The organism is Allorhizobium sonneratiae, assembly GCF_023700755.1.
GTDB classification, from domain to species: domain Bacteria; phylum Pseudomonadota; class Alphaproteobacteria; order Rhizobiales; family Rhizobiaceae; genus Allorhizobium; species Allorhizobium sonneratiae.
Map to the genome: position 1 here is coordinate 225,867 of NZ_JAMKOJ010000007.1, position 56,477 is coordinate 282,343.

Genomic DNA, 56,477 nt, shown 5'->3' on the forward strand with positions numbered 1-56,477 from the left:
CCCGCTCGCTCAGCGTGTTCAAGACGCCTGTGTCAGCCAAAACCAGATCCGGCTGGTTGAACACACCGATCAGGTTCTTGCCCTGGCGGGCATTGATGCCGGTCTTGCCGCCGACGGAAGAATCGACCTGGGAAAGCAGAGAGGTGGGAATTTGTACGAAGCGCACGCCGCGCCGGACAATGCCGGCGGCAAAGCCGGTGAGGTCGCCAATCACGCCGCCGCCGAGCGCAATCACCGTGTCGTTGCGCTCGATACGTGCTTCGAGCAGCACGTCGCAAACCTTTTGCAGATTGTCGAAGCTTTTGGTCTTTTCGCCGGCAGGCAGGGTGAAGGAGGTGGCGTCGATGCCATCAGCCTCCAGCGCATCCATCAGGCTTTCCAGATAGAGAGGCGCAACATGCTCGTCGGTAACAATGGCCGCCTTACGGCCCTTGATCCGGGTGGAAATTTCGCCGCCGGCCCGCTCGATCAAGCCTTCGCCGATGATGATGTCATAGGCGCGTTCGCCCAGAGGCACGTGAACGACGCGCTCGCTGCTGCTCCTGTCGGTCATGGTTGGTCCTGCTTGTTCTGGAAATGGCTGACAACCGCCTGCATCACATCGGCGGCAACGGTTTCCTTGCGCTCATTGCGCGAATGCACGGTGATATCGGCGCGCGCATAGATGGGATAGCGGTCGTTCATCAGCTTTTCCAGCGTAGAGCGCGGATTTTCGGTCTTGAGCAGCGGACGGTGATCGCGCTTGTTGACCCGTTCCCATAAAGTATCGAGATCGGCTTTCAGCCAGATGGAGAGGCCACCACGCTCGATCTGGGCGCGGGTGCGATCATTGATGAAAGCGCCGCCACCGGTGGAGACCACCTTGGGGCCGCCGCGAAGGAGCCGCTTGATCACCCGGGTTTCCAGCGCGCGGAATTCCGCCTCGCCATAGGCGGCGAACAATTCGCTGATCGTCATGCGTGACACACGCTCGATTTCGTTGTCGGTGTCGATGAAGGGCAAGCCCAGATTTTGTGCGACAAGACGGCCGATCGCAGACTTGCCGGCCCCCATCAAGCCGACGAAAACCAGCCTCCTGCGGCCCAGCAGGCGACGTGTCCGTTCGGCAAGGGTTTCTTCGGGCGGAGCGAGAATCTGGGTCATCAGCCTTGTTCTAACCGTTTTGCAACCCTATTGACAAATGCTGGCCCGACGTCAAGCCGTGATGACGCAACAGATGCAAGGGAGTTGCCCCATGGCCGGAATGGATCAGGCCCGGATCGAGGCCTTTCTGGAAATGATGAGCGCCGAGCGTGGTGCTGCCAAAAACACACTGACCTCCTATGCCCGCGATCTGGCCGATGTCGTTGCCTTTCTGTCGGGGCGGCAAAAGCGGCTGGAAACGGCTGACAGCGCCGATCTTTCGGCCTATCTGGCGCATCTGACTGAGAAAGGATACGAAGCCGCCTCACAGGCGCGACGGCTTTCGGCGCTCAGGCAATTCTTTCGGTTTCTTTATAGCGAAGGGCTGCGCGGCGACGATCCGACGGCCATTCTCGATGCACCGAAAAAACGCTTGTCACTGCCAAAGACGCTGACGATCGAAGAGGTGGACCGGCTTTTGAAACTGGCGGCCGATGAAGCTGCGATGGATGGCCCTGACAAGCTGCAACGCCTCAGACGGCTGGCGCTGGTCGAACTTCTTTACGCCACTGGCATGCGGGTGAGTGAGCTTGTGGCGCTGCCGGCTCATGTCCTGCGTCAGGAGGGCGGATTTCTGATGATCCGCGGCAAGGGGGCTAAGGAAAGGCTGGTGCCGCTTTCTGCTCCTGCCATCGATGCCCTGAAACGATACAGCGAGGCCCGGCGTTGCGCGCAGGCGGACAAGGCAGATGAAAACCCTAAAATGGCAGGGTTTCTTTTTCCGGCCGCCAGCAAGGAAGGACACCTGCCGCGACAGGTTTTCGCGCGAGAATTGAAAGATTTGGCAGTTCGCGCCGGATTGGCGCCTGAGGCGGTCTCTCCCCATGTGCTGCGTCATGCTTTTGCCAGCCATCTTTTGCAAAATGGGGCAGATCTGCGCATTCTTCAGGAATTATTGGGACATAGCGACATTTCGACGACACAAATTTATACCCATGTGCTGGATGAAAAGCTGCAGATTCTGGTCGAAACGCATCACCCACTTGCAAAATATGGGAAAAACACCGATTAGAAGCCCGACCGCCTCCCTGATAAGCAGGGGGATGAGCAGGAGTAACGGACCGGAACGGACCTCATGATCAATTATCTCGATTTCGAAAAGCCCATTTCCGACCTCGAAGGCAAGATTCACGAGTTGAAGAAGCTCAAGAGCGAGGATGAGAGCATCGACACCTCGGAAGAGATCGGCCGTCTCGAGACCCGTGTGCGCGAAGCCATGGAAGAGATTTATGCCAAGCTCAATCCCTGGCAGAAAACTCAGGTATCGCGTCATCCGCAGCGGCCGCATTTCATCGATTATGCCAAGCGGTTGTTTGCCGATTTCACCCCCCTGGCTGGTGACCGGAAATTTGCCGAGGATGCCGCCATTCAGGCAGGCTTTGCCCGTTTTCGCGGTGAGCCCGTGGTGTTGATCGGTCAGGAAAAGGGCAATGACACCAAAAGCCGGATCAAGCATAATTTCGGCAGCCCCCGTCCCGAAGGCTATCGCAAGGCAATCCGCATCATGGAAATGGCCGACCGTTTCGGCCTGCCGGTGATCTCGCTGGTCGATACGGCGGGTGCCTATCCGGGGGTGGGCGCGGAAGAGCGCGGTCAGGCCGAAGCCATCGCCCGCTCGACGGAAATGTGCCTGAACATCAAGGCGCCGGTAATTTCTGTGGTGATCGGCGAAGGCGGCTCCGGCGGGGCAATTGCCATTGCCACCGGCAACCGCGTCTATATGCTCGAACATGCGATCTATTCGGTGATCTCGCCGGAAGGGGCGGCTTCCATTCTCTGGCGCGATTCCTCGCGCGCCAAGGAGGCGGCGAGCAATATGAAGATCACCGCGGAAGACTTGAAGGCACTGGGCGTGATCGACGGCATCATTCCCGAGCCGATCGGCGGGGCCCATCGTGGACCGGAAACGGTCATCGACCAGACGGGTGACACCATTGCCGGAGCGCTCAAGGAGCTTTCTGTCCTGAGCGGCGAAGATCTGCGCAAGGCGCGTCGGCAAAAATTCCTGGATATTGGCCGCAATCTTTAACGGGTTTGAGGGGTCGTACAGAGAAGGGCAAAACGTGCATTCCTGCAGCCTTTTGCCCCTCTCATTTGTCCGGCAGGCCCGGATGGAATGTCGAAATGACACGCTCTGCCTGATCGGGAATGAAGCCCTTAGCGAATAATCGATTCATGGCGATCAGGCGTCCGGCTGTGGACTCTCGCGGCATTTTCACGGTTTGTAAACCATGATCTGCCATGATCTGCGGATGATCAACGTGCTGCCCCGCTTGCGGAAATCTGTTCCGGGACGTATGCAGATTATCTGCGGACGGCTCTGTCCGTTGTTATGGGAAAATGGTGGCGCGCCATGCTGATCGCCCGGAAATCCGTTCTGTCTGTTCTGCCAGTTTTCGTGGCAGCCCTGATGCTGTGGGGCTGCAACGACACGCTTGATAGCGTCGTTGACAAGAAACTTCCCGATAACGTCAAGAACAAGGTCGAACAGCCCCTGCCGGATTCGATTCTGACGCAGATGGCTGCCCTCAATATGGATCGTAATTCGCCGATTGCCATCCGTATCTTCAAGGAAGAAGGCGTTCTGGAGATCTGGAAGGAAAAGCGTGACGGCAAGTTTGCCAAAATCGCCGACTACCAGATTTGCGCCTGGTCGGGGCGGCTCGGTCCGAAGGAGAAGGAGGGCGACCGTCAGGCGCCGGAAGGCTTTTATGAGCTGACGCCTGCCAATCTCAACCCCTATTCCAAATATTATCTGGCGATCAACACCGGCTTTCCCAACCGTTACGACAGCGTCAACGGTTTTACGGGCACCAATCTGATGATCCATGGTGCTTGCTCATCTTCAGGCTGTTATTCGATGACCGATGCGCAGATTCTGGAAATCTACGCCTTTGCCCGCGATGCGTTTCGCGGCGGCCAGCAGACGGTGCAGCTTGAAGCCTTTCCCTTCCGCATGACGGCGGAAAACATGGCGCGCCACCATTTCAGCCCGCATTATCCGTTCTGGCAAATGCTGAAGGCTGGTTATGACCAGTTCGAGATCACCCAACGTCCGCCGGAGGTGGCGGTGTGTTCTCGCCGTTATGTGTTCAATGAAAAGGCGGCGCCCGGTCACGGTTTCAATCCCAATGCCGCCTGTCCGCCCATGAGCATGTCACCGCAGCTGACAGCCGCCGTTGCCGCCTATAATTCCGCCTATGAGCGCGATTATGCCAAGGCGATGAAGACGTATGCCAAAAAGGTCTGGTATGATCCGACCGAGGCTGAGCGCAAGGCGCTGGTGGCGGATCTGCGCAAAGGCCATGATCCGGCCTTTGCCCCCACCGGTTCAGCGTTGAAGGCGGGCAAGTTGCTTGATCTTGCTGATGTCGCCGATCCCGCCCATCCGACATTGCATGGAGGCGCCGGGCATGGAGGGGCAGATGGCGGTGCAGCGGCACCGCAAACCATGATTGCTTCCGTTGCGACGGGCGGGAAAACCAGCCGTATCGGGCCAACCAATCCAGGCGTTGACCCCTCGAACCCGGCAAGCCCGGCAGGCGTCGATCCTTCGGAGACGGCGATGATGTCCTTGCCTGCAACCGGGCCGGTGCCGCCTGCCAATCCGAACAGCATCGGCGCGCCCTCAACCATGACCGCCTTCGATGCGCCTCCCCAGCAGGTCGCCGCCAAACCTTTCTGGAAATTCTGGTCGCGATGAGCGGGGACAAAAAGGATGATCCGGTTTTCTCTCTGGATCTGAAAGGGCTCAAATGTCCGCTTCCCGTATTGAAAACCCGTAAAAAACTGGCGTCCATGACCAGATGCGCAAGGCTCAGGGTCGAAACCACCGATCCGCTGGCCGGTATCGACATTCCCCATCTCTGTCATGAGGATGGGCATCGCCTTCTCGCCAGCGAGAAGACCTCAAGCGGCCATTGCTTTTTGATCGAAAAAGCATGACGGGTTTTTGGGCTTTTCTGTTGGCAGATTATTCCGCGTGAAACCAAAAGACAGGTCACGTCAGAGGCAAAAGATCACCAATCTCTTCGGTTTCGATCTCAACAAGCCAGAGATCGCCGTCCCATTGCCTCTCGCGGGTCATGACCGTGTCCACCGCCTCGCGCTCGACCCTGTCGAGACGACGCTCGAAACGGCGTTCGGCAGCGCTGTCGTCGTCGAGCAGGCTTTGCGGTGCAGGCGCGTAAAGCGTTTCCAGGCCATCGCGAAAACGCTGACGCACGAAGATGGCCCCGGCCATATCCATGCCCTTGTGCTCAATGGCGGCAAAACCGCCTGCGGCAAAAACGCGGCGCATCAGGGCCGAAACCACCATGTCGGAACGAAGGCGCATCGTCATGGCTCACATGTTGTCATTGTTTATAGGGCACCGATCGATTTTAGCTTCTTTAGCACGATGGGGCTGGGCTGACCATCGACGGGCAGATGATAATGACGCTGGAAGTGGAGAATGGCGGCCTTGGTCTTTTGTCCGTAAACGCCGGGGCTGTCGAGGTCGCTATAGGCAATATGGCTCAGGCCGCGCTGAATGGCGCTGATCATCGCCGGGTCGGCATTGGCAGCGTCCAGGACGGGAGGAGATGTGTTCTGCCATTGGGCGGAGACCGGTGTCGGCGTGGGTAGGGTTTTTTCCGCATTGCGGATGGCGGCTGCAATCGGATCGGCCTGAGAGGCTGCCATAGAGGACGATGTGTTTCGGGTGTCGGTCTTGTCTGCGATCTCCATGGAGCTTGGCCGCTCCTTGGGTACAATGGAGGCTGCGGCCTGATCGAGGCTCATGGCGGCAAGAAGATCACGGCTTGCCTCACCCGTTGCCGGCAGGCCGATGCGCTGCTGATAGCGGCTGATGGCCGATGATAATGCCGGATTGTTTAACCCGTCCGTCGGGCCGTTATAGAGACCAAGACGCTGCAGTTCGCTCTGCGTGTCGCTGACCAGCTTTGTGTCTGTGCCGGGCTGGGAGGCCGTGGCCACTGCGGTTGCGGGCGGATTTGGCGTATCTGTATTTTGCCGCTCGATACGAAACGTGGTCACATCGCCTAAATGACCCTTGCGCTCGGCAAAGGGGTTGAAACCGGGCATAGCGTTGAAATTGCCGGGATCGCGTGTGCGCAGAAAGGGAGAGGGATGGCGCTCCGGCTGATACCAGATGGCATTGGCGGCAACGCAGGAAAAGGCAAGGCAGACGGTCAAGGTACCGCCGATTTTTCCCGGATGGCGGGCAAGAAGATGCAAAAAGCCAAGGCCAGCCCGCGTCAGAAGTCCCTTCTGCTTGCGAACCGGCTTTTTTTTATCAGGCGATTTTCGCTTTCGCGCTGCCATCCAATCCTTCCTGTCGGCCGCTCACGTGGTGCTGGCCCTGCATGTCAGCCTGCAAACGTGGCGGAAATTCAACACCGTTCCTGTCATCACGGACTTTGCCGACACCGGACCCATCCGCAGGCAGGGTGATTTCCACAACGGTTCCTTCGCCGGGCCTGCTCTTCATGCACAAGGCGCCACCATGCAGGGCAACCAGCCCTTTGACCAGGGACAGGCCAAGACCGACACCGTCATAGCGGCGGCTGTAATCGGACTGAATCTGGACGAAGGGACGGCCAAGCTCGGCGACCTTCTCTTCAGCGATGCCGATACCGGTATCGCTGACCGAAATGACAATATGATGAGCAGATCGTGACGCATCGATGGTGACAACACCACCGGCATCGGTGAATTTTATCGCGTTTCCAACAAGATTGATCAGGATCTGGCGAACAGCGCGCGGATCGGCAGACAGTTCGCCAACATCGCGGGCAATGCGGCTGGTCAGGGCGAGCCCTTTTTCCCGCGCCTGAAGACCGAGCATTTTTTCGCAATCCTGCACGACATCGGCAACGGCAAAGGGTTCGACGATCAGTTCGTAACGCCCCGCCTCGATCCGGCTCATATCAAGCATGGTGTTGACCACCGACAGCAGATGACCGCCCGATTGACGGATCAGCCGGACGTATTCGCGATGCCGCTCATCCTCAAGTCGGCCAAGATAGTCGCCCATCAGAATGTCGGAGAAACCGAGAATGGCGTTCAAGGGTGTGCGCAGTTCATGGCTGACGGCAGCGAGGAAGCGGGTCTTGGCTTCATGGGCCTCCTGCAACTCCTCGCTCAGCGTATCGACGCGCTCGGCCAACGCCTGTTCACGGGTTGCATCGAGCATCTGTACGAAGATCCCGTTCATACCGTGCTGGCCGACAGTGCAGGTGGTCATGTCGAGAGCGACGCTCATCATCTGGCCGTTGGCCGGATCCGGCATGGCCAGACGCAATACCAGTCTTGTGCGGCTCTCGCCCATGCGCAGGGCGTCGATGGCGCTGACAAAAGCAATGCGGTCAGTGACATGCACCTGATCGATGAAAGGCCGGCCCAGCGGCTCGCGCAGGCAACGCAGGAAATCGCTCATCTCGCGCCCGCCAATGCGCACCATGCGCGCCTGACTGTCCAGCAGAAAGGCAAGACCCGGCATCAGCGCCGAGCGGGCGGAAAACAGGTCCTCGCCTTCCACGGTCTGCATCGAGCGCCAGATATCCTGGTCAGGCAGGGTCTTGCGGCGCGCAAGCCAAAGAATGGGCGGAAGGGCCATAAGAAAGAAGGCGGCTGCGAGAGCGACACCCAGCGGCAGGGCAAGCGCAATGCTTTGCTCGATCGACAAGAGGGCCGGGATGATCAGAAGCAGCGCCAGGCTAAAGAGGGCCACGTGTCGGGCGGCAACAACCTCTGGCTGAGATGGCTTGCCCTCTCCGGCGACGCGCATGACCGCTGAGGCTATGGCAGCCTCAAAACCGGACCTGATCCGAACAGCGATTTGACCCAATACCTGCACGCTCACCATCCGCGAAGCGGTCCTCTCTAATGGGTTCACAATAGAGGTCGCTGCCTTAAGGAAAAGATAAAGGCATTTGCACAAAACCGCCGGAAAAAGACGTTTTCGCCCCGGAACGAGACAGGCGAACCATGCTTTGCAAAATATGGTTAATTGGACGTAAGCGACGGATTTTCCGTAATTTTCCAGTTATGTTAATCTTTGTGGCGGGCGCAGGTGCTGGAAATCCTGCAAAACCAGCTTCACAGCCACAATTATGCTTAACCCGTCAGGCTACAATTTGACGAAAATGCGGGTCAAATATCGAAAGATCGAATTTTATGTAAATTCTCAGAAAATACGATGAGCTTTTGCAAAGCGCCATTTGCATGCTCTGGCTATGATCGATCCAGACATCCGGAAATTGCAACCGGATGAGGCGGCAAAATTGTCGCATAACGAAACGAGTGGCGGCGATGTGGTTTTTGATCAAAGGCGCGTTCTGGTTTACCCTGGTTCTGGTTCTTCTGTCGTTTCTCGGCGGCGGCAAGGACGCCAATACGGCTCAGGAGGCCAAATTCGACCCGCAAACGGCCATTGCCGCGGCAAGTGGCCTCTATGATTATCTTGGCGGGCTGTGTCAGCAAAAGCCGGATGTCTGTGTGAAGGGAGCCGAAACCCTGAGCGCCATCGGCCAGCGCGCCAGCGAAGGCGCCAAGGTGGCTTATGAAATTCTTAACCGCCAGTTCGGCGACAAGCCTGTCCAGACAAAACAGCAGGCAGGGCAGGCGGCAGGTGCTGTCGATGCCGCTTCCGATGCGCATCAGACGGCAGGGTCCGACCCTTTGGTGACGGCAAGCGTGCGCGAACCCTTGCGGATTTCGGTTCCGATCCCCCGGCCGAAGCCGGAAGGCTGATCACGTCTTCCTGGTCCTCCGGCCTGCGTTTTCTGTCAGAACACGGAATGGCACCAGGCTTTCGCCCCGCGGTTTTTGCGAAAACCGGATTCCCCTTTCCCGACCGAGGCTCTATATGGAAGCGTGGATCGCCTTTCCACCGGACAGGCTTGTTGTGTGACAGGGCCTGTCCATGATCTTGTGAATGAACGGAAGCCTTTGGACGCCATGACCCCCATCGACCAGATTATCGACGATTTCGCCTTTCTCGACGACTGGGAGGATCGCTATCGCTATGTGATCGAACTGGGAAAGGCGCTGCCCGACTTGCCGGAGGACAAGCGCACCGGGGAGAACAAGGTCCGCGGCTGTGCCAGTCAGGTCTGGCTGGTGGTTCATCCCGGTGACGGGCCGGATCCCGTCTTGACCCTTGAAGGCGATTCGGATGCCCATATCGTGCGGGGGCTGGTGGCCATCGTGCTGTCGGCCTATAGCGGTCGAAAAGCCTCCGAGATTGCTGATTATGATGCTCTGGCGCTGTTCGGCAGGCTGGGGCTGATCGAGCATCTGTCTGCCCAGCGCGCCAATGGCCTGCGGTCCATGGTGGATCGGATCCGCAGCGAGGCGCGGACCCGGCTTTCCTCCTGATGCTTCAGTCGGTGGTCAGCGCAGCCACGGGATCGAGACGCGAGGCATTACGTGCCGGCATGAAACCGAAGACAAGGCCGATCAGGCAGGAGCAGGTAAAGGCCAGCACCATCGAGCTTGTGGAATAGACAAGGCTGATCTGCTTGACGAACAGGCTGAAGGTGAAGCCCATCGACAGGGCAAAGCCGATGCCGAGACTGCCGCCGATCAGGCAGACCAGCACGGCCTCGATCAGGAATTGCTGCAAAATATCCTGACGCCGCGCGCCGACCGCCATGCGCACACCGATCTCGCTCACCCGCTCGGACACCGATACCAGCATAATGTTCATGACGCCGATACCGCCGACAATCAGCGAGATGACGGCAATGGCGGCAACCAGCAGGGTCAATGTCTGGGCGGTCGCGATGATGGTCTTGCGGATGTCGTCGGTGTTGAGGATGAAGAAATCCTTCTCCCCATGCCGCTTGGTCAAAAAGCGGGTGACGGCGGCTTCGGCGGTCGAGCTGTCGATGCCATCGGCCACGCGCACCGTCACACTGCGCAGCGACATGTCACCTAGAAACCGGGCCTGCACGCTGGTATAGGGCAGATAGGCCGACAGGTTCGAGCTGGAGCCGAAACCGCCCTGCTGCGATTCGATCACACCGATGATGCGCACCGGAACCGTGTTGAGAAACACCGTCTTGCCAATCGCATTGCTATAGGGCTTGCCAAACAGGGTGGAGGCGGCATTGTCGTCGATCACCGCTTCCTGGCTCATTGAGGTGACGCCTTCCGCATTGAAAAACCGCCCGGCCAGTAATTTCGATCCCTTGGCATCGAAATATTGTGACCCGACACCGTTGATCAGCGCGTTGGCGACAGTGGAGCCTGAGCGCACCGTACCAGAGGTGGAGACTGTAGGCGTGGCCGCCGCCACATAAGGCAGCCGGGCCAGCGCCTCGGCATCGGCAACCTTCAGCGTGGTGATCTTGGCGGAGCGCACATCGCCAAACCCTTTGCCGGGGAAGATTTCCAGCGTGTTGGTGCCGAGACTGTTGATATTGGACAGCACTTTCTGCTGGGTGCCATTGCCCAGCGCCACGACGCTGACCACCGAAGCAATGCCGATGATGATGCCGAGCATGGTCAGGAATGTTCGCAGCCGGTGCGACATCAACGCCTTGAGCGCCATGGTGAAGGCTTCGCTCAACCGGCCAAGCCAGGCAAAACGCTGGCTGGCGTCTGGGGAGGATATGTCTGTGCCGCGCTTTTCCGGTTGTGGTTGTTTTTCCTGGCGGCGATCAGCGATGATGTTTCCGTCGGCGATCTCGATGATCCGTTCGGCACGGGCGGCGACATTGGCGTCATGGGTGACGATGATGATCGTCTTGCCCTCGCCATGCAGCTCATCGAGAATGCGCAGCACTTCCTCGCCGCTGTTCTTGTCGAGCGCGCCGGTCGGCTCATCAGCAAGGATGACCTCGCCGCCATTCATCAGGGCGCGGGCAATCGAGACGCGCTGCTGCTGACCGCCGGACAATTGTCCGGGGCGGTGGCCAAGCCGTTCGCCCATGCCCAGCCGTTCCAGGATCGCCCGGGCACGCTCTCGACGTCGTTGCGAAGGGGTGCCGGCATAGATGGCGGGCATTTCGACATTGCCGAGCGCTGTCAGATCGCCAAGCAGATGATAGCGCTGGAAGATGAAGCCGAAATGCTCGCGCCGCAAGGCCGACAGCGCATCGCTGTCCAGCTGGTCTGTGCGCTGGCCACCGATTTCATACACGCCTTCGCTTGGCCGGTCGAGCAGGCCGAGAATGTTCATCAGGGTCGATTTGCCCGAGCCGGACGGGCCGATAATCGAAACCATCTCCCCCTTTTCAATGGCGAGATCGACCTGTTTGAGCACGGCGATCTCCTCATCGCCGGACAGATAGCGCCGCGTGACCTTGGAGAGTTTGATGATTGCCATGGCTTACATTCCCGGTGGCGGCGGCATGGATGAACGGCTGCTGCTCGTTTCGGTGACAGCCGTTCCGATCACCACCTTCTCGCCCTCTGCAAGACCGGATTTGATCTCGGCATTAATGCCATCATTCAGGCCAATTTCGACAGTGCGGCGGCTGATATGGCCGTCTTTGCCAATGACGCTGATCTCGGCCTTGCCGTTCTTGCCGCTCATGGACAGCGCCGAGGAGGGCACGGTCAGCACGTTTTTCGCTTCACCGAGAATGATATGGACTTCCGCCGTCATATAGGTCCTGAAGCGACCGGTCGGGTTATCGACGGTCAGGATGCCGTTGTAATAGATCGCCGAGCTGCTGGAACTGCTCGAGCTACTGGAACTGCTGCTGGAGGATGAGGAAGAGGTGACGCTGCTGTCGCTGGTGATCGATTCCGGTGCCGGTTCGATCGATTGCAATACGGTATTGTAACGGGTGGCGGGATCGCCGAGCAGGGTGAAATAGGCCTTTTGTCCCGGTTTGACATGCAGAATATCGGCTTCGGAGATTTCAGCACGGATCACCATCCGGTCCAACTGGCCGAGAATAACGATGGTGGGCGCTGTCTGGGCGGCATTGACGGTCTGGCCCTGCTGGTTGACGACAGCAAGCACTGTGCCGTCCATGGGCGCCGTGATGCGGGTATAGGCCAGGTTGACCTGCGCGGTTGCCACCGCCACCTCAGCTTCGTCAATCTGGGCGTTGAGCGAATCGATTGCGGCCTTGTCCTTGTCTCGGGTGGCTTGGTCGCTTTCGAGATCGGACTGTGTGCCGGAATTGCCGGCAACAAGTCTTTTCTGTCGCGCAAGAGTTAGTTCCGCATTGATCAGCGTGGCTTCGGCCTCAACCTTCTGCGCTTTGTAATCAGCAAGAGATGCTTCGGATGTCTTGAGGCTGTTCTGCTGGGTGACGGAATCGATTTCGGCAACCAGATCGCCCTTCTTGATCGTATCGCCAACTTTGACATGCAGCGCCGTGATGCGACCGGAAACCTGCGCCCCCACTGCCACCAGCCGATAGGGCTTGAAAATGCCGTTTGCCAGCACCGTTTCTTCGATAGTGCCGCGCTTGACATCAGCCGTCAGCAAGCCATCGGTTCCATTGCCGTTTTTTTTCAGCGCGGCATAAAGGCTGACGGCGCCCGCCATGGCAACGCAAAAAACGATGATGATCCAAGCTCGCCGCTTCACGATGTTCCATTTCCGGCGGCCTGTCCGCCATGCCTGTTCTGCGGTTTTACGGCAGATGCTCTGGACTGCTTTGATATTTTAAGTACCATGACGTACCGATAAATCTTTCACCTTTTGCATGTCAACCGGAGCTAGCATGAATAAACGGCAAGAAAAGGTAAACACGCGCCGCGGGCGACCACCAAAGGATGAAAAGCGGCAACGTGACGCAATTTTGTCAGCCAGTTATCAAGCCTTCAAGGCCAAGGGCTATGTTGCCACGACCACCGATGAAATTGCTGGCCTCTGCCATATTTCCAAGCAGACACTCTATCGATATTTCCCCTCAAAGGAGACCCTGCTCGGGGCGGTGGTGGCCGAGCATCGGCATAAAATGCTGGCACTGCCGCGGCCAGAGCATGAGGATCTGCCTTTTACCAAGGTCTTGGAGATGATTTTTTTCATCGATCTGACTGCGGAAGAAGAGGAGGAGCGGCGGGCTTTTTTTCGCGCCATCCTGCGCGATATTCATGATCATCCCAGATTGCGGGATGTTTTTTTGCGTGAGGGGGCAGAACGATCACGCCATGAACTGGCCGATTGGCTGGACGGACAGGTTCGCCGAGGCGTGATCACGGTTGGCAATACTCTATCGCTTGCACGGATGCTGATGGACATTGCCTTTTCGCCCATGCCCTATCGTGACGGTGAAGAAGATCGTGTCTCTCACCTCAGGCAATGTCTTGCGCTTGTCAGCCACAGCCTGACGCTGAGCAGGCCTCAACATCAGCTTCAGGCAAGTCAATGCAAGTAATTCGGAATGGCGGAACGCCGTTTGGGGACGGAACGGGATGCGGCGAAACTGAGGCACGGCCAGAACCGGAGAGAGGCCAATGCAGATTTCAGGGACAAGCAATTCCCTTTTTTCCTATGCGAATGTGAAGAAACAGACGAGCACCAGCGATACAGATAGTGATTCATCACTCTTCGATAGTCTCTCTAAGGGCAAGAACAGTTCCGGCTCGGGCGACAGCCTTCTGGACGCACTATCATCGGACGATTCGAGCAGTGCGTCGGGTTCCGATACGGACGATACCACATCAACCGATGCTGGCGCTCAATTCCAGCAATGGCTGTCGCAATTGATGAGCCTTAGCCAGTCGTCAGCAACGGCTGATGGTACCGATAGCACATCGACCGGCAGTGACAGCGCCTGCACGACCACGGCAACGGCTGCAAACGGTCAAATGCCGCCATCACCACCTGGTCCGCCGCCCGCCGATGCCGATAGCGACAGTGTGACGTCGACCGCTTCGTCCAGCAGTTCGACAACGACCGGCTCGACGAGCGATTCTTCCGACAGTTCTTCCGACGAAGATCTGGCGTCCTGGCTCTCCGCGTTGACCGGAGCCTCCCAGTCCACGACGTCCACCAGTCAGACGGGTGATGACGACGACACGACTGGCGACAGCCTGGCCATGCTCGGCACGGGCGGTCGGATGCCGCCGCCGCTCGGACCACCGCCATCGGATGCCGCAAGCGCGACGTCTGACGACAGCACGTCGTCCACGGCATCGACCAGCGCAACTGGAAGTTCGACGTCGTCCGCATCAACGTCGTCTACGTCGAGCGACAGCAGTTCCGGCACCTCCACGTCGTCCGGCACCAGCAGCACGTCCTCGAGTTCAGACAGCAGCAATACCGGCAATATTGAAGAGGAGTTGCTGGAAAAGCTGGAAGCATCGATCAGTAGCGGTCTCTCCTATGGCAGCGATGTGCTGAACCAGCTGAGCCTGCCTGGTGATGCGACGGTTTGATCCGTCTGTGACAATGGTCATCTTCAGATTTAAAATATTACATCATCTTATGTACGTTTATTAAACGTACGACGCTATAAACGGTCCGGTGTTATTGGCCTGACGGTTTCCGGATTGTGCAATGCCACTTTGACGACGACCCTGCGGGTATTTTGCCCGTTTGCTTGCATTTCGCGCTTCGATTTCCAGTCGAAGATTTTCTGGCCGGCTTTCAGCCGGCCTTTTTTTTGCCTGCTGGTGAGCATCGTTCCAAACTTTTGTGAACAGGTTGCAAAATCGGGGCAGCCGGTTGCCAGCCTGGCGTCGCACGCCTATGTGTGGGCCAGAAATCTTTCCAGTGTTCGGATCGATCAATCCGTTCAGGGTGCTGAGCATGACCTCGCTTTTCGATAAAGATCAAATCCTGCGCAACCGGCAACGTGCGTTCAGGATCGCCGATCCCGGTGCCGGCTTTCTGCTGGATATTGTGGCAAAGGAACTGGCGGAACGTCTCAGTGTTGTCGAGCGTCGTTTCGAGATGGCGGCTGAAATGAATGGCATGGATGGCCGAGTGGCCAGATCCTGTGTGGAAACGGGCCGGATCGAGCAGATGGATCAGGCCGAAATCAGCGCCCATGGCTCTGAGACGGCAGCAGATTTCGACCATCTTGGTCTTGCGGAACAAAAGTATAATCTGATTCTGGCGCCGCTCTGGCTGCAACTTGCGAATGATCTTCCCGGCGCCCTGATTCAGATCCGCCGTGCGCTGAAGCCGGACGGGCTTTTTCTCGCCGCTCTTGCGGGGGCGGGAACGCTCGGTGAATTGCGCGACGTATTGCTGGCGACCGAAGCCGAGATGAGCGGGGGTGCCAGCCCGAGAGTCATTCCCTTTGCCGATGTGCGCGATATGGGCAGTCTGTTGCAGCGGGCCGGTTTTTCGCTGCCGGTGGTGGATGTTGAAGACTATACGGTGCGTTACGACAATCTTTTCGGGTTGATGCGCGATCTGCGCGCCATGGGAATGACCAACCCGATGCTCGATCGCAGCCGTATCCCTTTAACACGAAGGTTTTTTATGCGGGCCGCTGAGCTTTACGCCGAACGGTTCAGTGATCCGGATGGTCGCATTCGGGCCAGTTTCTCGATCATTTATGTGTCCGGATGGTCACCGCATGAAAGTCAGGCCAAACCGCTGAAACCGGGATCGGCCAAGATCAGGCTGGCTGATGCGCTCAAAAACGTTCTTCCATCTTAAAAGCATTGTGTCACGACATCTGCTTTCTGAAGATGCAATTTTCAGACGGCCATATGGGCAACAATGAAATTGAAGATCAGGGTGAAGGCATTGTAATAATTGCTCAGACCGGCAAAAAGACCAAGGCTTACCAGACTGACGATCAGTCCATATTCAATGGCAGTTGCGCCAGATGTTTCTTGAAGAAATTTCCGTACCACAGTGCCCCACCTCTTACAGTTCTTCCTTTATACATAAGGGGCAGGGGGTTAAGAGAGGCTCAAGGAACGCTCGAGATTTTTATCTATCCTATGAATTTTGACTGTAGAATTTAGCGCAGGTGCCCAGCGGAACCGTGTCACTGAGCAGATATGCTGAGAGCATCCCGGTTTTATCTGGTCAGAAGTGAATGAGTGAAAAAACTGATTATATTGATAAAACCGTCAATTCCGTACCTGTTCCAGAGCGTGTGTTCGTCAAGATGACGGCGACGCGAGCGTGATCTGGCCACTAAAGATGCTTTTGTCATCATCTCAGAGATAGGGCGAGAATTGTTTTGATATGAAGCATTTTGCTGCGCATACAGCGCCGTGCGTTTCATAAAATGCACAAAGGACGCTAAATCGTTTCACACTTTTCCTGGAACTGCTCTAAACCATGCCGTGTTTCATGTTCTTCATGCAACAATATATATAGTCGGCAAAGCAAATGATAAAGCCTGTCGCAGTCAATCCTATTCGCTGGGACGGCGCCTTATATACTTCTGATAAAACACATGGGCTTTCGCTGAATGTTTCAGCAGCCATTGTTGCCGTTGGAGGGGTCGACGATACAAACCGCACCAGGCGTTTTCTGCAAGACGCTGCGGCGGATGGTGTATCGCTTGCCCTGATCTGTCGTTGTGGAAATCGAACCTGTCGCCAGCGTATCCAGTTCTACCGGAGCGGATGCGATCTGGCCGGAATCGTTTTTATCCGAAAGAAGAGGCGTGACGACCAGAGTTATGGCCACAGCGGCGACAGCAAACAGCAGCGCAAGATTGATAACACCCATTCTTGCGGATCTGGACGTCGCACGTTGCGACTGCCGCCCGTTCCTTTCAACGTCCTTGCTCATCATCCCATCCTTGTTGCCATATCGCATATGGCCGTTTTGTCTGTTTTGCTTCTTTGGCATGCAGCCATGCAGCATTTTCAATGTTTATCAAAGGCTTCGATTCAATATCGGCCTGATGTCACCCGTCCGGAGCCATGCTTCGGCCACTGGCACACCATTCCTGTCTGTCACCTTCCTGCCAACGACACGAGCACGCCTGTGATAAAACAGGCAGACGCTGTGCCAGTTGCTGCAGTGATCCAATACGCTACAGCAATCCTATATTCACTATAATGCAGGCAGGGTGATTAACACTCTGTTAAGCGATGCGGAAAAAGTGGAATCGCCCCCAGCAGGCTGAGCATAAGCGAGATTCGCCGGCAAAGGAACCAAGACCTCTGAAAATCAGGGGAATAATAGCCGAGGATCAGTCAAATGCCGGGTTTGGCAGATGATTTTCCTCACAGAAGGTCGAGCAGGAAGGGAATGAGTGGCTCATCGGCTGGCGGCATCGGGTAGGAGCGCATATCCTGCGGGCGGACCCATTTGACCACCTGTCCCTCACGGCCATGGGCAAGACCTTCAAACCGGCGGCAGACATAAAGCGGCATCAACAGGTGAAAGCTGTCATAGGTGTGGCTGGCAAAGGTGAGGGGAGCAAGACAATCGGTTTTTGTTGTGACACCGAGTTCTTCGTCAAGTTCGCGGATCAGGGTTTCCTCCGGCGATTCACCCGGTTCGACCTTGCCGCCTGGAAACTCCCATAATCCGGCCAGATGCTTGCCTTCCGGCCGCTGCGCCAGAAGAATACGGCCATCGCTATCGACAAGCGCACAGGCGGCGACCAGAAGAATGGGGCGCGGGGTCATGATCTGCTCTCAGGGCTCCAGTAGACATAGCGATAGGCTTCGGTGAAGCCGAGTTTGCGGTAGAGCGAAAGGGCGGAGCTGTTATTGGCGGTGACCTGCAGCCATGCCAGTCGTGCGCCACGCAGACGTGCCCAGCGCAGGGCGGCATAGGTCAATTCAAACCCTTCGCCCCGACCGCGATAATCCGGGTTCACCACAAGCTGAACGAGACCGGCTATATCGTTATCCTGCACGCAGATCGCCGAGGAGATCAGGTCATTGCCCGGCGCCTCCTTGAGGAACAGCCCATAAGGCGGTTTTATATTGCCGATGACCTCGGCAAGTCCGGGCTTGAGCGCGGGGTCGTCATTATGCAGAGCGATGCTTGCATCGAGAAAACGGCCGATATCATGGGTTGGCAGGTGGTCCATCGCCTCATAGCCGTCAAGAGCATTGAGATCGAGCGTCATCACCAGATTTTCCTCAATGTGCCTCCAGCCGTCCTGTTGCAGGATATCGATGATCTCCGGTGCGGCCAGAGGTGTTTGCCGAAACATCATCGCCCTGCCATAGGATTCGAACTTGCGCGATGCCTTTTCCAGCCTGAGCCTGATGTCGCGCGTGTCCGAGCGGTCGAGGGCGACAACACAGTTGATCCGTTTCGAGGGGTGACCTCCGGTCAGCCTGATTTGCCAGCTTCCATCATACTGCACCAAGGCTGCGGGCCATGCGCGAAAGCTGACGGCTTCCAGACGCCGGACCTGCGGCAGATTGACCTCGGTTCCCGACTGCTCCTGCATTCCCATCAGCTCCGGTAGTCTCCATTGATTGCAACATATTCCTTGGTCAGGTCGCAGGTCCAGACGGTGGCCTCACCTTTGCCAAGGCCGAGATCGGCGGTGATCGCAATGTCGTCCTGTTTCATCACGGCGCTGGCGGCCGCCTCGGAATAAGCGGGGTCGCGTTCACCGTTCACCGCCACGCGGATCTCGCCGAACCAGATGGCAAGGCGGTCACGGTCCGCCATTTCACCGGCTTTGCCGACGGCCATGACCACGCGGCCCCAATTGGCGTCTTCCCCGGCAACGGCCGTCTTGACCAGCGGCGAATTGGCAATCGAAAGCGCCACGCGCTTGGCGGCGGCATCGTTTTCCGCGCCCTTGACGGTCACGGCAATCATCTTGCGCGCACCTTCGCCATCGCGAACCACCTGCAGCGCCAGATCTTTCAGGAGATCGTTGAGCGCGGCGCGGAAGCCGTCGAGGCGGGCATCATCGGCGCTTTCGACCCGTGCCTGACCGTCTTCTGCCGCCGCACCCGTGGCAAACAGCATCAACGTATCGGAGGTGGAGGTGTCGCTATCGACGGTGACGGAATTGAAGCTCGGTCCAACGCCTGCCGACAGCAGGCTTTGCAGGGCGGCAGGGGCAATATTGGCATCGGTGACGACGAAGGAAAGCATGGTCGCCATGTCCGGCGCAATCATGCCCGCACCCTTGGCAATGCCGTTGATCCGGACAGCAACGCCGCCGATCTCGGCGGTGCGGGTCGCCACCTTCGGGTAGGTGTCGGTGGTCATGATCGCCTTTGCCGCTTCCAGCCAGAAATCGCCTTTGGCTTCAGCGGTCATGGCGTCGAGCACGCCGGCAAATTTCGAAGCATCCAGCGGTTCGCCGATGACGCCGGTGGAGGCCAGATAGATTTCGTTTTCACCGCAGGAGAGCGCCGATGCAGCGGCTTTGGCCGTCATGTCCGTTGCCTGCCTGCCTTTGACGCCGGTAAAGGCATTGGCATTGCCGGAATTGACCACCACACCACGGGCCAGCCCGTGGGGCAGATTGGCCCGGCAGAAATCCACAGGCGCAGAAGGGCATTTCGAGCGGGTGAACACGCCCGCGACGCTGGCCGGCTTGTCAAATACCATCAGCAGCACGTCGGTGCGGTTTTTATACTTTATGCCGGCTGAGGCCGTGGCCATGGCGACGCCGCGAATGGGCGGCATGGCGGCGAATTCTTTTGGAGCAAGGGGAGAGACGCTGGCGGACATGGCAAAAGACCTGCAAAACCGGGGAATCTGCGAAAGGAGGGCAACTGGCCCGCCTGAGAGAGGCGGGCCAGGGTGACAGATCAGGGCTTGGGCGCGGCAGCTGCGTCCGGTGCCGGAGCCGGAGCGGCCTGCTGCTTCGGCTGGTTGATGGCGTCATAGCCCTTCTTCAGCTCGGGATCGAGAATATCGACCTTTTCGGTGGTCTTGGCCTTTTCAAGCAGCGCCAGATATTTGTCGCGCATCACCAGCTGGCGGACCTGATCCTTCACATCGTCATAGGCCGGCGGCGGGGCGTCGCGCACATCTTCCACCTTGATGATGTGGTAACCGAACTGCGTCTTGACCGGCGTTTCGGTATAGGTGCCGGGCTTCAGCGCAAAGGCGGCCTTTTCAAATTCCGGCACCATCCGGCCCTTGGTGAAGTAACCGAGATCGCCGCCATCCGATTTGCTCGGATCGGTGGAATGTTCCTTGGCAAGCGTGGCGAAATCCTTTCCGGCGTCCAGTTCCTTGATGATGGCCTTGGCTTCGGCCTCGGTCTTCACCAGAATGTGACGGGCGTGAACTTCTTTTTCTTTCGGAAGAGCGGCGATTTCCTTGTCGTAACGAGCCTTGACTTCGGCGTCGGTCGTGGTGTCGACGACATATTTCTTGAAGAAGGCATTGTGCAGTTCGCGGTCCTTGATGAAGGCCATGCGCTCTTTGAAGGCGGGATCGTTTTCCAGTCCTTCGCTTTTGGCTTCGCCAGCCAGAAGCTTCACGTCGATCGCGCCGGACAGGGCGGCAACTTTCTTTTGCGCCTCAGGCATCTGGGCAAATTGCGGATCGAGATTGGCCATGGCCAGATTAAGCTCGGACTGATGGATTTCCAGCGTGCCGACTTTGGCGACGACCGGATCATCCGCCAGAGCGGAGGTGGAGAAGACGGCCAGAGCCGCGCAGGCGGCCAGCAGAAGTTTGTGAGAACGGACCATAAAGAATACCCTTTGTAAGAGGCCGACCGAAACAGCCGACGAGACCATAATCTCCCAAAACCACGGCAATGTGGCGCTTCTGGTCTATGCTGTCCCGTTGACATAATCCGACCCCCCTCTTATCTGTCACGCAATCCCGCGTCCAGAGCAGTTTGATGGACGCAACGTCTTCGTCCGGTTTCACAAGGCTGGCGGAGGCGAAATCTTGTGACGGATTTCAGAAAGGACCATGGCCATGGTCAGCTTCGGCGGCATCGCCCGTAAAATTTTCGGCTCCTCGAATGATCGCCGCATCAAAGGGCACCGGCCGCGCGTGGCTGCCATCAATGCGATGGAAGACAGCATCAAGGCGCTCAGTGACGCCGAACTTGCCGCAAAGACCCTCGAATTTCGTGAGCAGATCAAGGCCGGCAAGACGCTGGACGATCTTCTGGTGCCGGCCTTTGCCGTTGCACGCGAAGCCGCGAAACGCTCTTTGGGCATGCGGCCCTTCGATGTACAGCTGATCGGCGGCATGATCCTGCATGAAAACGCCATTGCCGAAATGAAGACCGGCGAAGGCAAGACGCTGGTGGCGACGCTTGCCGTTTATCTCAACGCGCTCTCGGGCAAGGGCGTGCATGTCGTGACCGTCAACGACTATCTCGCCAGCCGCGATGCGGCCATTATGGGCCGGCTTTACAGCTTCCTCGGCCTGACCACAGGCGTCATCGTGCATGGCCTGGATGATGACCAGCGCAAGGCCGCCTATGCCTGCGACATCACCTATGCCACCAATAACGAGCTTGGTTTCGATTATCTGCGCGACAACATGAAATATGAGCGCAGCCAGATGGTGCAGCGGGGTCACAACTTCGCCATCGTCGATGAAGTGGATTCGATTCTGGTCGACGAGGCGCGCACGCCGCTGATCATTTCCGGTCCGCTCGACGACCGCTCCGAGCTTTACAATACCATCGACGCCTTCATTCCGATGCTGAGCGAAGAGGATTACGAGCTGGATGAAAAACAGCGCACTGTGAACTTCTCCGAGGAAGGCACCGAAAAGCTGGAGGGTCTTTTGAAGGACGCTGGCCTTCTGAAAGGCGCCTCGCTTTACGATGTCGAAAATGTCGCCATCGTCCATCACATCAACAATGCGCTGAAGGCACACAAGCTGTTCCAGCGCGACAAGGATTACATCGTCCGCAATGACGAGCTGGTGATCATCGATGAGTTCACCGGCCGTATGATGCCGGGACGGCGCTATTCCGAAGGTCAGCATCAGGCGCTGGAAGCCAAGGAAAAGGTGACGATCCAGCCGGAAAACCAGACGCTGGCCTCGATCACCTTCCAGAATTATTTCCGCATGTATGCGAAGCTTGGCGGCATGACCGGCACGGCAACGACGGAAGCCGAGGAATTTGCCGATATCTACGGGCTGAACGTCATCGAGGTGCCAACCAATCTGCCGATTGCCCGTATCGACGAGGATGACGAGGTCTATCGGACCGTCGAGGAAAAATATCAGGCGATCATCACGGAAATCCGGGCTGCCCATGAAAAAGGTCAGCCGGTTCTGGTCGGCACCACCTCGATTGAAAAATCAGAGCTTCTGGCGACACTGCTGCGCAAATCCGGCTTCAAGAATTTTCAGGTTCTGAACGCCCGCTATCATGAGCAGGAAGCCTATATCGTCTCTCAGGCCGGCGTTCCCGGCGCCGTGACCATTGCGACCAACATGGCCGGTCGCGGCACCGACATTCAGCTTGGCGGCAATATCGACATGCGGCTGGAGCGGGAACTGGAAGGCATGGAACCCGGTCCCGAGCGCGATGCCAAGGAACAGGAAATCCGCGACGAAGTGAAAAAACTCAAGGCCAAGGCGCTTGAAGCTGGCGGGCTTTACGTGATTGCCACCGAGCGTCATGAAAGCCGCCGTATCGATAACCAGCTGCGCGGCCGTTCCGGCCGTCAGGGCGATCCGGGCCGGTCGAAATTCTATCTGTCGCTTCAGGACGATCTGATGCGCATTTTCGGCTCCGACCGGATGGAGTCGATGCTGCAGAAGCTGGGCTTGAAGGATGGCGAGGCCATCGTTCATCCCTGGATCAACAAGGCGCTGGAGCGGGCGCAGAAAAAGGTTGAGGCCCGCAACTTCGATATCCGCAAGAACCTGTTGAAATATGACGACGTGCTCAACGATCAGCGCAAGGTGATCTTCGAGCAGCGGGTTGAGTTGATGGATGCCGAAGATCTGGGCGAGACCATCACCGATATGCGGCATGAACTGATCGATACGCTGGTGCGTACCCATATCCCGGAGCGTGCCTATGCCGAGCAGTGGGATATCGAAGGATTGAAGACCGGCGTTACCGAAACCCTCAATCTCGATCTGCCTGTTGAAGAATGGGCTACGGAAGAGGGTATTGCCGAAGACGATATGGTCGAGCGGATCAAAGCCGCTGCCGACAAGGTGATGGCAGAAAAGGCCCAGCGTTTCGGCCCTGAACTGATGAGCTACATCCAGCGCTCCGTGCTGTTGCAGACCATCGACACGCTGTGGCGCGAGCATATCGTCAATCTCGATCATTTGCGTTCTGTTGTCGGGTTCCGTGGCTATGCCCAGCGCGATCCGCTGCAGGAATACAAGGCTGAGGCGTTCGAGCTTTTCCAGGCGCTTCTGGCCAATATGCGCGAGACCGTCACCTCCCAGATGATGCGGGTGGAAATCATGCAGGAAGCGCCGCCGGAACCGGTGCTGCCGGTCATGCAGGCGCATCATCTTGATCCGATGACTGGGCAGGATGAATTTGCATCGCGGATGATGGCTGTCAGCGGTGAAAATCGCAATCCGGACAATCCCGAAAGCTGGGGCCGTGTTGGCCGAAACGAGCCATGCCCTTGCGGTTCGGGTAAGAAATACAAGCACTGCCACGGAACCTACGTGGTTTGAGTGAGTATTTAACGCGCCTGCATCGGTTTCAGATCTTTTGCAGGCGCGGTAAATATTTAAAAAATTCGGTTCTTTGGTAATTTAATCTTAATCTTGATCGATAAAGGTCAGACAGACGTTTGACGGTGCGTTCGGCTGGCAACCGGGTGCCGTAAGCTTTTTTGTGTCTTTTACCGGGGGCTGGTCGCAGGCATGTTGCTGGTTTGCCGTTCCTGGGCTCTGATAAAACGCAGCAGGTGCGCTGTCATGCAACAGTTTGAATGTGCTGGATGATTCGTTGAATCCTGCCCTTTTTCAGGAATGATACGGTAACCTTTGCCAGTCAAGGTGAATTTGCACGTGATTGTTGCAGTCGTTGAACACATCGCCCGATATTTGCCGCCGCCATTGCGCAGCCGTATTGACCGTCTTGCCATGATGCTTAACCGTGATGATGATGTGGGGCAGGCGCAGTCCATGGCGCTTGCGGCCTTCATCATTCGCATTGTCAGCGCGGCGATCGCTTTCCTTTCGCAGATCGTCCAGGCGCGGCTGATGGGCGAGTTCGAGTATGGTATCTTTGTTTTTGTCTGGGTCCTGGTGGTGCTGGCCGGCAATCTGTCCTGTCTTGGTTTTCATTCGACCGTCATCCGGTTTCTGCCGCAATATCAAGCCCGTAATGAAATCGAGGCCATCCGTGGCCTGACAGGAACGGTCAGACTGTTTGCCATGGGGCTGGCCAGCGCAATCGCTCTGATCGGTCTGGTGGTGTTGCATTTTGCCGGAGACCGGATTGCCGGGTATTACATGACGCCGCTATTTCTTGGCCTCTTCGCTTTGCCGATGATTGCGCTGGGCGATGTTTTGGATGGTACGGCGCGGGCCAATAGCTGGCCGGTGGCGGCCCTGAGCCCCACCTATATCATCCGTCCGGTTCTGATTCTGCTCTTCATGCTGTCGGCGGTGGGTTTGGGCCTGCCGCATACGGCGACAACGGCCATGCAGGCCGCCCTTGCCGCCACCTATGTGACGACGATCAGCCAGTTTCTGACGGTGACAATCAGGCTACGCAACAAATTTTTGCCGGGTGTATGGCGGATCGAGTTTCTCGCCTGGTTCAAGGTGGCGTTGCCGATCTTCTTTATCGAGGGCTTTCTGTTTCTTCTGACCAATTCGGATGTGGTGATCGTCGGATTTTATCTGCCGCCGGATCATGTCGGGATTTATTTTGCCGCGGCAAAGACCATGGCGCTGGTGCAATTCGTTTATTTTGCCGTCAAGGCGGCGGCGGGGCCGCGGTTTTCCGCGCTGATGAATGAAGAGGATCTGCGACCTTTGGCTGCCTTTGCCGGGAAGATGGCGCGCTGGACCTTCTGGCCCTCGCTTGTCATCGGTCTCTTGGTCCTGGCCTGCGGCAAATTCCTGCTTGGGCTGTTCGGTCCCAGTTTTACTGTTGGCTATCCGCTGATGGCGATCCTTTTTTGTGGCGCCCTGACCAAGGCGATGATCGGTCCCGGTGAAATGCTTTTGACCATGGCCGGGCGGCAAAATCTGTGTGTCGGTCTTTATGTTGTTGCGCTGGCCGTCAATCTGGGTCTCAATACGATGCTGATCCCGCTCTACGGACTGACAGGTGCGGCTCTGGCGACGGCACTGGCCATGCTGACCGAGGCGCTTTTGTTGCATGGTGCTGTCCGATGGGCGCTTGGAACCGTTCTTTTTGTTTTCGCCGATCCCCTGTCGCGCCTTGAAGGAAAGTCCCGTGCCTGAATTCAAGTCTTTTCCGTTTGACAAGGATGCAGCCCTGTCGCTTTCTGGGCATTCGGATGACATCTATGCCAGCGATGGCGGCATTGAAAACATGCCCAAGCCGGACTTCCAGTTTGCTGTGGGCAGGCCTGGGCGGAGCTTTTCTCTTTATCCGCCGCAGACGGGGTATGCGCTGGAAGCGGAGATGGACTTCCTGACACGCCGGGCGCTGGAGCCGAACGTGTTTTTTTCGGCACGGTTCCTTGTCCCGGCCATCCCCCGTATCGATGACCGTCAGGTACGTCTCGCCCTCATTCGCGATGACCGCAACGACAGGAGCCGTATCCGCCTGCTTCTGCCGTTTTCGATTGAAAAACCTGGCTTTGCCCTGGGGCCAAGCATTCTGCGCAGCTGGGTCAATCCCTATGCCCCTTACGGTGCGCCGTTGATCGATAGTGAGGATGCGGCGGAAACCATCGATAATCTGCTCGATGCGCTGGCGATGGAAGAGGCAAAGCTGCCTTCGGTTCTGGTTCTGCCGGAGGTTCGGCTCGATGGACCGGTGGCTCGCATGTTCAAGGCGCTGGCGATCAATCGCGACCTGCCCCTGACCGTCACCAATTTGTCGAGCCGGCCCATGCTTGACAGTCTGGAGGATGGCGAGACCTATCTGGCGCAATCCATGTCCAGCAACCATGTGCGGGATATGCGCCGTCAGATGCGCAAGCTTGGCCGGCAAGGAGAGTTGACCTATGCGGTTGCCCGTCAGCCGGATGAGGTTCAGGCCCGGATGGAAGAATTTCTGGCGCTGGAGGCCAGCGGCTGGAAGGGCAAAAAACGTACGGCGCTGGTCATGGACCGGCTGCGTGCCGCCTTTGCCCGCGAGGCCGTCACCAATCTAGCCGCCACGGATTCCGTGCGTATTCACACGCTCGACCTCGATGGGCGCGCCATCGCCGCCATGGTGGTGTTCATCATGGGAGCGGAAGCCTTCACCTGGAAAACCGCCTATGATGAGCGCTATCATGGCTTTTCCCCCGGCAAGCTGTTGATGATGCGACTGACAGAATGGCATCTCGATGACGCCAATATCGTTCGCACCGACAGTTGCGCCGTTCCCGATCATCCGATCATGAGCCGGTTCTGGCGGGAGCGCGAAGAGATGGGGACGCTGGTGATCGGCCTCAGGCCGAGCAGCGACCGCGATGTGCGTCAGGTGGCCGGACAGCTGCATCTTTACCGCAATACGCGCAATATTGCCCGTATTCTGCGTGACAAGGTGCTGGGACGGCTCAATCGGAACGACTGAAGTGTCTTACTCTCTACTGTGCGGCTTGCGTTTGCGGCATTTCACGCAGCAGACGGCGGATCACCTTGCCGCTGGTGGTTAGCGGCATGGTGTCGATGAATTCCACTTCACGCGGATATTCATGCATGGACAGTCTAAGCTTGACCCAATCGGCGATGTCGCGGGCGAGTTCCGTGCTTTTCTCATAGCCATCGGCCAGAACGACGAAGGCCTTGACGATTTCCGTGCGCAGCGGGTCCGGCTTGCCGACGGCAGCAGCCAGCCTGACGGCGGGATGGGAGAGAAGACAATCCTCGATTTCTGTGGGACCTATGCGATAGCCCGAAGAGGTGATGATATCATCATCCCTGCCGAAGAATTCGATATAGCCTTGCCGGTCCTGACGACCGAGATCGCCAGTCAGCATGAAATCGCCGATAAATTTTTTCGCGGTCGCGTCCGGATCGCGCCAGTATTCAAGGAACATCACCGGATCGGGCCTTGCAATCGCCACCTGACCGATCTTGCCGGGCGCAACCTCAAGGCCCTTCTCATCGACAATGGCGACGCGGTGGCCGGGCACCGGTTTGCCGATCGCGCCTGCCCGGCTGACGCCGAGATGGGCGGCGGAGGAGAGCACGAAATTGCATTCCGTCTGGCCGTAAAACTCGTTGGGGGTCATGCCCAGTGCGGTTTTGGCCCATTCATAGGTCTCGCGCCCAAGAGATTCCCCTGCAGAACCGATGCTGCGCAACACCAGATCGTAATGGTCGCGAGGATTTTGTACGGCCTTCATCAGCCGAAGCGCCGTCGGCGGAATGAAGGCGTTTGTCACCTTCATCTCGGCCATGATGCGAAAGGCCATATGCGGATCGAATTTCTGCGCCGGAGACGAAACCACCGGCACGCCGAGCATCAGCGCCGGCATCAGCGCATTCAACAATCCGCCCGCCCAGGCCCAGTCGGAGGGCGTCCACATGCGGTCGCCGGGACGGGGCAATCCATCATGGGCGAGCTGAAAACCGGGAATATGCCCGGCCAGAACACGATGGCCATGCAGAGCCCCTTTTGGCGCGCCGGTCGTGCCGGAGGTGAAGATCATCAGCGCCGGATCGTCCGGCCCGGTGTCAGGGCCGGAAAAGCAGGGATCGCCGCTTTCAATCAGCGCTGCAAGCGGCAGGATGCCGTCATCGGCTTTACCGGTTGCGATGACATGGCGCAGCTCCGGCAGCAGGGCGCGGATCGGCAAAAGCCGGGTCAGACCGAAATCATTGGTGATGACAGTGCAGGCGCCCGCCGCCTTGAGGCGGTATTCGAGTGCATCGACGCCGAAAAGCAGGGCAAGCGGCAGGGCAATCGCCCCGAGCTTGTAGAGTGCCACATGGGCAATCACGGCGTCAAAACCTTGCGGCAGAAGCAGACCGACACGATCCCCCGGTTTTATCCCAAGACCGTCAAGCGCCGAGGCAAGGCGGGAGGATTGTTCGGCCAGCGCACCATAGGTGAGAAAACCGTGCCGTCCATCCGGAGAGAAATGCTCAAGACAGATCTGATCCGGCGCCTTCTCAGCCCAGGCGTCGGACACCACCCGCCCCATATTGAAGGAGGACGGGATGTCCCAGCGAAAACGATCGTAAAGCTCTGGATAGCTGGCGGCTTGGGGAAGAAACATAACGCAGCCTGAGAAAATTTTTCTTGAAGGTATCACCGCCTTCGCATCTGCACAATCTAGACCGGATTATTTTGCATTGCAGCTGGGATTTTCGTCTCGAAGCCTTTGGCTTCGCAAGGCCAAGGGCCGTCGCCGGTTGTCCGGCGGCCCCTCTGCAGCGCAGTGATCGCAGATCACGGCAGCGGGAAGAGATAACCCTGGAGCCTTTGGCTTCGCAAGGCCAAGGGCCGTCGCCGGTTGTCCGGCGTCCCCTCTGCAGCGCAGTGATCGCAGATCACGGCAGCGTGAAGAGATAACCCTGGAGCCTTTGGCTTCGCAAGGCCAAGGGCCGTCGCCGGTTGTCCGGCGGCCCCTCTGCAGCGCAGTGATCGCAGATCACGGCAGCGGGAAGAGATAACCCTGGAGCCTTTGGCTTCGCAAGGCCAAGGGCCGTCGCCGGTTGTCCGGCGTCCCCTCTGGAGGGCAACGGTCGTCAGACCGCATCAGTGTGAAGAGATAAAGTGGTGCCCCTTGCCGGAATCGAACCAGCACTCCTTTCGGAACCTGATTTTGAGTCAGGCGCGTCTACCAATTCCGCCAAAGGGGCCGAAAGATTGGCTGTGACTATACGAAGTGCCGGGGTTCGGTCAACCATGATTTTTCAGAATTTGTCAGACGAAACAGGAAGAAGCTGATGTTCAAGCCATTTACAGGCGGGTGTGCTTTCCGCATAAAGGCGTGGCTTTGCCCTCTTTTTTGAAGGAAAACCATGCTGCGTCGCCTTTATGACTGGACCATGTCGCTTGCCGGGCGCAAGTCCGCCGAGATCTGGCTCGGGGTGATTTCCTTTGTCGAGAGTTCGGTGTTTCTGGTGCCGGCCGATGTGCTGTTCATTCCCATGGCGCTGGCGCGGCCGGAGCGGGCCTGGCGCTATGCGGCGATTGCCACGGTGACCTCGGTTCTGGGCGGCATTGCCGGCTGGCTGATCGGTTATTATGCCTATGAAAGCCTGGCACGGCCGATTCTGTCCTTTTACGGCAAGGCGGAAGCCTTCGATCAGCTACGCCATTCGGTGGATTATGCCACCGTCGTGCTGTTGCTCGTCACGTCGGGCCTGGCGCATCTGCCACCAATCAAGATAGTGACGATCCTGTCCGGCGTTGCCCATGTGAACCTTTGGCTGTTCATTGTCTCGGCGATTGTGGCGCGGGGCGCGCGTTTCTGCGTTCTTGCCTGGCTTTTGAGACGGTATGGCGAGCCGATTCGTCACTTTATCGAGAAGAGGCTGGGCCGGATCGTGCTCTGGGGTGCAGGGCTGGTCATTTTGCTTTATATCGCCTACCGGTTGCTTGCCCATGGGGCCGGCTGAGTTTTGATAGAAAACCGTTTGACGGAGATGTGTTGATGACGTCTGTTTCCCGTGCCCGTTCCGGCCTGACCGTTGCCGCGCTTCTGACGCTTGGCATGGCGGCGGTTGTCGGCGGTGCGCTCTGCTTTGAATATCTCGGCGGCTATATTCCTTGCGAACTCTGCCTGCTGGAGCGCAAGCCTTATTATATAGGTGCCGCCATCGGTATGCTGACGGTGTTGATGGCCGCCCTTGGCCTGCCGGCCAAAGTGATCCGCAATCTGGTGCTGCTTTTGGGCGTGATCATGCTGATCAGTGCAGGGATCGGCATTTATCATGCCGGTGTCGAGTGGCATTTCTGGGAAGGGCCTAGTGCCTGCACAGCCACCACGGGGGCGGGATTTACCGGCACGGGCGATATTCTGGCGCAGCTTAACAGCTTCAAGGGACCATCCTGTGATCAGGCGGCGCTGAGAATTTTCGGCGTGTCGCTGGCAGGCTGGAATGTGGTTGCCAGCCTCATTCTGGCGGGCTTTGCTTTCAAAAGCTTTCGCAGCATCAAGTGATCAAAAAGAATAAAGCCGGTCCCGTAAAACGGACCGGTCTATTTGCGTGCTACGATTGGCAGTGTCTATTACGGCTGCAATTCGGAATCCCAGTAGAGATAGTCGACCCAGCTTTCATGCAGATAGTTCGGCGGAAACAGCCTGCCATTGTTATGCAGGTCCTGCACGCTCGGCTGATAAGGCTTTTGCGCCGGAAACATATTGCATTGTTTGGGCAGTTTTGACCCCTTGCGCAGATTGCAGGGCGAACAGGCGGCGACGACGTTTTCCCAGGTGGTTTGCCCACCATGGGCACGGGGTGTCACGTGATCGAAGGTCAGATCATCCGGTGAGCCGCAATATTGGCACTGGAATTTGTCGCGCAAAAAAACGTTGAAACGGGTGAAGGCGGGATTGCGCGTCGGCTGAACATAGGTTTTAAGGCTCACCACGCTGGGCAACCGCATGGAAAAGCTCGGCGAACAGACCGAATGATCATATTCGGCGATGATGTTCACACGGTCAAGAAAGACCGCCTTGATCGCGTCCTGCCAGGACCAGAGCGACAAGGGATAATAACTCAGTGGCCTGTAGTCGGCATTCAAAACGAGGGCCGGCAAGGACTGTGGTGAGACTGCAATCGTCAAGGCATTCTCCTGATCGATTCGGCATCTTACCCTTCTATATTAGGCGCGCTGTTACAGGATTGTGAAGCCTAATAATTGACAGCCCGTCGAATCATGCTGATTTGGTCACAGGCGTTGCATCCTTGCGTCCATTTGCCGCGTAATAGGCCCAGAAAAGCCGGGCGGCGACCGCGCGCCAGGGCTGCCAGGCAAGGGCAATCCGTTGCAATTCCTTGCTGTCGGGCCTTCGCTCGAGGCCAAGTCCCTGACCGACTGCGCTTTGCAGCGCCACATCGCCTGCGGGAAACACATCGGCGTGACCGCCGCAAAACATCAGATAGACCTCCGCTGTCCACAGGCCAATGCCACGAAGGCGGGTCAGTTCCGCCATGGCGTCTTCGCCATCCCGATCCAGCAGGGCGATGAGATCGATCCCGCCTGCCGTCACTGTCTGGGCCAGTCCGGTGAGGCAGGCATGTTTTGCCCGTGACAGACCAAGCGCCAAACCCTCATCGCCAAGTGCCAGATAGGCGGCAGGCGTCACCGTGCCCATTGCCGCTTCCAGCCGCGACCAGATGGCGAGCGCACTGGCGCGCGAGACCATTTGCGAGACGATGATGAAGGAAAGACCGGCAAAGCCCGGTTTTGCCAGCCGCAGCGGCAGAGACGATGATCCGCAGGCCCTGGCCACAGTTTCCAGTCTGGGGTCAAGCGCCAAAAGCCGTTCAAGGCCAAAGGCAAGATCGGCTTCATCGGCAATCCTGTGTTCTTGAATTGGCCGGTATGCTTGCATTCGTCTCGCCCCCTATCCTATTATCGTCTCCTCAGTATCGAACAGTTGACTGCTCTTGTCTGCATTGTCGCAACCCGTTTATCGTTTCGCCCCCAGCCCGAATGGCTATCTGCATCTCGGCCATGCCTTTTCGGCGCTGACCAATCAGGCCTGGGCAGACAAAAATGGCGGGCGTCTGCTGCTCAGGATCGAGGATATCGATCCCGACCGCTGCAGGCCGGAGTATGAAGCCGCCATCCATGACGATCTGCACTGGCTGGGTATCGGCTGGGAAGAGCCGGTGCGGCGGCAGTCGGAGCATATTGATGCCTATCGGCAGGCGCTGGACCGGCTCATGGCGATGGGACTGATTTATCCGGCCTTTCTGAGCCGGGCGGAGATCAGGGCGATTGCCGCGCAAAGTGAGGCGGACGGCAGGCCCTGGCGGCGCGATCCCGATGGCGCACTGCATTATCCGGTGGGTGAGCGCGATCTCGACCCGGCTGTGGCGGCGGAAAAAATTGCCGCGGGCGCGCGCCACATGCTGCGGCTGAACATGGACAGGGCACTCGAGCATGTCCAGGAAAAGTGTGAAACGGTTTTCCGTCCGGACATGCGGAAAAACGAAAAGCTGGAGCATGTCCAGGAAAAGTGTGAAACGGTTTTCCGTCCGCAAATGCGGGAAAACGAAAATGCTCTGGCACAGCTTTCCGCGCCGCTGGTCTGGACGGAAAAGACAGACGAAGATGCGATGAGGATCACGGCCGACCCCGCCGCCTGGGGCGATGTCATCCTCTGGCGCTGGGATGCACCTTCCAGCTATCACCTGTCGGTCGTGGTCGATGATGCGCTACAGGGCGTGAGCCATGTGGTGCGGGGCAAAGACCTCTATCACGCCACATCCGTGCATCGGCTTTTGCAGCATCTGCTCGATCTGCCTGTTCCGTTTTATACCCATCATCGGCTGGTGCTGGGAGAGGATGGCCGAAAACTGTCGAAAAGCGAGAAGGCGGCGGGCATCCGGCAATTGCGGGAAGACGGCGTATCAGCCTCCGCTCTGCGACACCGGCTCGGTTTTGCCTGAAAGCGCCTGCTGGCGCATTTTCTCCCGTCTGCGGCTGCGCCTCAGCACCATGACCGAGGCATTGAACTCTGCCCCGATGATGAAGAGCGCGCCCAGCATGTAGAGAAAAATCAGCACCACCATCAGCGATGCAAGCCCGGCATAGGTGGCAGCATAATTGGCAAAACCGGAGAGATAGGCGGCAAAGCCCAAGGCCCCCGCCAGCCAGAGGAAGAGGGTGAGGCCAATGCCGGGCAGAACATCGATCAGACGGCGGCGTCCGCCCGGCAGCCACAGATGAGCGAGTGTCAGCCCGACTGTCAGCAGGATCAGTGTGCCGATCACGCTCCAGTCGGCGATGTCGGCAAGCACGGTTTTCAGAAAAGGAAACCAGTTTTCGGCAAAGCGCAGGGCAACCGGCACGGCAATCAAAAGCACGCTGACCGTGGCAAAGACCAGCACGCCGAGCAGGACGAAGCCGAGGCTGACCAGTCTTGTGATGTACCAGGGCCGTTCTTCCGTCACCCTGTAGGCGCGGTTCAGTGCGGTGCGTAGCGCTTCAACGCCATTGGAGGCAAAATAGGCCGCGGCCAGGACGGAAAAGGTCAGAAGACCGCCGCGTGGTTCTTTCAACACCTCGATCAATTGCTGGGAAATCGGCCGGGCAATGTCTTCCGGCCAGGTGTCGAAGATGAAATGGATGGCGGTTTGCGAAAAGGAATCCGCGCCGAACAGACCAGCCATGGCCGTGCCGAAAATCAGAAAGGGAAAGACCGCCATCAGCACTGAGAGCGCAATATGGCTGGCCATGGCAAAGCCATCGGCATCGATGAAATGCACGACGCTGTCGCGGATGGCCTTGTAGAACAGTTTGAAATAGCCTTTCATCAATGCCCCATATGCGCGCGCCCCGTGTCTCAAACCCATATGGGGCATGAAAGCGTGATTTTAAGAGGATCAGACATGGCAGAGCCGAAGAGCATCATCGTCACCGGCTGTTCGTCGGGTATCGGCGCTTATGCCGCCCGTGCTTTGAAACGCGATGGCTGGCGGGTCTTCGCCACGGTGCGGAAGACAGACGATCTCGCGGGGCTGGAAAAAGACGGCATCGAAGCGCTGTTGATGGACTATCGCGATGAGGCGAGCATTTTTGCCCTGACCCAAGAGGTGCTGTCGCGCACCGGCGGGCGGCTCGATGCCCTGTTCAACAATGGCGCCTACGGGCAGGCTGGCGCGGTCGAGGATCTGTCGACCGCTGTGCTGCGCGAACAGTTCGAGACCAATTTTTTCGGCTGGCACACGCTGACGCAGCAGATCGTGCCGGTGATGCGCCGTCAGGGGGAGGGGCGGATCGTGCAATGTTCGTCGATCCTCGGGCTCCTGCCCTATCGCTGGCGGGGGGCTTACACCGCCTCGAAATATGCGCTGGAAGGCCTGTCTTTGGCGTTGAGAATGGAGCTGGACGGCAGCGGTGTCTTTGTCAGCCTGATTGAACCGGGGCCGATCGAAAGCCGCTTTACCGCCAATGCGCTGGATGCCATTCGCCGCAATGTCGATGTCGAACATTCCGTTCATGCCGAGGATTACCGGCGGCAACTGGCGCGGCTTTCCGGCACGGGTAAGAAAAACCCGCACAAGCTCGGTCCGGATGCCGTTTATAAAGTGCTCACCCACGCCTTGACCGCCCGCCGCCCCCGGCCGCATTATCTCGTGACCAAACCGGCAAAGCAGGGGACACTGCTGAAACGGGTGCTGCCGTCCGATCTTTTCTACCGGATCATGCGATCGCTCGACTGACCGTTCCTGATCGACGATGCCGGTGCTTGACTGAGATGTCCGGCAACGGCAAGGCCATAACGAGGATCATACGGGCTGGGAGGCCGTTCTCATGTCGTCATTCACTACCGTTCTGGCGCTTCTGGTGATGGGGGTGGTCGTGCTTGTTCTGGTGCGCGGCCTTTACAACATGATGACGGGCGGCGACGCCAATCGCTCGAACAAGCTGATGCAATTGCGTATCCTGCTGCAGGCTGCCGCCGTGATTCTCATCATGTTGACACTTTGGATCACGGGTGGCGGACGATAGAGCATCGGACCGAAAAGTGGAAACCGGTTTTCGGAAAATCCGATGCGTGAAAAAGAGCATCGGACCGAAAAGTGGAAACCGGTTTTCGGATGATCCGATGCGTGGATAAAAGCATCGGACCGAAAAGTGTGAAGCGGTTTTCGGACAATCCGTTGCGCCAAACAGACAAAGCAAGGGTTTCATGGTTAAGCTGAACAGGATTTATACCCGCACCGGCGATAACGGCACCACCGCGCTGGTGACGGGACCAAGACGGTTGAAGGCAGATCTGCGCGTCGAGGCCTATGGCACGATCGACGAGGCCAACAGCGCCATCGGCATGGCACGGCTTTATACCGAGACGTTGGCCCCCGTGCATGAGATGCTGCTTCTGGTGCAGAACGATCTCTTCGATCTAGGTTCTGATCTCGCCACACCGGACACAGGCGAGGCCTTGAGCTGGGAACCGCTGAGAATAACCGACAGCCAGGTGGAACGGGTCGAGCGTGACATCGATACGCTGAACGCCCGGCTTTTGCCGCTGACCTCCTTCGTGCTGCCCGGTGGTTCACCGGCGGCAGCCCATCTGCATCTTGCCCGCACCATCACCCGAAGGGCGGAGCGGATCATGGTCGACCTGATGCAGGTGCCGATGGAAAAAGTGTCGGCGCCAGCGCTGAAATATGTCAACCGTCTGTCGGATTTTCTCTTTGTTGCAGCGCGCATCGCCAATGAGGACGGCAAGGCTGACATTCTCTGGGTGCCGGGCCAGAACCGTTGAGAGGACGACAGTCGGCGCCAGATAATTGACGTGAACGTAAAAGTTATATAGAGCTTGGCATTGTCCGGGAGGAACGGGCCGGTTGTTGTCATGGAAGAAAAAATGCGTATCCATGTCGCCAATCGACGATCAGGATGTGAACGTTTCGCAGACAGTGTCAGATGAGTTGTGCAGGGCATTCTCACCCGTGACATCCTCTGGTGCCGGGCGGTAGAGATGCGAAAGACTGATGCGGTGGGTGGAAAGCACCCGCTTTGAGCAAGGAAGGACCCTATGAAGATTCTTGTGCCCGTAAAGCGCGTGGTCGATTACAACGTGAAAATCCGTGTGAAACCGGATGGCAGCGGTGTCGAGCTTGCCAATGTGAAGATGTCGATGAACCCTTTCGACGAAATCTCCGTTGAGGAAGCCCTGAGGCTCAAGGAAGCGGGCAAGGCGGAGGAAGTGGTTGTCGTGTCCATCGGTCCGGCCAAGGCGGAAGAAACGCTGCGCACGGCGCTGGCCATGGGGGCCGACCGCGCCATTCTGATCGAGACTGACGAAGCCGTCGAGCCGCTGGCGGTTGCCAAGCTGCTGAAAGGTGTTGTCGCTGCGGAAAATCCGGGGCTTGTCATCGTTGGCAAGCAGGCGATCGATGACGACAGCAACCAAACCGGCCAGATGCTGGCCGCCCTTCTCGGCTGGTCGCAGGCGACATTCGCCTCCAAGGTTGAGATCGGCGAGAGTGCAGCCACCGTCACCCGTGAAGTGGATGGCGGCCTGCAGACCGTTTCGGTCAAGCTTCCGGCGGTTGTCACCACGGATCTGCGCCTCAACGAGCCGCGCTATGCCTCGCTGCCCAATATCATGAAGGCGAAGAAAAAGCCGCTGGACAAGAAGACGCCCGGCGATTTCGGCGTCGATGTCAGCCCGCGTCTGAAGGTGCTGAAGACGGAAGAACCGGGTGGCCGCAAGGCAGGCGTCAAGGTTGGCTCCGTCGCCGAACTGGTCGACAAGCTGAAAAACGAAGCCGGCGTGCTTTAATTCGGATCGGGAGATATAGTATGACCATTCTTCTTCTGGCGGAACACGATGCATCCGGCCTCAACGAACAGACCGCCAAGGCGCTGAGCGCCGCGTCGAAAATCGGCGGCGACGTGCATGTTCTGGTGGCGGGCCAAGGTGTTCAGGCGGCAGCCGATGCGGCGGCAAAGCTTGCCGGTGTGTCCAAGGTTCTTCTTGCCGAGAGCGCCGATCTTGCCCATGGGCTTGCCGAGCCGCTGGCCGATCTGATCGTCTCGCTGGCGGGCGGCTATGACACGGTGATTGCTGCGGCCACCTCGATTGGCAAGACGGTTTTGCCGCGCGTGGCAGCTCTTCTCGATGTCGTGCAGATTTCGGAAATCATCGAGGTGGTGTCCGCCGACACCTTCAAACGTCCGATCTATGCCGGTAACGCCATCCAGACGGTGCAGAGCTCAGAGGCGAAAAAGGTCATCACCGTGCGTACGGCCTCCTTTGCCGCTGCCGGCGAAGGCGGTTCCGCCGCCATCGAAGCGGTTTCCGTGCCAGCAAGCGCTGGTCTTTCAAGCTTTGTCTCCGATGCGCTTTCGGCCTCGGAACGTCCGGAACTGACCTCGGCAAAGATCATCATTTCCGGTGGTCGTGCGCTGGGCTCCTCGGACAAGTTCAAAGAGGTTATCCTGCCGGTCGCCGACAAGCTCGGTGCGGCTGTTGGGGCATCGCGCGCCGCCGTCGATGCCGGTTATGCGCCGAACGACTGGCAGGTCGGCCAGACCGGCAAGGTGGTCGCACCACAGCTTTACATTGCCTGCGGCATTTCCGGCGCGATCCAGCATCTGGCGGGCATGAAGGACTCGAAGGTTATCGTTGCCATCAACAAGGACGAGGAAGCGCCGATCTTCCAGGTGGCCGATTACGGTCTGGTCGCCGATCTCTTCGAGGCCTTGCCGGAGCTGGAAAAGGCCCTTTAAGGCTGGTTTGAGGGGTTCGTCTCAAGGCCGCGTTCACCACGCGGCCTTTTGTTTGACACTTGTGTGTTTATAGGCTGGAAAAGCCTGCTGCATCGCATTAAAACAGTAGATGACAATCCGGGTTTACCCGGAAAAGAGGTGCAAACGGCCCCGCCATACTGGCGGATGACCGGTTTGACAGGGTAGGAAACGGGCAGGACAGCATGATCAAGACCGTGGGAATTATCGGGGCGGGGCAGATGGGCTGTGGCATCGCGCATGTATCGGCCATGGCCGGATACAGGGTGATGCTTTACGATCTTGCCCGGGAGCGCATAGAGGCCGGTCTTGCCACCATCAATGGCAATATGGCCCGTCAGGTTGCCAATGGTAAATTGGCCGATGACGAGCGCAAACAGGCGGTTTCGCAGATTTCCGGCTCGACCGATGTGCAGGATCTGGCCGCGGCCGATCTGGTGATTGAGGCGGCAACCGAGGACGAGAGCGTCAAGCGCAAGATTTTTTCCCAGGTCTGCCCGGTGTTGAAGCCGGAGGCCATTCTCGCCACCAACACGTCCTCTTTGTCGATCACCCGTCTTGCCTCGGCCACCGATAGGGCAGAGCGGTTCATGGGCATTCATTTCATGAATCCGGTGCCGGTGATGAAACTGGTCGAACTGGTGCGTGGCATTGCCACGGAAGAAAAGACCTTCGAGACGGCCAAGCAGTTCGTCCGTTCGCTGGACAAGACCATCACCGTTGCGGAAGATTTTCCTGCCTTCATTGTCAACCGTATCCTGCTGCCGATGATTAATGAGGCGATCTATACGCTTTATGAAGGCGTTGGCTCCGTCGAAGCCATCGACACTGCGATGAAACTTGGCGCCAACCATCCGATGGGACCGCTGCAGCTTGCCGATTTCATCGGGCTCGACACCTGCCTGTCGATCATGCAGGTGCTGCATGACGGGCTTGCTGACAGCAAATACCGCCCCTGTCCACTTCTGGTAAAATATGTCGAGGCCGGTTGGCTCGGACGCAAATCCGGTCGCGGCTTTTACGATTATCGCGGTGAAACGCCGGTGCCGACCCGCTAATTCTTTACTAAAAGATGTGGCCATGGCATTGCAGGTGGCATCTTGACGATAAGGTCCGCTCTCACTCAGAATGAGACTTATCGGCGCATCGCCGGTCTTGGCTGGCGAGGACTGCGCGTTAGCGGTCATTTTTTGCGAGACATCGTTTATCCGCCATCCTGTTCGGCCTGCGCCATGCCGGTGGCGGAAAGTGGTGGCCTATGCGCGACCTGCTGGCAGGCAATGCGCTTCATTGAACGGCCCTATTGCGAGGTTCTGGGGCTGCCTTTCAGCTATGATCCCGGGACCGGCATGGTCAGCGCCGAGGCGATTGCCGAACCGCCGCCCTTTGATCGCTTGCGCTCCGTCGCCGTGCATGATGGACCGGCGCGCGATCTGGTTCACCGGTTGAAATATGGCGATCGTACCGAGCTTGCGCCGATGATGGCGGCATGGATGGCAAGGGCAGGACAGGAGGCGATTGTCCGCGCCGATGTCATTCTGCCGGTTCCGCTGCATTACTGGCGGCTGTTTTCGCGGCAATATAATCAGTCGGCAGAGCTTGCCCGGGCGCTGGCGAAGCGGGTGGAAAAGCCTTTCCTGCCGGGCGTGCTGATCCGGGTGAAGCGCACGCAAAAGCAGGTGGGGTTGACGGCCAAGGGTCGGGAAGACAATGTCCGCAATGCCTTTCGCGTTCCCGACCATCGCCGCGATGCGGTGCTGGGCCGTCATGTGCTGCTGATCGACGACGTCTACACCACCGGCGCCACCGTCAAGGCGGCAACCAGGGCGCTGCGGAAGGCAGGCGCGGCGGAGGTCAGCGTTTTGACCTTTGCAATGGCGGTGTCCGGTCCTATATGATGAACAGTCTTTGATCATGGCGGGTCCGGTTGCGGTCCTTGCCATTCTTCTTGAAACCTCCGGAGAGTTCGATGGCATCCGTGACGATCTATACGCGGAAATATTGCGATTATTGCGCTAGCGCCAAGGCCTTGTTGCAGGGCAAGGGGGTGGATTTCACCGAAATCGATGCGACCGGCAATGCCGAGCTGCGTCAGGAAATGGTGGAAAAATCCGGTCGCAACACCTTTCCGCAGATTTTCATCGGCTCCACCCATGTCGGCGGCTGCGATGATCTGCATGCGCTGGACCGGGCTGGCAAGCTCGACCCGCTTCTGGCTGCGTGAGGCAGGATCATGGGTGTCATCAAAGTCGCAGCCCTGCAAATGTGCTCCGGCACAGAGCCGGAGAAGAACGCCGAAACCATGGAGCGGCTGGTGCGGCAGGCAGCACGCGAAGGGGCAAGTTACGTTCAGACGCCGGAAATGACCGGCTCCCTGCAGCGCAATCGCGATGCGTTGCGCGCCGTCTTGCGCGATGAGGAGGCCGATATCATTGCCGTCACGGCGAAAAAGCTTGCGGCCGAGCTGAACATCCATGTCCATGTCGGCTCGACCGCGATTGCCCGCGCCGATGGCAAGATCGCCAATCGAGGTCTGCTCTTCGGGCCGGACGGCCGCAAGCTTGCCACCTATGACAAGATCCATATGTTCGATGTCGATCTGGACAATGGTGAAAGCTGGCGCGAAAGTGCGGCCTATGAGCCGGGCAAGCAGGCCTGTGTGATCGATCTTGCCTTCGGCAAACTGGGTTTCGCCATCTGCTATGATCTTCGCTTTCCGCATCTGTTCCGCACCGAGGCGGTGGCGGGGGCCGAGATCCTCACGGTTCCGGCAGCCTTTACCCGCCAGACGGGGGAGGCGCATTGGCACGTGCTGCTCAGGGCTCGCGCCATCGAAAACGGCGCCTTCGTCATTGCCGCGGCGCAAGGCGGGCTGCATGAGGATGGCCGTGAAACCTATGGCCATTCGCTGATCATCGATCCCTGGGGGCGTATTCTGGCTGAAGGGCCGGATGCCGGCGAGGCTGTGGTCGTGGCCGAGATCGATCCAGCCGAGGTCCGCTCGGTCCGGGCGAAAATTCCCAATCTGAAAAATGCGCGCGATTTCAATCTCGATATCCTGCCGGCGCTGGCGAAAGGAGGGGTAACGGTGTGATCCGTTATGCCTTGATCTGTGACAATGCCCATGAATTCGAGGGCTGGTTTTCCGAAAGCGCCGATTTCGACCGGCAGAAGGCCAGCGGTTTTCTGACTTGCCCGGTCTGCTCTTCGGCCAATGTGACGAAACCGCTGATGGCGCCGTCCGTCGCCACCGGGCGGCGGAAAGAAGAGCGCCAGATCATGGTGCATGACCAGGCGCAGCGTGAAGCCTATCTGAAGCTGAAGGAGGCGGTGGCCGCCATTCGCGCCAACAGCGAGGATGTTGGTGAGCGCTTTGCCGAGGAAGCACGCAAGATCCATTATGGTGAAGCCGATCAACGCGGCATTATCGGTAGCACCAGCATTGAGGAAGCCCGCGAGCTGATCGAGGAAGGCATCGAGGTCGCCCCCCTGCCTGTCTTCCCCGATGAGGTAAACTGACAACTTTCCTCAGTCTTTCGGGCGCCGGGTCAGCATCATGTAATTGACATCGGTGTCGGAGGAGAGGTTCCAGCGGTTGAGGAAGGGGTTGAAAAACACGCCGGTCTTTTCGACAACCTCCATGCCGCTGGCCAGAATCGGCTTTTCCAGCTCGTCCGGGCGCACCAGTTTTTCATATTGGTGGGTGCCGCGCGGCAGCCAGCCGAGCACATATTCGCAGGCGCCGATGGCAAGGGCTGCGGCCTTGAGAGTGCGGTTGATGGTGGCGATCAGCATCAACCCGCCGGGTGCGACCATGCCAGCACAGGTGGAGATAAAGAAATCCACATCGGCGACATGCTCGACCACTTCCATATTGAGAATAACGTCGAATGTTTCACCCGCTGCGGCCAGTTCCTCGGCGGTGACGGCGCGATAATCGACTCCAACGCCGCTCTGGGCGGCATGGGCGCGGGCAATGCCGATATTCTTTTCCGAGGCATCCGCCCCCAACACATTCGCGCCCATGCGCGCCACCGGCTCGGATAACAGACCGCCACCACAGCCAATATCGAGAACGCGCAGGCCCTTGAGCGGCTGATGTTCTTTGGCGTCCCGACCGAAATGATCGGATAGCTTGTCGCGGATATAGGCGAGACGCACCGGATTGAACTTGTGCAGCGGCTTGAATTTGCCTGACGGATCCCACCATTCTGCTGCCATGGCGGAAAAGCGGTCCACTTCCGTCTGATCGATGGTTGTCCGGGCGCTCTCATTCATCGTTCTTCTCCTGCCATCCTTCTTCTCAGCTCGCGTATGTCTGTGTCAGGTCGGCCCAAGCATGGACGAAGTCAAGTCCTCATAGGGCGAACTGAAAGAATTTTGTCCTCGCTTTGCTGCTGCTTCTGTTTACGCGCAATTTTAGTCGCTGGATGTGCCGGGTCATACAGGAACAAGCATGTGGTCTGTTCGTTTACCATCTGCTTATCGAAGAATTGTCACAAATCAGGACCATGAATTCTGTGACGTGTAAAATTGTTTTGCACTGTCACCATTATCATCCTGCACACGGTGAAACACCTGCGCGGGCTGAAGGAGCAAAAAGATGAAACCACTTTATCGGTCAGCCCTGGCAGGTTTGATCGTTCTGTCCCTGCCGGCTCTGGCAGAGGCAGCACAGGCCTTTGCAACGGCCAATGTGAATTTGCGCGCCGGGCCCAGCACGGGCTATCCGGCAGTCAACGTGGTTCCGGCAGGCAGTCCTGTCGAGATTTATGGTTGCCTGTCCACGGCGAACTGGTGTGATGTCCGCTATCAGGGCTATCGCGGATGGATGTCCGGCAGCTATATACAAACGGTCTATTCCAGCCGCCGTGTTTATCTGGAACCGGATTACTACCAGCCGCTTGGTATTCCCATCGTTACCTTCAGCCTCGGCGATTATTGGGACCACCACTATCGCGGCCGGGATTTTTATCGTGAGCGGGACCGATGGCGCCGCGCACCACCGCCCATGCCGGTCTGGCATCGCGGCGATATGCCACCTGGGCCACCACCCGGCCCGCCACCAGGTATGCCTCCAGGACCCGGCCCTGACCGCTGGATGCATCCGGGACGTGACCATGGTCCAGATAGGCGCGGTCCCGACTGGCGCGGTGGTCCAGACAGGCATCGGCCAGATATGCATCGACAAGATATGCATGGTCCGGGTCCGGGCCGTCCTCCCATGCCGCCGGATGCAGGACACCGTCCACCACCGGGTGCTGGACATGTTCCGCCGCCGGGTGATCACCGGGGTCCGCCACGTTGCGGGCCGAATGACTGCCCGCCGCCGCAGAAATAAAGCTTTATGGGAAAAGTGGATATCAGTTTTCCCGAAAAGACCAACGAACGTAAAACAAGCGAGAATCTGTCTGGTATCAGAAACGACAAAGGGCCGCCTTTCAGGCGGCCCTTTTTATTATTCTTGAGACTGTCACGCTTCAGTCAAGCTTTTGTTTTTTCAGACGGGCGACGATCAGCTTGGCCACATCTTCGTAATTGCCGTCGAAATGATGACCGCCTTCCATCTTTACAACCTCCACCTTTGTCGGATCGAGGCTGTGGCAGGCATCATCCTCGACGTCGTCGGCACCATAAAAGCATTGCACCAGACCTGAGGGCATTTTGGCGACTTCCTTGGCCGGATCGCCCTTGAGCGCGCTTCCCTTGCCGCCGAGCCAGCCGCTGACGGAAATCTCGAAATTGGCGGTATGCGACATCGACAGCAGCGAGACCTGGACGATCTTGGCCGTCAGGCTTTTCGGCAGAAGATTATAAACCGTGGGAATGACGTCGGCCCCGAAGGAATAGCCGATCAGCAGCACATGCTTGACCTTCCAGCGTTTGGTATAGGTGCTGATGATGCGGGCGAGATCGTCCGCCGTTTCCTTCGGCTGACGTTCGGACCAGAAATAGCGCAAGCTGTCGATGCCGACGACCGGCAGGCCCTCATTCTGGAAGGTGGCGGCGATTTCACTGTCGATATCGCGCCAGCCGCCGTCGCCGGAATAGACGATGGCGAGCGTGTCCATTTTCGTCTTGTTGACATCGAGCAGGGTCAGCGGCAGGCCAAGCGGTTCGGATTCCTTCGAGGTGGCGGCAATCATGTCATCAATGCCCTCCGACAGGGTCTGGAACGGATCCTTGTCGGAATCGGCCACGTCAATATCGGGATGATCCTTGAGCAGGTCGGCAACATGGCTGCGCCCATCGGCGGTGGCATTGGTGGTAAAGCGCACCGTGGCCGGATCGGGCAGATCGCCATCGGTCAGGCCATAGACGATGCCGCCATTCTTGACCACCTTGTTGGCCGGCGTGCAGAACTGGTCGGGCAGGGGAATGACATCGCCGGGATCGACGGCAAGCGTTTCGCCGATCGTGGCATTGGGTGTCTGCGCCAGAATGGCCAGGGCAAGCGTTCCGCCTTCGCCAATGCCAGCCACCAGCGGTGTCATATAGGCATTGCCGCCGGACTGTCGCTGGATCTCGTGCGACAGTTCCTCGATATCGGAGACGGTATAGATACAGTTATCGTCATCGGTGGAGGATTTGTAATCCTTGTCCAGCGAGGCGAGATATTTCGGCGTGTCGATACCGACGACGATCGAACCATTGCCGCGCAATCTGTCTGCTTCAGCCTGCATCTTGTCATTCCAGCCATCCTTGTCCGACAGAAGAAAGACAATGGATTTGGCTGTCGTATCCGGCAAGGCGATTACCGGATCGGGAATGTCCCCCAGCTGGTATTTCGGGGCATCGGCAAGCGCCGGTTTTGCCAGTCCGACACACAGGAGGCTACAGACAAACAGAGAGACAATTCGTTTCATTTCTTAACGACACCTTTCAGGCCACCGCCGATCAGGAGAGTTGCATCGAGCAGCGCGATCACCGGATTGAGTCCGCCGGACACAGCCAGATAACGCGGTTGCCATTCGGGATGAAATTTGGCCTTGAACGCCCTGAGACCCTTGAAATTATAATAGCGCTCACCGTGCTCGTAAAATGTGTTGGCAATACGATCCCAGACGGGGGCGATTTCCCGACGCGAAAGGCCCGACAGCGGCGCCATGCCGAGGTTGAAATGCCTGTGGCCCTCACTGCGCAACGCCGTCAGCAGGCTGACGAAGAGGTAATCCATAGAGCCTTTCGGTGCATCGGGGGCAAAGCGCATCAGATCGATAGAGGCTTCCGCCATGGTGTCGGTCACCATGATATTGGCGAAGGCAACGATACGGCCTTCGCGGCGGAGCACGATCACTGGCTGGCTCACGATATAGTCATCGGTGAAGGCGCCGAGCGAGAAGCCTTTTTCCCGCGTCTTGTGCTGGGCAAGCCAGGCGTCGGAGACGGCGCGCAGATCCTCGAGAATGGCCGGAACGCCTTCGGTTCCGACAATTTCATGGCTCAAACCATCGCGTTCGGCGCGGGTTGCGGTCTGGCGCAGATTGGCCCATTTACCACCCTTGAGATCGAAGCGGGCCAGATCGACACTGGCCAGTTCGCCAAGCTTGAAGGCCTGCATTCCGGCATCGGCAATGGCGGGAAGCAGCGCGGGAGAGGCCTGATAGAAAACCGCGCGGCACCCCGCAAGGCGCGCGGCTTCCACAAATTGCCAGACCAGTTCGTCACGGGCTTTTTTCGGGCCGATCGGATCGAGAAAACCGATCCAGGACCGGCCCTGCTTGCCATACATCAGAAAAGCTGAGCCATCGGGCGAGAACATCACCGCCTTGTCACCCGTGCGCACCAGATTGCCGTCGGCCAGATCCGAGCCTTTGACAATGTTGACGGCCTTGTCGACATCCTCTGAAGAGGAAGGTTTGACCGCCAGGGCCGCAGGTCTCAACATGCTGAAAACGGCAAGTGCTGTGGAAAAGATGGTCAGGCCCAGCATGGCGCGCAGCGAGCGCGGCGCATCCTCGGAAAACTCGAATTCCCACCAGAGAGAATGGCTGTAATCCACATCGCGATAGACGAAGAACAGGATGAAGCAGGCGCAGATACAGATCAGCGCAATCGCCATCAGCCAGGAGGTGGTCAGCACCTGCCGCAGCAGCGAGGCCGGACGGACGAAGAGCCGCTTGCAGGCGAAGAGGCCGAGAATGAGCACGGCCAGCGATGACGCTTCGAATATGGCGAAGGATTTGAGCAGCGACAGCACGAAGGCGCAGCAGGCGCCGATCAACGCGGCCCACCATGCACCATCCAGCCGCTGCGCCAGACCGCGCGCGGCAATCACCAGAAACAGGCCGATGATGCTGGAGAAGAAATGCGCGCCTTCAACGACGGAAAGGGGGGCCACGCTTTCGAGAAATTCCAGCCGGCTTTCCGGCGTTGGCGTGACGCTGGAAAAGATCAGCATGACGCCGAGAATGAAGGTTAGCGTGGCCAGAAGCGGCGGGGCGATGCGGTTGGCGGTGCGGCCGACGCCCGCCAGTGCCGGTGATTTCGACACATAGCGAAATTCGGTGACGATCACCATGAAAATGGCGATGACCAGCGGCAGCACATAATAGATGAGACGATAGACCACCAGCGAGGCGAGCACCGAATCGATATTGGTGGTGGGGCCGAGCGCGGCGATGATCACCGTTTCGAACACGCCGATGCCGGCGGGTACGTGGCTGAGAATGCCGATGCCAATGGCAATCGCATAAATGGCGAAAAAGGCGGGCCAGGAAATCGCTGCCGTTTCCGGCAGGAGCGAATAGACGACCGAGGCGGAAAAGGCGATATCGGCCACGGTCACCAGAAACTGCCGCGACAGGGTGGGCGTGTCGGCCAGCCGCAGGGTAACGCCGGCGAAACTCAGGCTGCGGCGCTGGCCAACCGCGATCAGCACGGCAAAGCCCAAGAGAATGCCGATGGCCAGCACTCTGAGCCAGATGACATTGATATCGAGCAGGGGCGCGATTTCCGATGACATCGGCAGAAGCGAAATGGCGGTCAAAACCGCAAGACCAAGGCTGAAGGACAGCGTGACGAAGGCGATGACCCGGCCGATTTCATCCGGCTGGAGCCCGGCGCGGGCATAGGCGCGATAGCGGATCGCGCCGCCCGACAACATGCCAAAGCCCGCCGCATTGCCGACGGCATAGGCGCTGAAGGCGGTCAGCGCCACTTCGCCCAGCGGTCGTTTGCGACCGATGAATTCCAGCGCATTCCAGTCATAAAGAACGAGCGTCATGAAGCTCAGCACGGTAAACAGCACGGCAAGGCCGATCTGGTCATAGCCGGTCGTGCTCATGGCCGTGACCACATCGTCATAGCTGACCTCTTCCGTCAGGCGATAAATCGCAAAACCGACGGCGGCAAAAATGATCAGCGGGAAGATGGCGGCAAGCGGACGGCCATAGCGGATGAGTGCGGTACGCCACCAGACATCGGCAGCGGCGGTCTCATCGTTCAGTTCGTCCTGCGTTTCCGCTTGCGTCTCGGCAGACATGCAAGGCTCCTTTCCTGTCATGCGTTGCCGCAAGGACCAGTGGATGATGTGGTCTTGCCCGAAGCGCATGAATGCATTGCCGTCTCTCTACTGCAATTGTGGCCGAATGGGGTACATTAAAATTATGACAAAAGCGTTTGCGGGCCCGGCAGGATGTCCGAAAAGTGGGAACCGGTTTTCGGATAAGGCATCCTGCCAGAAACGTCAGGATGTCCGAAAAGTGGGAACCGGTTTTCGGATAAGGCATCCTGCCAGAAACGTCAGGATGTCCGAAAAGTGGGAACCGGTTTTCGGATAAGGCATCCTGCCAGAAACTTCAGGATGTCCGAAAAGTGGGAACCGGTTTTCCGGTCGCAAGCCTTTGATGCGTAGTCGATCTTCATGAAAGGCCTGACAGCTTGCGGCGATGGCCGGTTTGATCGCCGGTAAAACGCGAAACGGCGATTGCGCCGCGATGATGAATTGGCTAAAAGCCGCAAGCTGCATTTCCCTCGGGGGAAAGCGTGAGGAAAGCCGGAGGGTTTCCGGTCTTGCCTGCTTGAGGTTTTGTTTTCGTTTGCCGTTTTGGGACAGCCGGTTTCTGCTGTCTGCAACAGGCTCAAGAGGTCGTACGGTCAGGTCATGGCGCGCATCGTGATGAAATTCGGCGGAACCTCCGTCGCCAATCTGGAACGCATCCACAATGTGGCGCGGCATGTCAAACGAGAGGTCGATGCCGGCCATGAGGTTGCCGTTGTCGTGTCTGCCATGTCCGGCAAGACAAACGAGCTGGTCGACTGGGTGCAGTCGACGCCGAAGGTGGCGGGCGCATCTTCACCCTTTTACGATGCGCGCGAATATGACGCGGTGGTGGCCTCCGGTGAGCAGGTCACGTCTGGTCTTCTGGCGATTGCGTTGCAATCGCTTGGCATCAATGCCCGCTCCTGGCAGGGCTGGCAGATCCCGATCCGCACCGACAATGCCCATGGTGCTGCGCGCATCAAGGAGATCGACGGGTCTGATATTATCCGACGCATGGGTGAGGGCCAGGTGGCGGTGATTGCCGGTTTTCAGGGGCTTGGTCCGGACAATCGCATCGCCACGCTTGGCCGTGGCGGTTCCGATACGTCGGCTGTCGCCATTGCGGCTGCCGTCAAGGCCGACCGTTGCGATATCTATACCGATGTGGACGGCGTCTATACCACCGATCCGAGGATCGAGCCGAAGGCGCGGCGTCTGAAGAAGATCGCCTTTGAGGAAATGCTGGAGATGGCCTCGCTCGGCGCCAAGGTGCTGCAGGTGCGCTCGGTGGAACTGGCAATGGTGCACAAGGTGCGAACCTTCGTGCGTTCGAGTTTCGAGGATCCCGATGCGCCGGGCATGGGCGATTTGCTCAACCCACCCGGCACGTTGATTTGCGACGAGGATGAGATCGTGGAACAGGAAGTTGTCACCGGCATTGCCTATGCCAAGGATGAAGCCCAGATTTCGCTGCGCCGTCTGGCCGATCGGCCCGGTGTTTCGGCGGCGATTTTCGGACCCTTGGCCGAAGCGCATATCAATGTCGATATGATCGTGCAGAATATTTCCGAAGACGGGTCGCGTACCGACATGACCTTCACCGTTCCCTCCGGCGATGCCGACAAGGCGCTGAAGGTTCTGGCCGACAACAAGGATCGGATCGGTTTTGACGTTGCCCAGAGCGAAAAGGGTCTGGTCAAGGTCTCGGTCATCGGCATCGGCATGCGAAGCCATGCAGGCGTTGCCGCCACCGCTTTCAAGGCGCTGGCCGACAAGGGTATCAACATCAAGGCGATCACCACCTCGGAAATCAAGATCTCCATTCTGATCGATGGCCCCTATGCCGAACTGGCGGTTCGCACACTTCATTCCTGCTACGGGCTTGATAAGGGTTGAATGAAGCGGCGGAATTTGCCAGTTTCGATCATCGGAGCGAGACGCCTTCAGCGTTCCCGCATAAGGCCGATGCGATAACAACGAAAATGGGTCCTTCCGGTTCGTTCGGAATCTGGCGGGGCCCGGAATAGTGACAGAGCGCAGCCGCTGATCGTTTGGCGGCTGTCGGCTTATTGTCAGAGCATTGGGAGACCGCACGCGATGAGAGAGCTTTCTGCGGGTCCGCGCGTCCTGCTCAGACGGCTGCGCGAGTTGATGGCGGAGCCGCTCGAGCCGCAGGAGCGCCTTGATCGTATTGTTCGCCAGATCGCCAGCAATATGGTTGCGGAAGTGTGCTCGGTCTATGTGCTGCGCTCCGACGGCGTGCTGGAGCTTTACGCCACCGAAGGTCTCAATCCCGATGCGGTGCATCTGTCGCAGCTGAAAATGGGGCAGGGTCTGGTCGGCACGATTGCCGCCTCGGCCCAGCCGCTCAATCTTTCCGATGCCCAGGCGCATCCCGCTTACCGTTACCTGCCGGAAACGGGGGAAGAGATCTATCATTCTTTCCTCGGCGTGCCGATTTTGCGCGCCGGTCGCAGTCTTGGCGTTCTTGTCGTGCAGAACAAGGCGCAGCGCACCTATCGCGAAGATGAGGTCGAGGCGCTGGAAACCACGGCCATGGTGCTGGCGGAAATGATTGCTACGGGCGAATTGAAAACGATTACCCGGCCGGGCCTCGAGCTTGATCTGACAAGGCCGGTCACCATCGAGGGCGACAGTTATAATGAAGGCATCGGCCTCGGCCATGTCGTGCTGCATGAGCCACGTATTGTCGTCACCAATTTGTTGAACGACGACGCGGAGGCAGAACGCGCGCGTCTGGCCGAAGCGCTGGGTTCGCTCAGGATTTCCATCGACGACATGTTGTCGCGCCGCGAGGTGTCGATGGAGGGCGAGCATCGCGAGGTGCTGGAAACCTATCGCATGTTCGCCCATGACCAGGGCTGGGTGCGCCGCATGGAAGAGGCGATCCATAACGGACTGACGGCGGAAGCGGCGGTGGAAAAGGTGCAGAGCGACACCAAGGCGCGGATGATGCGCCTCACCGATCCTTTCATGCGCGAGCGCATGCATGATTTCGACGATCTCGCCAACCGTTTGCTCAGGCAATTGACCGGATTTTCCGGCAGCAGCATCGAATCCTTCCCCAATGATGCGATCATTTTTGCCCGTGCCATGGGGGCTGCGGAACTGCTTGACTATCCGCGGCAGAACCTGCGCGGCCTGGTGCTGGAAGAAGGGGCCGTCACCAGCCATGTGGTCATCGTTGCGCGCGCCATGGGCATTGCGGTGGTCGGTCAGGCCGCGGGTGTGGTGGCTTTGGCCGAAAATGGCGATCCGGTCATCATCGATGGTGATGACAGCCGCGTGCATTTGCGGCCCATGCCCGATGTGCAGAAGGCCTATGAGGAAAAGGTTCGCCTGCGGGCACGGCGGCAGGAACAGTTCCGCGCGCTGCGCGATGTTGCGCCGGTGAGCACGGATGGCCAGAAGATCAATCTGCTGATGAATGCCGGTCTTCTGGTCGATCTGCCGCAATTGGCCGAATCAGGAGCGGAAGGGATCGGACTGTTCCGCACCGAACTGCAGTTCATGATCGCTTCCACCATGCCGAAAGTGGATGAGCAGGAAGCGTTTTACCGCAATGTGCTAAAGCAGGTGAAGGGCCGTCCCGTCACTTTCCGCACGCTCGATATCGGCGGTGATAAGGTTCTGCCCTATTTCCGCAGCCATGAAGAGGAAAATCCAGCGCTGGGCTGGCGGGCGATCCGCCTGTCTCTCGACCGGCCCGGCCTGTTGCGCACTCAGATGCGGGCGCTGCTCAAAGCCTCTGCCGGCGGTGACCTGAAAATGATGCTGCCCATGGTGACGGAAGTGGCGGAAATCCGCGCCGCCCGTGATCTGCTACAGAAGGAAGTGCAGCATCTGTCGAAATTCGGCCATAGCCTGCCACGCCGCTTCCAGTTCGGCGCGATGCTGGAAGTGCCGGCGCTGATGTGGCAACTGGACGAGCTGATGGAGGAGGTGGATTTCGTCTCTGTCGGCTCCAACGATCTTTTTCAGTTTTCCATGGCGGTGGACCGGGGCAATGCAAGGGTGTCGGATCGCTTCGATCCGCTCGGAAAGCCATTTTTGCGGATCCTGCGCGATATCGTCAGGGCCGGCCAACGGCATTCGACGCCGGTGACGCTGTGCGGCGAACTGGCGGGTCGCCCCTTGTCGTCCATGGCGCTGTTCGGCATCGGGTTCCGGTCCGTGTCGATGTCGCCCACGGCGATTGGCCCGGTCAAGGCGATGATCCTGCAGCTCGATATCGGCAAACTGGCGGCGGAGCTGAATGCATATCTCGATCAGGATGGGCCGGGTGAAAGCGGCCGTGAATTCCTTACCCGTTTTGCCGAGGAAAACGGCATTCCTGTCTGACATCAAATGATCACGAAAAACGGAGTGAAGGGTGGCGAAGCTTCCTGTCGATAAAATGCGTGAACTTGAGCGCCGTTTCGGCGAGATCGAGGCGCGCATGTCTGCGGGGCCTGCCGCTGATGTTTATGTGAAGCTCGCGTCTGAATATGCCGAGTTGCAGCCGCTGGTAAAGGTTATTCGCGATTATGAGGCATGCCTCAGCGAGCTTTCCGGTCTGAAAGCGCTGCTGGCCGACAAGGCGACCGATCGGGAGATGCGCGAACTGGCGGAGATGGAACTGCCGGAGGTGGAGAGCCGGATCGAGGCGCTGGAACAGGATATCCAGATCAAGCTCCTGCCGAAAGACGCCGCTGACGAGAAAAGCGCGATCGTCGAAATCCGTGCCGGAACCGGTGGTTCCGAGGCGGCGCTTTTTGCTGGTGATCTGTTTCGCATGTATGAACGGTTTTCCAGCTCAAAGGGCTGGAAGGTCGAAGTCCTGTCGGCAAGCGAGGGCGAAGCCGGAGGTTACAAGGAAATCATCGCAACGATTTCCGGTCGCGGTGTGTTTTCCAAATTGAAATTCGAATCAGGCGTGCACCGGGTCCAGCGCGTGCCGGAAACAGAAGCGGGCGGGCGCATCCACACTTCCGCAGCCACCGTGGCGGTGTTGCCGGAAGCCGAAGAGATCGATATTGAAATCCGCCCGGAAGATATCCGGGTCGACACGATGCGTTCGTCCGGTGCGGGCGGCCAGCACGTCAACACCACCGATTCGGCGGTGCGCATCACCCATCTGCCGACTGGCATCATTGTCACCAGTTCGGAAAAATCCCAGCACCAGAACCGGGCGAAAGCGATGCAGGTGCTGCGCTCCAGGCTCTACGACATCGAGCGCCAGCGTGCCGACAGCGAACGTTCCGCCGACCGCAAGAGCCAAGTCGGCTCCGGTGACCGGTCGGAGCGGATCAGAACCTATAACTTTCCCCAGGGCCGGGTGACCGATCACCGCATCAATCTGACGCTTTACAAACTCGACCGGATGATGGAGGGCGAGATCGATGAGGTGGTCGATGCGCTGATTGCCGATTATCAGGCGGGCCAACTGGCGCAACTGGGCGAAAACACCGCATGAGCGAGGCCCACCCAATCACGGTTGCGATGATCCTGGCCGCGGCACGTCAAGAGCTTGCCGCAGCAGGCATTGCGGATGCGAGAGGCGATGCCCGACATCTGGTTGCGGGGATTTTGGGCTGGAGCCTTGGCGATCTGGTGCTGAAGGATCAAGAGGTGCTGTCCCCGGAGGCGCTTGAGCGGATTGAGAGGGCGCTTGTCCGGCGTCACGCGCGCGAACCGGTCTATCGTATTCTCGGATCACGAAATTTTTACGGGCTTGAGCTGGCTTTATCGACGGAAACCCTGGAGCCGAGACCCGATACCGAGCTTGTCGTTGATGCGCTTCTGCCCTATTTAAAGAGACAAGCAGCAGAGAAAGGGACGGTACGCGTTCTGGATCTTGGAACCGGGACCGGCGCAATAGCACTTGCCTTGTTGAACGAATGCGCTGAGGCGCGCGCACTGGCAACCGATATTTCCGAAGGGGCTCTGCAAACAGCGCGGGAAAATGCCCGGAGGAACGGGTTGTCGGATCGGTTTGCCACCTGCCATAGCGATTGGTTCGATGCAATTGAAGGGCGGTTTGACATGATCGTGTCAAATCCACCCTATATTGAAAGAGGAATGATTGGCGAACTTGAGCCTGAGGTTCGCCTCCATGACCCGGCGAGGGCTCTGGATGGCGGTGTTGACGGGCTCGACTGTTATCGTATCATTGCCGCCGGGGCAGAGGCCTGTCTGGAGCCAGACGGATATGTGGGACTTGAGATCGGTTTCGATCAGAAGCAGACCGTGACCGATCTGTTTGAGGATGCGGGTTTCAAGCGGATTGAAGCATTGCGCGATCACGCCGGACAGGATCGCGTTCTGATTTTCAAGACAAAGCAGGCATGACCTTGTGAGGATGAACCGGGTCGGCTTCTTGTCACTGTTTTTGACGCTGCAACGCGGCAAGGCTCGTAAAAAACTGTCATTTTCTTCAGAATCTCGCTTGACCTTTTGAAGAAAAGACTTGGTTTTCCCAAAGAAGAGGGATAGGTTGCGCTCACATGCCGGGTAGCGGGGAATGAATAAAGATTCGTTCGGGTCTGAATTGACCTCGTAGAGCTCCTTTGGGAGCGGTTCGTGGCACGAAGTTTTCCGGGTATGTGGATCATATAATTTTAAAGTTCACCAGCGGCAGTATGTTGCGATGGCGCGGCATGGCCCGTGGCGCGTGATACCCTGTTCCGGTTGTCCGGAACGGCCATGGCGTCCTTATATCAGCAAGACAGAAATCAGGTGAGTAATCGATGAGGCCAGGACAGCAAAACAAGCGCAGTCGGGGGCGTAGCAATGGCGGCGGAAACAATAACGGTTTCAACCGCAAGGGCTCCAACCCGCTGACCCGGATCTATGACAGTTCCGGTCCTGATACGAAAATCCGCGGCACGGCCCAGCATATTGCCGAAAAATACATGGCTCTGGCGCGCGATGCCCAAGGCTCCGGCGACCGGGTCATGGCCGAAAACTATCTGCAGCATGCCGAGCATTACAACCGCATCATCGCTGCCGCCCAGGCGCATATGCAGGACCGGATGCAGCGCGACGAGCGCGATTACGGCGATCGTGATGGCTTCGACGCCGATGGTGACGAGATGGAGACGGTTGTCGTCGATCGCGCCCGGCAACCCCAGCCGGATGTTGCACCGCAGCCGGTTGAGCGCCGCGAGGTCGAGATTGCCGGATCTGGCCCGCAGCCGGTCATCGATAATACGCCTGTCGAGGCGGAGGTTGCTGCCGAAGAAGTTGCGCAGCAGGCCGAGACCGGACGCAAGGAGCGCGCCACTTCCCGGCGCAGAACCGCTGCCAATCGTCCGCGCCGCACCCGTCGCAAGACCGAGGACGGCTCCGCACCGGATGCTGGCGATGGCGATGCTGGCGATGGTGATCACGCCGGTCAGCCGGAAATGGCCGCAGCCAGCGAATAAGACGTTTCTGTCTCAGTGAAATTTGCCCCGTCTTCGTTGAGGCGGGGTTTTTTCTGAGCTCTGTTTCCCCACGCTTTGCCTCATATCAATTCCGGCGCGGATTTTTCCGATAAGCTGCTCTTTAAAGGACGAAAATTCCTTCCCATATCAGCGTGGAAAGGGATGCGGCCGGTGACAATGTCATGTCTTTTCTCAAAGGTTTGCAGGATGTTGTCATCGATTGAAACGCACGCATGATTTCCTGTGCAGTCACGGAGATTGCCAGGAAGCAGGCAAGGTTCGCCGCTTCCCCATCGTGGTCCGCCTTGATAGGGGGCCAGATCCTCAAGTGCTGGATTGTGCCGCAACGGGCAGTCTGGAGAATGGAGAGCGACAATGAACATTGAAAAATATTCCGAGCGGGTACGCGGTTTTCTGCAATCTGCCCAGACCCATGCGCTTTCGGAAGGGCATCAGCAGTTCACACCCGAACATGTCCTGAAAGTGCTGCTCGACGACGATCAGGGCATGGCAGCATCGCTGATTGCGCGCGCCGGTGGCGATGCCAAGGAAGTGCGGCTGGCCAATGACGCAGCACTGGCCAAACTGCCGAAAGTCTCCGGTGGCAACGGGCAGGTCTATCTGTCGCAGCCGCTGGCAAAAGTATTCACCACGGCGGAGGACGCCGCCAAAAAGGCTGGCGACAGTTTCGTCACCGTTGAGCGTCTGCTTCTGGCGCTGGCGATCGAGACCTCGGCTTCCACCTCCGCCAGCCTGAAAAAGGGCGGGGTGACGGCGCAGGCTCTTAATCAGGTGATCAATGACGTGCGCAAGGGCCGCACCGCCGATAGTGCCACTGCCGAACAGGGCTTTGACGCCTTGAAGAAATTTGCCCGTGACCTGACTGCGGAAGCCCGCGAGGGTCGGCTCGACCCGGTGATCGGTCGCGACGATGAAATCCGCCGCACCATTCAGGTTCTGTCGCGCCGGACCAAGAACAATCCCGTGCTGATCGGTGAACCCGGCGTCGGTAAAACCGCCATTGCTGAAGGGCTGGCGCTGCGCATCGTCAATGGCGATGTTCCGGAAAGCCTGAAAGACAAGAAGCTGATGGCGCTCGACATGGGCGCGCTGATTGCAGGCGCGAAATATCGTGGTGAGTTCGAGGAGCGGCTGAAATCGGTCTTGAGCGAAATCCAGGCCGAAAATGGCGAAATCATCCTGTTCATCGATGAGATGCACACGCTGGTCGGCGCGGGCAAGAGCGATGGCGCCATGGATGCGTCAAACCTGCTCAAGCCGGCTTTGGCCCGTGGCGAGCTGCACTGCGTTGGCGCCACCACGCTGGATGAATATCGCAAACATGTAGAAAAGGATCCGGCACTGGCCCGCCGCTTCCAGCCGGTCACCGTGGATGAGCCGACGGTGGAGGATACGATTTCCATCCTGCGCGGCTTGAAGGAAAAATACGAACAGCATCACAAGGTTCGCATTTCCGACTCGGCCATTGTCGCAGCGGCGACCCTGTCGAACCGCTACATCACCGACCGGTTCCTGCCGGACAAGGCCATCGACCTGATGGATGAGGCGGCATCCCGTCTCAGGATGCAGGTGGATTCCAAGCCGGAAGAGCTGGATGAGCTGGATCGCCGGATCATTCAGCTGAAGATCGAGCGCGAAGCCTTGAAAAAGGAAACCGACGTATCATCCTCCGACCGGCTGAAACGGCTGGAAACCGAGCTGACGACGCTTGAAGAACAGGCGGATGCCCTGACGGCCCGCTGGCAGGCGGAAAAGCAGAAGCTTGGTCTTGCCGCAGAGCTGAAAGGACGGCTTGATGAAGCCCGCAACGATCTGGCCATTGCCCAGCGCAAGGGCGAGTTCCAGCGTGCTGGCGAACTGGCCTATGGGGTGATCCCCGATCTGGAAAAGCAGCTGGCCGAAGCAGAAGCGCGCGATGCCAGCGGGGTTGCCAGCATGGTACAGGAGGTGGTGACACCGGATAATATTGCCCATGTCGTTTCCCGCTGGACCGGTATTCCGGTCGACAAGATGCTGGAAGGCGAGCGGGAAAAGCTGCTG

General features: G+C 58.3%; 55 protein-coding genes, 1 tRNA gene and 1 pseudogene (2 of these 57 cut by a window edge). 32 read left to right on the forward strand and 25 right to left on the reverse strand.

The features are described from left to right. Positions 1-553, reverse strand: partial view of a 3-dehydroquinate synthase gene (gene aroB, locus NAC44_RS14355; RefSeq protein ID WP_250941812.1) — the 5' portion only. It extends 569 nt beyond the left edge of the window; the window shows 553 of its 1,122 coding nt (coding positions 1-553); the start codon lies at positions 551-553; its stop codon lies beyond the left edge, outside the window. Continuing rightward, positions 550-1,143, reverse strand: coding sequence for a shikimate kinase (locus NAC44_RS14360; protein ID WP_250941813.1), 594 nt, complete (start codon positions 1,141-1,143; stop codon positions 550-552). Before NAC44_RS14360 ends, aroB begins: the two co-directional genes overlap by 4 nt. Positions 1,144-1,234: 91 nt before the next feature. Between NAC44_RS14360 and xerD the strand changes: the two genes are divergently transcribed. Both xerD and NAC44_RS14370 read left to right on the forward strand, forming a co-directional pair. Continuing rightward, positions 1,235-2,194 carry a site-specific tyrosine recombinase XerD gene (xerD, locus tag NAC44_RS14365; RefSeq protein WP_250941814.1) on the forward strand — a complete coding sequence of 320 codons (960 nt, stop codon included), beginning with the start codon at positions 1,235-1,237 and terminating at the stop codon, positions 2,192-2,194. A 63-nt stretch (positions 2,195-2,257) separates the two neighbouring features. Continuing rightward, the gene (locus NAC44_RS14370) at positions 2,258-3,211 is read left to right on the forward strand and encodes an acetyl-CoA carboxylase carboxyltransferase subunit alpha (protein WP_250941815.1); all 954 of its coding nucleotides are present in this window, start codon (positions 2,258-2,260) and stop codon (positions 3,209-3,211) included. A 61-nt stretch (positions 3,212-3,272) separates the two neighbouring features. Here the strand turns inward: NAC44_RS14370 and NAC44_RS14375 are convergent, their stop codons facing one another. After that, positions 3,273-3,425 (reverse strand): hypothetical protein, encoded by a 153-nt coding sequence (locus NAC44_RS14375; RefSeq protein WP_250941816.1) that lies wholly within the window; start codon positions 3,423-3,425, stop codon positions 3,273-3,275. 89 nt (positions 3,426-3,514) lie between these two features. Between NAC44_RS14375 and NAC44_RS14380 the strand changes: the two genes are divergently transcribed. Together NAC44_RS14380 and NAC44_RS14385 are read left to right on the forward strand one after the other, a co-directional pair. After that, the gene (locus NAC44_RS14380; RefSeq protein WP_420839945.1) at positions 3,515-4,885 is read left to right on the forward strand and encodes a L,D-transpeptidase family protein; all 1,371 of its coding nucleotides are present in this window, start codon (positions 3,515-3,517) and stop codon (positions 4,883-4,885) included. Then, on the forward strand, positions 4,882-5,127 hold the full coding sequence (locus NAC44_RS14385; protein ID WP_250941817.1) for a sulfurtransferase TusA family protein: 246 nt from the start codon (positions 4,882-4,884) through the stop codon (positions 5,125-5,127). The genes NAC44_RS14380 and NAC44_RS14385 overlap by 4 nt, the downstream gene beginning before the upstream one ends. Before the next feature lie 55 nt (positions 5,128-5,182). On the opposite strand, the gene NAC44_RS14390 is transcribed toward NAC44_RS14385, so the two are convergent. From NAC44_RS14390 to NAC44_RS14400, 3 genes are read right to left on the reverse strand one after another with little or no spacing between them, the layout of a single operon-like run. Then, a complete protein-coding gene (locus tag NAC44_RS14390; protein WP_250941915.1) occupies positions 5,183-5,518 on the reverse strand; it encodes a DUF1491 family protein in 336 nt (111 codons plus the stop codon). A gap of 26 nt (positions 5,519-5,544) precedes the next feature. Continuing rightward, positions 5,545-6,507: a peptidoglycan-binding domain-containing protein gene (locus NAC44_RS14395; RefSeq protein WP_250941818.1), complete on the reverse strand. Its 963-nt coding sequence runs from the start codon at positions 6,505-6,507 to the stop codon at positions 5,545-5,547. Then, positions 6,479-8,050 carry a sensor histidine kinase gene (locus tag NAC44_RS14400; RefSeq protein WP_274706904.1) on the reverse strand — a complete coding sequence of 524 codons (1,572 nt, stop codon included), beginning with the start codon at positions 8,048-8,050 and terminating at the stop codon, positions 6,479-6,481. The genes NAC44_RS14395 and NAC44_RS14400 overlap by 29 nt, the downstream gene beginning before the upstream one ends. Positions 8,051-8,496: 446 nt before the next feature. Between NAC44_RS14400 and NAC44_RS14405 the strand changes: the two genes are divergently transcribed. Together NAC44_RS14405 and NAC44_RS14410 are read left to right on the forward strand one after the other, a co-directional pair. After that, positions 8,497-8,937 carry a DUF5330 domain-containing protein gene (locus tag NAC44_RS14405; protein ID WP_250941821.1) on the forward strand — a complete coding sequence of 147 codons (441 nt, stop codon included), beginning with the start codon at positions 8,497-8,499 and terminating at the stop codon, positions 8,935-8,937. Positions 8,938-9,144: 207 nt separating this feature from the next. Then, positions 9,145-9,564, forward strand: coding sequence for a SufE family protein (locus NAC44_RS14410; RefSeq protein WP_250941823.1), 420 nt, complete (start codon positions 9,145-9,147; stop codon positions 9,562-9,564). 4 nt (positions 9,565-9,568) lie between these two features. Here NAC44_RS14410 and NAC44_RS14415 read toward each other — a convergent pair whose 3' ends face one another. Further along, positions 9,569-11,518 carry a MacB family efflux pump subunit gene (locus NAC44_RS14415; RefSeq protein ID WP_250941825.1) on the reverse strand — a complete coding sequence of 650 codons (1,950 nt, stop codon included), beginning with the start codon at positions 11,516-11,518 and terminating at the stop codon, positions 9,569-9,571. A 3-nt stretch (positions 11,519-11,521) separates the two neighbouring features. Next, positions 11,522-12,739 (reverse strand): efflux RND transporter periplasmic adaptor subunit, encoded by a 1,218-nt coding sequence (locus NAC44_RS14420; protein ID WP_476726966.1) that lies wholly within the window; start codon positions 12,737-12,739, stop codon positions 11,522-11,524. Positions 12,740-12,875: 136 nt separating this feature from the next. Here NAC44_RS14420 and NAC44_RS14425 point away from each other — a divergent pair, with 136 nt between their 5' ends. Next, on the forward strand, positions 12,876-13,532 hold the full coding sequence (locus NAC44_RS14425) for a TetR/AcrR family transcriptional regulator (RefSeq protein WP_250941827.1): 657 nt from the start codon (positions 12,876-12,878) through the stop codon (positions 13,530-13,532). 124 nt (positions 13,533-13,656) lie between these two features. After that, positions 13,657-14,535: a hypothetical protein gene (locus tag NAC44_RS14430; RefSeq protein ID WP_250941829.1), complete on the forward strand. Its 879-nt coding sequence runs from the start codon at positions 13,657-13,659 to the stop codon at positions 14,533-14,535. Between the two features lie 60 nt (positions 14,536-14,595). Here NAC44_RS14430 and NAC44_RS14435 read toward each other — a convergent pair whose 3' ends face one another. Further along, positions 14,596-14,910 carry a hypothetical protein gene (locus tag NAC44_RS14435; RefSeq protein ID WP_250941831.1) on the reverse strand — a complete coding sequence of 105 codons (315 nt, stop codon included), beginning with the start codon at positions 14,908-14,910 and terminating at the stop codon, positions 14,596-14,598. Here NAC44_RS14435 and NAC44_RS14440 point away from each other — a divergent pair. Next, positions 14,909-15,769, forward strand: a complete 861-nt coding sequence (locus NAC44_RS14440; RefSeq protein ID WP_250941832.1) for a methyltransferase domain-containing protein — start codon at positions 14,909-14,911, stop codon at positions 15,767-15,769. The genes NAC44_RS14435 and NAC44_RS14440 overlap by 2 nt on opposite strands. 41 nt (positions 15,770-15,810) lie before the next feature. On the opposite strand, the gene NAC44_RS21365 is transcribed toward NAC44_RS14440, so the two are convergent. The 6 genes from NAC44_RS21365 to NAC44_RS14470 all read right to left on the reverse strand — a co-directional run bounded on the left by NAC44_RS21365 (position 15,811) and on the right by NAC44_RS14470 (position 20,712). After that, positions 15,811-15,969 carry a Flp family type IVb pilin gene (locus tag NAC44_RS21365; protein WP_250941834.1) on the reverse strand — a complete coding sequence of 53 codons (159 nt, stop codon included), beginning with the start codon at positions 15,967-15,969 and terminating at the stop codon, positions 15,811-15,813. A gap of 574 nt (positions 15,970-16,543) precedes the next feature. After that, positions 16,544-16,864 (reverse strand): hypothetical protein, encoded by a 321-nt coding sequence (locus NAC44_RS14450; RefSeq protein WP_420839952.1) that lies wholly within the window; start codon positions 16,862-16,864, stop codon positions 16,544-16,546. 440 nt (positions 16,865-17,304) lie between these two features. Then, the gene (locus NAC44_RS14455) at positions 17,305-17,712 is read right to left on the reverse strand and encodes a (deoxy)nucleoside triphosphate pyrophosphohydrolase (protein WP_250941835.1); all 408 of its coding nucleotides are present in this window, start codon (positions 17,710-17,712) and stop codon (positions 17,305-17,307) included. Next, positions 17,709-18,497, reverse strand: a complete 789-nt coding sequence (locus NAC44_RS14460; RefSeq protein ID WP_250941836.1) for a GNAT family N-acetyltransferase — start codon at positions 18,495-18,497, stop codon at positions 17,709-17,711. Before NAC44_RS14460 ends, NAC44_RS14455 begins: the two co-directional genes overlap by 4 nt. Further along, positions 18,497-19,738, reverse strand: a complete 1,242-nt coding sequence (gene argJ, locus NAC44_RS14465; RefSeq protein ID WP_250941837.1) for a bifunctional glutamate N-acetyltransferase/amino-acid acetyltransferase ArgJ — start codon at positions 19,736-19,738, stop codon at positions 18,497-18,499. The genes NAC44_RS14460 and argJ overlap by 1 nt, the downstream gene beginning before the upstream one ends. 80 nt (positions 19,739-19,818) lie before the next feature. After that, positions 19,819-20,712 carry a peptidylprolyl isomerase gene (locus NAC44_RS14470; RefSeq protein ID WP_250941838.1) on the reverse strand — a complete coding sequence of 298 codons (894 nt, stop codon included), beginning with the start codon at positions 20,710-20,712 and terminating at the stop codon, positions 19,819-19,821. A 235-nt stretch (positions 20,713-20,947) separates the two neighbouring features. Between NAC44_RS14470 and secA the strand changes: the two genes are divergently transcribed. The 3 genes from secA to NAC44_RS14485 all read left to right on the forward strand — a co-directional run bounded on the left by secA (position 20,948) and on the right by NAC44_RS14485 (position 26,684). Beyond that, complete coding sequence (secA, locus tag NAC44_RS14475; RefSeq protein WP_250941920.1) at positions 20,948-23,647, forward strand: preprotein translocase subunit SecA; 2,700 nt, start codon at positions 20,948-20,950, stop codon at positions 23,645-23,647. A 414-nt stretch (positions 23,648-24,061) separates the two neighbouring features. Beyond that, the gene (locus NAC44_RS14480) at positions 24,062-25,396 is read left to right on the forward strand and encodes an oligosaccharide flippase family protein (RefSeq protein WP_250941839.1); all 1,335 of its coding nucleotides are present in this window, start codon (positions 24,062-24,064) and stop codon (positions 25,394-25,396) included. A gap of 61 nt (positions 25,397-25,457) precedes the next feature. After that, positions 25,458-26,684: a GNAT family N-acetyltransferase gene (locus NAC44_RS14485; RefSeq protein ID WP_250941921.1), complete on the forward strand. Its 1,227-nt coding sequence runs from the start codon at positions 25,458-25,460 to the stop codon at positions 26,682-26,684. A gap of 13 nt (positions 26,685-26,697) precedes the next feature. Here NAC44_RS14485 and NAC44_RS14490 read toward each other — a convergent pair whose 3' ends face one another. Both NAC44_RS14490 and NAC44_RS14495 read right to left on the reverse strand, forming a co-directional pair. Next, on the reverse strand, positions 26,698-28,335 hold the full coding sequence (locus NAC44_RS14490; protein WP_250941840.1) for an AMP-binding protein: 1,638 nt from the start codon (positions 28,333-28,335) through the stop codon (positions 26,698-26,700). A 501-nt stretch (positions 28,336-28,836) separates the two neighbouring features. After that, positions 28,837-28,921: transfer RNA gene (locus NAC44_RS14495), tRNA-Leu, on the reverse strand. A 162-nt stretch (positions 28,922-29,083) separates the two neighbouring features. On the opposite strand from NAC44_RS14495, the gene NAC44_RS14500 reads away from it, so the two are divergent. Continuing rightward, complete coding sequence (locus NAC44_RS14500; RefSeq protein ID WP_250941841.1) at positions 29,084-29,683, forward strand: YqaA family protein; 600 nt, start codon at positions 29,084-29,086, stop codon at positions 29,681-29,683. Between the two features lie 29 nt (positions 29,684-29,712). Then, the gene (locus NAC44_RS14505; protein ID WP_420839946.1) at positions 29,713-30,228 is read left to right on the forward strand and encodes a disulfide bond formation protein B; all 516 of its coding nucleotides are present in this window, start codon (positions 29,713-29,715) and stop codon (positions 30,226-30,228) included. Positions 30,229-30,296: 68 nt separating this feature from the next. On the opposite strand, the gene NAC44_RS14510 is transcribed toward NAC44_RS14505, so the two are convergent. Together NAC44_RS14510 and NAC44_RS14515 are read right to left on the reverse strand one after the other, a co-directional pair. After that, a complete protein-coding gene (locus tag NAC44_RS14510) occupies positions 30,297-30,854 on the reverse strand; it encodes an HNH endonuclease (RefSeq protein ID WP_250941844.1) in 558 nt (185 codons plus the stop codon). A gap of 91 nt (positions 30,855-30,945) precedes the next feature. After that, the gene (locus NAC44_RS14515; protein ID WP_250941845.1) at positions 30,946-31,626 is read right to left on the reverse strand and encodes a DNA-3-methyladenine glycosylase family protein; all 681 of its coding nucleotides are present in this window, start codon (positions 31,624-31,626) and stop codon (positions 30,946-30,948) included. Between the two features lie 55 nt (positions 31,627-31,681). Here NAC44_RS14515 and NAC44_RS14520 point away from each other — a divergent pair, with 55 nt between their 5' ends. After that, positions 31,682-32,689, forward strand: a complete 1,008-nt coding sequence (locus NAC44_RS14520) for a glutamate--tRNA ligase family protein (RefSeq protein WP_250941847.1) — start codon at positions 31,682-31,684, stop codon at positions 32,687-32,689. Here NAC44_RS14520 and NAC44_RS14525 read toward each other — a convergent pair. Then, positions 32,651-33,556, reverse strand: a complete 906-nt coding sequence (locus tag NAC44_RS14525) for a YihY/virulence factor BrkB family protein (protein WP_250941849.1) — start codon at positions 33,554-33,556, stop codon at positions 32,651-32,653. The genes NAC44_RS14520 and NAC44_RS14525 overlap by 39 nt on opposite strands. Before the next feature lie 75 nt (positions 33,557-33,631). Between NAC44_RS14525 and NAC44_RS14530 the strand changes: the two genes are divergently transcribed. The 10 genes from NAC44_RS14530 to NAC44_RS14575 all read left to right on the forward strand — a co-directional run bounded on the left by NAC44_RS14530 (position 33,632) and on the right by NAC44_RS14575 (position 41,024). Continuing rightward, the gene (locus NAC44_RS14530) at positions 33,632-34,465 is read left to right on the forward strand and encodes an SDR family oxidoreductase (protein ID WP_250941851.1); all 834 of its coding nucleotides are present in this window, start codon (positions 33,632-33,634) and stop codon (positions 34,463-34,465) included. Between the two features lie 91 nt (positions 34,466-34,556). Continuing rightward, entirely contained in the window at positions 34,557-34,754 is a 198-nt protein-coding gene (locus tag NAC44_RS14535) for a twin transmembrane helix small protein (protein WP_250941853.1), read from the forward strand. Positions 34,755-34,935: 181 nt separating this feature from the next. Beyond that, positions 34,936-35,514, forward strand: coding sequence for a cob(I)yrinic acid a,c-diamide adenosyltransferase (locus NAC44_RS14540; protein ID WP_250941855.1), 579 nt, complete (start codon positions 34,936-34,938; stop codon positions 35,512-35,514). Between the two features lie 273 nt (positions 35,515-35,787). Then, the gene (locus tag NAC44_RS14545) at positions 35,788-36,537 is read left to right on the forward strand and encodes an electron transfer flavoprotein subunit beta/FixA family protein (protein WP_250941857.1); all 750 of its coding nucleotides are present in this window, start codon (positions 35,788-35,790) and stop codon (positions 36,535-36,537) included. 20 nt (positions 36,538-36,557) lie between these two features. After that, complete coding sequence (locus tag NAC44_RS14550; RefSeq protein ID WP_250941859.1) at positions 36,558-37,487, forward strand: electron transfer flavoprotein subunit alpha/FixB family protein; 930 nt, start codon at positions 36,558-36,560, stop codon at positions 37,485-37,487. Positions 37,488-37,690: 203 nt separating this feature from the next. Then, on the forward strand, positions 37,691-38,563 hold the full coding sequence (locus tag NAC44_RS14555; RefSeq protein ID WP_250941861.1) for a 3-hydroxybutyryl-CoA dehydrogenase: 873 nt from the start codon (positions 37,691-37,693) through the stop codon (positions 38,561-38,563). A gap of 87 nt (positions 38,564-38,650) precedes the next feature. Next, positions 38,651-39,403, forward strand: coding sequence for a ComF family protein (locus tag NAC44_RS14560; RefSeq protein WP_338022093.1), 753 nt, complete (start codon positions 38,651-38,653; stop codon positions 39,401-39,403). Between the two features lie 71 nt (positions 39,404-39,474). Continuing rightward, a complete protein-coding gene (gene grxC / locus NAC44_RS14565) occupies positions 39,475-39,729 on the forward strand; it encodes a glutaredoxin 3 (RefSeq protein ID WP_250941863.1) in 255 nt (84 codons plus the stop codon). A gap of 9 nt (positions 39,730-39,738) precedes the next feature. Next, the gene (locus NAC44_RS14570) at positions 39,739-40,599 is read left to right on the forward strand and encodes a carbon-nitrogen hydrolase family protein (protein ID WP_250941864.1); all 861 of its coding nucleotides are present in this window, start codon (positions 39,739-39,741) and stop codon (positions 40,597-40,599) included. Then, the gene (locus NAC44_RS14575) at positions 40,596-41,024 is read left to right on the forward strand and encodes a DUF1178 family protein (protein ID WP_250941866.1); all 429 of its coding nucleotides are present in this window, start codon (positions 40,596-40,598) and stop codon (positions 41,022-41,024) included. The genes NAC44_RS14570 and NAC44_RS14575 overlap by 4 nt, the downstream gene beginning before the upstream one ends. Before the next feature lie 9 nt (positions 41,025-41,033). On the opposite strand, the gene ubiG is transcribed toward NAC44_RS14575, so the two are convergent. Next, entirely contained in the window at positions 41,034-41,783 is a 750-nt protein-coding gene (gene ubiG, locus NAC44_RS14580) for a bifunctional 2-polyprenyl-6-hydroxyphenol methylase/3-demethylubiquinol 3-O-methyltransferase UbiG (protein ID WP_250941867.1), read from the reverse strand. A 325-nt stretch (positions 41,784-42,108) separates the two neighbouring features. On the opposite strand from ubiG, the pseudogene NAC44_RS21370 reads away from it, so the two are divergent. Further along, a pseudogene (locus tag NAC44_RS21370) lies at positions 42,109-42,345 on the forward strand (SH3 domain-containing protein); the annotation flags it as partial. Positions 42,346-42,430: 85 nt separating this feature from the next. Here NAC44_RS21370 and NAC44_RS21375 read toward each other — a convergent pair. The 4 genes from NAC44_RS21375 to NAC44_RS14605 form a co-directional block, all read right to left on the reverse strand. Continuing rightward, positions 42,431-42,808 carry a hypothetical protein gene (locus NAC44_RS21375; protein ID WP_250941925.1) on the reverse strand — a complete coding sequence of 126 codons (378 nt, stop codon included), beginning with the start codon at positions 42,806-42,808 and terminating at the stop codon, positions 42,431-42,433. A gap of 177 nt (positions 42,809-42,985) precedes the next feature. Continuing rightward, positions 42,986-44,371, reverse strand: coding sequence for a virulence factor family protein (locus NAC44_RS14595; RefSeq protein ID WP_250941868.1), 1,386 nt, complete (start codon positions 44,369-44,371; stop codon positions 42,986-42,988). Beyond that, complete coding sequence (gene mprF, locus NAC44_RS14600) at positions 44,368-46,989, reverse strand: bifunctional lysylphosphatidylglycerol flippase/synthetase MprF (protein WP_250941869.1); 2,622 nt, start codon at positions 46,987-46,989, stop codon at positions 44,368-44,370. Before mprF ends, NAC44_RS14595 begins: the two co-directional genes overlap by 4 nt. Before the next feature lie 204 nt (positions 46,990-47,193). Continuing rightward, a complete protein-coding gene (locus tag NAC44_RS14605) occupies positions 47,194-47,712 on the reverse strand; it encodes a hypothetical protein (RefSeq protein ID WP_250941927.1) in 519 nt (172 codons plus the stop codon). Here NAC44_RS14605 and NAC44_RS14610 point away from each other — a divergent pair. From NAC44_RS14610 to clpB, 6 genes are all read left to right on the forward strand, one after another. Next, positions 47,611-48,885, forward strand: coding sequence for an aspartate kinase (locus NAC44_RS14610; RefSeq protein ID WP_250941870.1), 1,275 nt, complete (start codon positions 47,611-47,613; stop codon positions 48,883-48,885). The genes NAC44_RS14605 and NAC44_RS14610 overlap by 102 nt on opposite strands. A 201-nt stretch (positions 48,886-49,086) precedes the next feature. Then, positions 49,087-51,351, forward strand: coding sequence for a phosphoenolpyruvate--protein phosphotransferase (gene ptsP / locus NAC44_RS14615; RefSeq protein ID WP_250941871.1), 2,265 nt, complete (start codon positions 49,087-49,089; stop codon positions 51,349-51,351). Positions 51,352-51,382: 31 nt separating this feature from the next. Next, positions 51,383-52,465, forward strand: a complete 1,083-nt coding sequence (prfA, locus tag NAC44_RS14620) for a peptide chain release factor 1 (RefSeq protein ID WP_250941872.1) — start codon at positions 51,383-51,385, stop codon at positions 52,463-52,465. Continuing rightward, entirely contained in the window at positions 52,462-53,340 is an 879-nt protein-coding gene (gene prmC, locus NAC44_RS14625) for a peptide chain release factor N(5)-glutamine methyltransferase (protein WP_250941873.1), read from the forward strand. Before prfA ends, prmC begins: the two co-directional genes overlap by 4 nt. Positions 53,341-53,738: 398 nt before the next feature. After that, on the forward strand, positions 53,739-54,416 hold the full coding sequence (locus tag NAC44_RS14630; RefSeq protein ID WP_250941874.1) for a DUF4167 domain-containing protein: 678 nt from the start codon (positions 53,739-53,741) through the stop codon (positions 54,414-54,416). A 375-nt stretch (positions 54,417-54,791) separates the two neighbouring features. Next, positions 54,792-56,477, forward strand: the 5' portion of a protein-coding gene (gene clpB / locus NAC44_RS14635; RefSeq protein ID WP_250941875.1) for an ATP-dependent chaperone ClpB. The gene runs 921 nt beyond the window's last position; only the first 1,686 of its 2,607 coding nucleotides appear in the window; its start codon is at positions 54,792-54,794; the stop codon falls past the right edge of the window.

Excerpts from the sequence above, each read along its gene's own strand:
- prmC (WP_250941873.1), top strand. The coding sequence starts at position 52,462 with ATGAGCGAGGCCCACCCAATCACGGTTGCGATGATCCTGGCCGCGGCA.
- NAC44_RS14450 (WP_420839952.1), bottom strand. The coding sequence starts at position 16,864 with ATGAGCAAGGACGTTGAAAGGAACGGGCGGCAGTCGCAACGTGCGACG.
- NAC44_RS14525 (WP_250941849.1), bottom strand. The coding sequence starts at position 33,556 with ATGAAAGGCTATTTCAAACTGTTCTACAAGGCCATCCGCGACAGCGTC.
- NAC44_RS14550 (WP_250941859.1), top strand. The coding sequence starts at position 36,558 with ATGACCATTCTTCTTCTGGCGGAACACGATGCATCCGGCCTCAACGAA.
- NAC44_RS14500 (WP_250941841.1), top strand. The coding sequence starts at position 29,084 with ATGCTGCGTCGCCTTTATGACTGGACCATGTCGCTTGCCGGGCGCAAG.
- NAC44_RS14435 (WP_250941831.1), bottom strand. The coding sequence starts at position 14,910 with ATGCTCAGCACCCTGAACGGATTGATCGATCCGAACACTGGAAAGATT.
- NAC44_RS14470 (WP_250941838.1), bottom strand. The coding sequence starts at position 20,712 with ATGGTCCGTTCTCACAAACTTCTGCTGGCCGCCTGCGCGGCTCTGGCC.
- NAC44_RS14595 (WP_250941868.1), bottom strand. The coding sequence starts at position 44,371 with ATGAAACGAATTGTCTCTCTGTTTGTCTGTAGCCTCCTGTGTGTCGGA.
- NAC44_RS14370 (WP_250941815.1), top strand. The coding sequence starts at position 2,258 with ATGATCAATTATCTCGATTTCGAAAAGCCCATTTCCGACCTCGAAGGC.
- NAC44_RS14400 (WP_274706904.1), bottom strand. The coding sequence starts at position 8,050 with ATGGTGAGCGTGCAGGTATTGGGTCAAATCGCTGTTCGGATCAGGTCC.
- NAC44_RS14415 (WP_250941825.1), bottom strand. The coding sequence starts at position 11,518 with ATGGCAATCATCAAACTCTCCAAGGTCACGCGGCGCTATCTGTCCGGC.
- argJ (WP_250941837.1), bottom strand. The coding sequence starts at position 19,738 with ATGTCCGCCAGCGTCTCTCCCCTTGCTCCAAAAGAATTCGCCGCCATG.
- xerD (WP_250941814.1), top strand. The coding sequence starts at position 1,235 with ATGGCCGGAATGGATCAGGCCCGGATCGAGGCCTTTCTGGAAATGATG.
- NAC44_RS14375 (WP_250941816.1), bottom strand. The coding sequence starts at position 3,425 with ATGGCAGATCATGGTTTACAAACCGTGAAAATGCCGCGAGAGTCCACA.
- NAC44_RS14395 (WP_250941818.1), bottom strand. The coding sequence starts at position 6,507 with ATGGCAGCGCGAAAGCGAAAATCGCCTGATAAAAAAAAGCCGGTTCGC.
- NAC44_RS14410 (WP_250941823.1), top strand. The coding sequence starts at position 9,145 with ATGACCCCCATCGACCAGATTATCGACGATTTCGCCTTTCTCGACGAC.
- NAC44_RS14480 (WP_250941839.1), top strand. The coding sequence starts at position 24,062 with ATGATGCTTAACCGTGATGATGATGTGGGGCAGGCGCAGTCCATGGCG.
- NAC44_RS14530 (WP_250941851.1), top strand. The coding sequence starts at position 33,632 with ATGGCAGAGCCGAAGAGCATCATCGTCACCGGCTGTTCGTCGGGTATC.
- secA (WP_250941920.1), top strand. The coding sequence starts at position 20,948 with ATGGTCAGCTTCGGCGGCATCGCCCGTAAAATTTTCGGCTCCTCGAAT.
- NAC44_RS14555 (WP_250941861.1), top strand. The coding sequence starts at position 37,691 with ATGATCAAGACCGTGGGAATTATCGGGGCGGGGCAGATGGGCTGTGGC.
- NAC44_RS14385 (WP_250941817.1), top strand. The coding sequence starts at position 4,882 with ATGAGCGGGGACAAAAAGGATGATCCGGTTTTCTCTCTGGATCTGAAA.
- NAC44_RS14390 (WP_250941915.1), bottom strand. The coding sequence starts at position 5,518 with ATGCGCCTTCGTTCCGACATGGTGGTTTCGGCCCTGATGCGCCGCGTT.
- NAC44_RS14605 (WP_250941927.1), bottom strand. The coding sequence starts at position 47,712 with ATGGCCGGCATCGACCTCTCGTTTGACATGCCGCGCCACATTGTGGAT.
- NAC44_RS14535 (WP_250941853.1), top strand. The coding sequence starts at position 34,557 with ATGTCGTCATTCACTACCGTTCTGGCGCTTCTGGTGATGGGGGTGGTC.
- NAC44_RS14610 (WP_250941870.1), top strand. The coding sequence starts at position 47,611 with ATGGCGCGCATCGTGATGAAATTCGGCGGAACCTCCGTCGCCAATCTG.
- NAC44_RS14455 (WP_250941835.1), bottom strand. The coding sequence starts at position 17,712 with ATGACCCCGCGCCCCATTCTTCTGGTCGCCGCCTGTGCGCTTGTCGAT.
- NAC44_RS14425 (WP_250941827.1), top strand. The coding sequence starts at position 12,876 with ATGAATAAACGGCAAGAAAAGGTAAACACGCGCCGCGGGCGACCACCA.
- NAC44_RS14490 (WP_250941840.1), bottom strand. The coding sequence starts at position 28,335 with ATGTTTCTTCCCCAAGCCGCCAGCTATCCAGAGCTTTACGATCGTTTT.
- NAC44_RS14540 (WP_250941855.1), top strand. The coding sequence starts at position 34,936 with ATGGTTAAGCTGAACAGGATTTATACCCGCACCGGCGATAACGGCACC.
- NAC44_RS14360 (WP_250941813.1), bottom strand. The coding sequence starts at position 1,143 with ATGACCCAGATTCTCGCTCCGCCCGAAGAAACCCTTGCCGAACGGACA.
- mprF (WP_250941869.1), bottom strand. The coding sequence starts at position 46,989 with ATGTCTGCCGAGACGCAAGCGGAAACGCAGGACGAACTGAACGATGAG.
- NAC44_RS14380 (WP_420839945.1), top strand. The coding sequence starts at position 3,515 with ATGGGAAAATGGTGGCGCGCCATGCTGATCGCCCGGAAATCCGTTCTG.
- NAC44_RS14440 (WP_250941832.1), top strand. The coding sequence starts at position 14,909 with ATGACCTCGCTTTTCGATAAAGATCAAATCCTGCGCAACCGGCAACGT.
- ubiG (WP_250941867.1), bottom strand. The coding sequence starts at position 41,783 with ATGAATGAGAGCGCCCGGACAACCATCGATCAGACGGAAGTGGACCGC.
- NAC44_RS14570 (WP_250941864.1), top strand. The coding sequence starts at position 39,739 with ATGGGTGTCATCAAAGTCGCAGCCCTGCAAATGTGCTCCGGCACAGAG.
- NAC44_RS14545 (WP_250941857.1), top strand. The coding sequence starts at position 35,788 with ATGAAGATTCTTGTGCCCGTAAAGCGCGTGGTCGATTACAACGTGAAA.
- NAC44_RS14460 (WP_250941836.1), bottom strand. The coding sequence starts at position 18,497 with ATGGGAATGCAGGAGCAGTCGGGAACCGAGGTCAATCTGCCGCAGGTC.
- NAC44_RS14630 (WP_250941874.1), top strand. The coding sequence starts at position 53,739 with ATGAGGCCAGGACAGCAAAACAAGCGCAGTCGGGGGCGTAGCAATGGC.
- ptsP (WP_250941871.1), top strand. The coding sequence starts at position 49,087 with ATGAGAGAGCTTTCTGCGGGTCCGCGCGTCCTGCTCAGACGGCTGCGC.
- NAC44_RS14515 (WP_250941845.1), bottom strand. The coding sequence starts at position 31,626 with ATGCAAGCATACCGGCCAATTCAAGAACACAGGATTGCCGATGAAGCC.
- grxC (WP_250941863.1), top strand. The coding sequence starts at position 39,475 with ATGGCATCCGTGACGATCTATACGCGGAAATATTGCGATTATTGCGCT.
- NAC44_RS14405 (WP_250941821.1), top strand. The coding sequence starts at position 8,497 with ATGTGGTTTTTGATCAAAGGCGCGTTCTGGTTTACCCTGGTTCTGGTT.